59 protein-coding genes and 3 pseudogenes (1 of these 62 cut by a window edge) are annotated in these 53,612 nt (G+C 63.9%); 14 read left to right on the forward strand and 48 right to left on the reverse strand.

Annotation, left to right across the window (positions count from 1 at the left end; translation table 11 throughout):
• From O5M90_RS06445 to O5M90_RS06500, 12 genes are all read right to left on the reverse strand, one after another.
• Positions 1-93, reverse strand: partial view of a methyltransferase family protein gene (locus O5M90_RS06445; RefSeq protein WP_137944434.1) — the beginning only. The gene continues 570 nt to the left of window position 1, outside the view; 93 of the gene's 663 nt are visible here — the first part of the coding sequence; the start codon lies at positions 91-93; its stop codon lies beyond the left edge, outside the window.
• A complete protein-coding gene (locus tag O5M90_RS06450; protein ID WP_137944435.1) occupies positions 90-332 on the reverse strand; it encodes a DUF2933 domain-containing protein in 243 nt (80 codons plus the stop codon). Before O5M90_RS06450 ends, O5M90_RS06445 begins: the two co-directional genes overlap by 4 nt.
• 27 nt (positions 333-359) lie before the next feature.
• Positions 360-812, reverse strand: a complete 453-nt coding sequence (locus O5M90_RS06455) for a hypothetical protein (protein ID WP_137944436.1) — start codon at positions 810-812, stop codon at positions 360-362.
• Between the two features lie 148 nt (positions 813-960).
• On the reverse strand, positions 961-1,509 hold the full coding sequence (locus tag O5M90_RS06460; protein ID WP_137944437.1) for a hypothetical protein: 549 nt from the start codon (positions 1,507-1,509) through the stop codon (positions 961-963).
• Positions 1,510-1,530: 21 nt separating this feature from the next.
• The gene (locus O5M90_RS06465) at positions 1,531-1,881 is read right to left on the reverse strand and encodes a copper-binding protein (protein WP_137944438.1); all 351 of its coding nucleotides are present in this window, start codon (positions 1,879-1,881) and stop codon (positions 1,531-1,533) included.
• Positions 1,882-1,892: 11 nt separating this feature from the next.
• On the reverse strand, positions 1,893-2,375 hold the full coding sequence (locus tag O5M90_RS06470; protein WP_137944439.1) for a DUF411 domain-containing protein: 483 nt from the start codon (positions 2,373-2,375) through the stop codon (positions 1,893-1,895).
• A complete protein-coding gene (locus O5M90_RS06475; protein WP_269840437.1) occupies positions 2,356-2,925 on the reverse strand; it encodes a cupredoxin domain-containing protein in 570 nt (189 codons plus the stop codon). The genes O5M90_RS06470 and O5M90_RS06475 overlap by 20 nt, the downstream gene beginning before the upstream one ends.
• Before the next feature lie 47 nt (positions 2,926-2,972).
• Positions 2,973-4,382 (reverse strand): multicopper oxidase family protein, encoded by a 1,410-nt coding sequence (locus O5M90_RS06480; protein ID WP_269840644.1) that lies wholly within the window; start codon positions 4,380-4,382, stop codon positions 2,973-2,975.
• A 16-nt stretch (positions 4,383-4,398) separates the two neighbouring features.
• Positions 4,399-5,835, reverse strand: a complete 1,437-nt coding sequence (locus O5M90_RS06485; protein WP_269840438.1) for a TolC family protein — start codon at positions 5,833-5,835, stop codon at positions 4,399-4,401.
• A gap of 9 nt (positions 5,836-5,844) precedes the next feature.
• Positions 5,845-6,222: a hypothetical protein gene (locus O5M90_RS06490; RefSeq protein WP_269840439.1), complete on the reverse strand. Its 378-nt coding sequence runs from the start codon at positions 6,220-6,222 to the stop codon at positions 5,845-5,847.
• 109 nt (positions 6,223-6,331) lie between these two features.
• Positions 6,332-6,733, reverse strand: coding sequence for a hypothetical protein (locus O5M90_RS06495; protein ID WP_269840440.1), 402 nt, complete (start codon positions 6,731-6,733; stop codon positions 6,332-6,334).
• Between the two features lie 39 nt (positions 6,734-6,772).
• Entirely contained in the window at positions 6,773-7,270 is a 498-nt protein-coding gene (locus O5M90_RS06500; protein ID WP_440401892.1) for a DUF4148 domain-containing protein, read from the reverse strand.
• Positions 7,271-7,366: 96 nt separating this feature from the next.
• Here O5M90_RS06500 and O5M90_RS06505 point away from each other — a divergent pair, with 96 nt between their 5' ends.
• Complete coding sequence (locus tag O5M90_RS06505) at positions 7,367-8,050, forward strand: heavy metal response regulator transcription factor (protein ID WP_269840441.1); 684 nt, start codon at positions 7,367-7,369, stop codon at positions 8,048-8,050.
• Positions 8,047-9,396 (forward strand): heavy metal sensor histidine kinase, encoded by a 1,350-nt coding sequence (locus O5M90_RS06510; RefSeq protein WP_137944447.1) that lies wholly within the window; start codon positions 8,047-8,049, stop codon positions 9,394-9,396. The genes O5M90_RS06505 and O5M90_RS06510 overlap by 4 nt, the downstream gene beginning before the upstream one ends.
• Here O5M90_RS06510 and O5M90_RS06515 read toward each other — a convergent pair.
• Positions 9,325-9,663 carry a heavy-metal-associated domain-containing protein gene (locus O5M90_RS06515; RefSeq protein ID WP_269840443.1) on the reverse strand — a complete coding sequence of 113 codons (339 nt, stop codon included), beginning with the start codon at positions 9,661-9,663 and terminating at the stop codon, positions 9,325-9,327. The genes O5M90_RS06510 and O5M90_RS06515 overlap by 72 nt on opposite strands.
• A 198-nt stretch (positions 9,664-9,861) precedes the next feature.
• On the reverse strand, positions 9,862-10,668 hold the full coding sequence (locus O5M90_RS06520; protein ID WP_137944449.1) for a hypothetical protein: 807 nt from the start codon (positions 10,666-10,668) through the stop codon (positions 9,862-9,864).
• Between the two features lie 424 nt (positions 10,669-11,092).
• Between O5M90_RS06520 and O5M90_RS06525 the strand changes: the two genes are divergently transcribed.
• Complete coding sequence (locus tag O5M90_RS06525) at positions 11,093-11,386, forward strand: CopK family periplasmic copper-binding protein (RefSeq protein ID WP_137944450.1); 294 nt, start codon at positions 11,093-11,095, stop codon at positions 11,384-11,386.
• 88 nt (positions 11,387-11,474) lie between these two features.
• Here the strand turns inward: O5M90_RS06525 and O5M90_RS06530 are convergent, their stop codons facing one another.
• The 3 genes from O5M90_RS06530 to O5M90_RS06540 all read right to left on the reverse strand — a co-directional run bounded on the left by O5M90_RS06530 (position 11,475) and on the right by O5M90_RS06540 (position 16,667).
• Entirely contained in the window at positions 11,475-13,313 is a 1,839-nt protein-coding gene (locus O5M90_RS06530; RefSeq protein ID WP_269840444.1) for an NADH:ubiquinone reductase (Na(+)-transporting) subunit F, read from the reverse strand.
• Positions 13,310-14,002, reverse strand: coding sequence for a PepSY domain-containing protein (locus O5M90_RS06535; RefSeq protein ID WP_269840445.1), 693 nt, complete (start codon positions 14,000-14,002; stop codon positions 13,310-13,312). Before O5M90_RS06535 ends, O5M90_RS06530 begins: the two co-directional genes overlap by 4 nt.
• 79 nt (positions 14,003-14,081) lie before the next feature.
• On the reverse strand, positions 14,082-16,667 hold the full coding sequence (locus O5M90_RS06540) for a TonB-dependent receptor (protein WP_440402510.1): 2,586 nt from the start codon (positions 16,665-16,667) through the stop codon (positions 14,082-14,084).
• On the opposite strand from O5M90_RS06540, the gene O5M90_RS06545 reads away from it, so the two are divergent.
• Positions 16,638-16,817: a hypothetical protein gene (locus tag O5M90_RS06545; RefSeq protein ID WP_269840447.1), complete on the forward strand. Its 180-nt coding sequence runs from the start codon at positions 16,638-16,640 to the stop codon at positions 16,815-16,817. The two genes, O5M90_RS06540 and O5M90_RS06545, sit on opposite strands and share 30 nt — an antisense overlap.
• Before the next feature lie 228 nt (positions 16,818-17,045).
• Here the strand turns inward: O5M90_RS06545 and O5M90_RS06550 are convergent, their stop codons facing one another.
• The 12 genes and pseudogenes from O5M90_RS06550 to O5M90_RS06605 all read right to left on the reverse strand — a co-directional run bounded on the left by O5M90_RS06550 (position 17,046) and on the right by O5M90_RS06605 (position 27,893).
• Entirely contained in the window at positions 17,046-17,477 is a 432-nt protein-coding gene (locus tag O5M90_RS06550; protein WP_440401894.1) for a hypothetical protein, read from the reverse strand.
• 198 nt (positions 17,478-17,675) lie between these two features.
• Positions 17,676-18,741: pseudogene (locus O5M90_RS06555) on the reverse strand (DMT family transporter).
• A gap of 14 nt (positions 18,742-18,755) precedes the next feature.
• On the reverse strand, positions 18,756-19,430 hold the full coding sequence (locus O5M90_RS06560; protein ID WP_332909493.1) for a class I SAM-dependent methyltransferase: 675 nt from the start codon (positions 19,428-19,430) through the stop codon (positions 18,756-18,758).
• A 10-nt stretch (positions 19,431-19,440) separates the two neighbouring features.
• Positions 19,441-20,106 (reverse strand): DsbA family protein, encoded by a 666-nt coding sequence (locus O5M90_RS06565; protein WP_137944455.1) that lies wholly within the window; start codon positions 20,104-20,106, stop codon positions 19,441-19,443.
• Positions 20,103-20,561, reverse strand: coding sequence for a disulfide bond formation protein B (locus tag O5M90_RS06570; protein WP_137944456.1), 459 nt, complete (start codon positions 20,559-20,561; stop codon positions 20,103-20,105). Before O5M90_RS06570 ends, O5M90_RS06565 begins: the two co-directional genes overlap by 4 nt.
• Positions 20,558-20,758, reverse strand: a complete 201-nt coding sequence (locus O5M90_RS06575) for a hypothetical protein (RefSeq protein ID WP_137944457.1) — start codon at positions 20,756-20,758, stop codon at positions 20,558-20,560. The genes O5M90_RS06570 and O5M90_RS06575 overlap by 4 nt, the downstream gene beginning before the upstream one ends.
• Positions 20,759-20,803: 45 nt before the next feature.
• Positions 20,804-21,193 (reverse strand): hypothetical protein, encoded by a 390-nt coding sequence (locus tag O5M90_RS06580; protein ID WP_137944458.1) that lies wholly within the window; start codon positions 21,191-21,193, stop codon positions 20,804-20,806.
• A 38-nt stretch (positions 21,194-21,231) separates the two neighbouring features.
• The gene (locus tag O5M90_RS06585) at positions 21,232-24,351 is read right to left on the reverse strand and encodes an efflux RND transporter permease subunit (RefSeq protein ID WP_137944459.1); all 3,120 of its coding nucleotides are present in this window, start codon (positions 24,349-24,351) and stop codon (positions 21,232-21,234) included.
• A 12-nt stretch (positions 24,352-24,363) separates the two neighbouring features.
• A complete protein-coding gene (locus O5M90_RS06590) occupies positions 24,364-25,488 on the reverse strand; it encodes an efflux RND transporter periplasmic adaptor subunit (protein ID WP_137944460.1) in 1,125 nt (374 codons plus the stop codon).
• Positions 25,485-26,069: a hypothetical protein gene (locus O5M90_RS06595; protein WP_262969417.1), complete on the reverse strand. Its 585-nt coding sequence runs from the start codon at positions 26,067-26,069 to the stop codon at positions 25,485-25,487. Before O5M90_RS06595 ends, O5M90_RS06590 begins: the two co-directional genes overlap by 4 nt.
• Positions 26,070-26,098: 29 nt before the next feature.
• Entirely contained in the window at positions 26,099-27,388 is a 1,290-nt protein-coding gene (locus O5M90_RS06600) for a TolC family protein (RefSeq protein WP_137944461.1), read from the reverse strand.
• Positions 27,389-27,521: 133 nt separating this feature from the next.
• Entirely contained in the window at positions 27,522-27,893 is a 372-nt protein-coding gene (locus O5M90_RS06605) for a hypothetical protein (RefSeq protein ID WP_137944462.1), read from the reverse strand.
• A gap of 279 nt (positions 27,894-28,172) precedes the next feature.
• Here O5M90_RS06605 and O5M90_RS06610 point away from each other — a divergent pair, with 279 nt between their 5' ends.
• The 3 genes from O5M90_RS06610 (at position 28,173) to O5M90_RS06620 (ending at position 30,671) form a co-directional block, all read left to right on the forward strand.
• Entirely contained in the window at positions 28,173-28,508 is a 336-nt protein-coding gene (locus O5M90_RS06610; RefSeq protein ID WP_137944463.1) for a YnfA family protein, read from the forward strand.
• Positions 28,509-28,632: 124 nt separating this feature from the next.
• Entirely contained in the window at positions 28,633-29,319 is a 687-nt protein-coding gene (locus O5M90_RS06615; protein WP_137944464.1) for a heavy metal response regulator transcription factor, read from the forward strand.
• Between the two features lie 2 nt (positions 29,320-29,321).
• Positions 29,322-30,671, forward strand: a complete 1,350-nt coding sequence (locus tag O5M90_RS06620; protein ID WP_137944465.1) for a heavy metal sensor histidine kinase — start codon at positions 29,322-29,324, stop codon at positions 30,669-30,671.
• On the opposite strand, the gene O5M90_RS06625 is transcribed toward O5M90_RS06620, so the two are convergent.
• Genes O5M90_RS06625 through O5M90_RS06640 form a run of 4 tightly spaced genes read right to left on the reverse strand, consistent with a single transcriptional unit; the run spans position 30,603 to position 31,856 of the window.
• The gene (locus tag O5M90_RS06625; protein WP_262969418.1) at positions 30,603-31,016 is read right to left on the reverse strand and encodes a hypothetical protein; all 414 of its coding nucleotides are present in this window, start codon (positions 31,014-31,016) and stop codon (positions 30,603-30,605) included. The two genes, O5M90_RS06620 and O5M90_RS06625, sit on opposite strands and share 69 nt — an antisense overlap.
• Positions 30,995-31,210: a GDCCVxC domain-containing (seleno)protein gene (locus tag O5M90_RS06630; protein WP_137944466.1), complete on the reverse strand. Its 216-nt coding sequence runs from the start codon at positions 31,208-31,210 to the stop codon at positions 30,995-30,997. Before O5M90_RS06630 ends, O5M90_RS06625 begins: the two co-directional genes overlap by 22 nt.
• 8 nt (positions 31,211-31,218) lie before the next feature.
• Positions 31,219-31,497, reverse strand: coding sequence for a heavy-metal-associated domain-containing protein (locus O5M90_RS06635; RefSeq protein WP_137944467.1), 279 nt, complete (start codon positions 31,495-31,497; stop codon positions 31,219-31,221).
• Between the two features lie 11 nt (positions 31,498-31,508).
• A complete protein-coding gene (locus O5M90_RS06640; protein WP_440401897.1) occupies positions 31,509-31,856 on the reverse strand; it encodes a mercuric transporter MerT family protein in 348 nt (115 codons plus the stop codon).
• A 71-nt stretch (positions 31,857-31,927) separates the two neighbouring features.
• Between O5M90_RS06640 and merR the strand changes: the two genes are divergently transcribed.
• Positions 31,928-32,326 carry an Hg(II)-responsive transcriptional regulator gene (gene merR / locus O5M90_RS06645; protein WP_137944468.1) on the forward strand — a complete coding sequence of 133 codons (399 nt, stop codon included), beginning with the start codon at positions 31,928-31,930 and terminating at the stop codon, positions 32,324-32,326.
• 200 nt (positions 32,327-32,526) lie between these two features.
• Here merR and O5M90_RS06650 read toward each other — a convergent pair.
• From O5M90_RS06650 to O5M90_RS06685, 8 genes and pseudogenes are all read right to left on the reverse strand, one after another.
• A pseudogene (locus tag O5M90_RS06650) lies at positions 32,527-32,808 on the reverse strand (heavy metal sensor histidine kinase); the annotation flags it as partial.
• 66 nt (positions 32,809-32,874) lie between these two features.
• Positions 32,875-33,132: pseudogene (locus tag O5M90_RS06655) on the reverse strand (efflux RND transporter permease subunit); the annotation flags it as partial.
• A gap of 104 nt (positions 33,133-33,236) precedes the next feature.
• A complete protein-coding gene (locus O5M90_RS06660) occupies positions 33,237-33,893 on the reverse strand; it encodes a thiol:disulfide interchange protein DsbA/DsbL (RefSeq protein WP_137944469.1) in 657 nt (218 codons plus the stop codon).
• 42 nt (positions 33,894-33,935) lie between these two features.
• Entirely contained in the window at positions 33,936-34,424 is a 489-nt protein-coding gene (locus O5M90_RS06665) for a TlpA disulfide reductase family protein (RefSeq protein WP_137944470.1), read from the reverse strand.
• 56 nt (positions 34,425-34,480) lie between these two features.
• Positions 34,481-34,606 carry a hypothetical protein gene (locus O5M90_RS06670; protein WP_269840449.1) on the reverse strand — a complete coding sequence of 42 codons (126 nt, stop codon included), beginning with the start codon at positions 34,604-34,606 and terminating at the stop codon, positions 34,481-34,483.
• Between the two features lie 24 nt (positions 34,607-34,630).
• Positions 34,631-35,128 (reverse strand): signal peptidase II, encoded by a 498-nt coding sequence (lspA, locus tag O5M90_RS06675; protein ID WP_137944471.1) that lies wholly within the window; start codon positions 35,126-35,128, stop codon positions 34,631-34,633.
• Positions 35,125-35,739 (reverse strand): phosphatase PAP2 family protein, encoded by a 615-nt coding sequence (locus O5M90_RS06680; protein ID WP_137944472.1) that lies wholly within the window; start codon positions 35,737-35,739, stop codon positions 35,125-35,127. The genes lspA and O5M90_RS06680 overlap by 4 nt, the downstream gene beginning before the upstream one ends.
• Positions 35,740-35,744: 5 nt before the next feature.
• On the reverse strand, positions 35,745-38,666 hold the full coding sequence (locus tag O5M90_RS06685) for a heavy metal translocating P-type ATPase (protein WP_137944473.1): 2,922 nt from the start codon (positions 38,664-38,666) through the stop codon (positions 35,745-35,747).
• 85 nt (positions 38,667-38,751) lie between these two features.
• Here O5M90_RS06685 and cadR (O5M90_RS06690) point away from each other — a divergent pair, with 85 nt between their 5' ends.
• A complete protein-coding gene (gene cadR / locus O5M90_RS06690; protein ID WP_137944474.1) occupies positions 38,752-39,150 on the forward strand; it encodes a Cd(II)/Pb(II)-responsive transcriptional regulator in 399 nt (132 codons plus the stop codon).
• Between the two features lie 200 nt (positions 39,151-39,350).
• Here cadR (O5M90_RS06690) and O5M90_RS06695 read toward each other — a convergent pair whose 3' ends face one another.
• Positions 39,351-40,586, reverse strand: coding sequence for a sterol desaturase family protein (locus O5M90_RS06695; protein ID WP_137944475.1), 1,236 nt, complete (start codon positions 40,584-40,586; stop codon positions 39,351-39,353).
• A gap of 211 nt (positions 40,587-40,797) precedes the next feature.
• Between O5M90_RS06695 and O5M90_RS06700 the strand changes: the two genes are divergently transcribed.
• Positions 40,798-42,960: a protein-disulfide reductase DsbD family protein gene (locus O5M90_RS06700; protein WP_269840450.1), complete on the forward strand. Its 2,163-nt coding sequence runs from the start codon at positions 40,798-40,800 to the stop codon at positions 42,958-42,960.
• A 75-nt stretch (positions 42,961-43,035) separates the two neighbouring features.
• Positions 43,036-43,662, forward strand: a complete 627-nt coding sequence (locus O5M90_RS06705; protein WP_137944477.1) for a cation transporter — start codon at positions 43,036-43,038, stop codon at positions 43,660-43,662.
• A gap of 296 nt (positions 43,663-43,958) precedes the next feature.
• Here O5M90_RS06705 and O5M90_RS06710 read toward each other — a convergent pair whose 3' ends face one another.
• Positions 43,959-45,890 (reverse strand): cytochrome c/FTR1 family iron permease, encoded by a 1,932-nt coding sequence (locus O5M90_RS06710; RefSeq protein WP_137944478.1) that lies wholly within the window; start codon positions 45,888-45,890, stop codon positions 43,959-43,961.
• 206 nt (positions 45,891-46,096) lie between these two features.
• On the reverse strand, positions 46,097-48,358 hold the full coding sequence (locus O5M90_RS06715; protein WP_137944479.1) for a heavy metal translocating P-type ATPase: 2,262 nt from the start codon (positions 48,356-48,358) through the stop codon (positions 46,097-46,099).
• Between the two features lie 65 nt (positions 48,359-48,423).
• Between O5M90_RS06715 and cadR (O5M90_RS06720) the strand changes: the two genes are divergently transcribed.
• Entirely contained in the window at positions 48,424-48,903 is a 480-nt protein-coding gene (gene cadR / locus O5M90_RS06720; RefSeq protein WP_137944480.1) for a Cd(II)/Pb(II)-responsive transcriptional regulator, read from the forward strand.
• A 28-nt stretch (positions 48,904-48,931) separates the two neighbouring features.
• On the opposite strand, the gene O5M90_RS06725 is transcribed toward cadR (O5M90_RS06720), so the two are convergent.
• Positions 48,932-49,276, reverse strand: a complete 345-nt coding sequence (locus tag O5M90_RS06725; protein ID WP_137944481.1) for a CzcE family metal-binding protein — start codon at positions 49,274-49,276, stop codon at positions 48,932-48,934.
• Positions 49,277-49,636: 360 nt separating this feature from the next.
• Positions 49,637-50,005 carry a hypothetical protein gene (locus O5M90_RS06730; RefSeq protein ID WP_137944482.1) on the reverse strand — a complete coding sequence of 123 codons (369 nt, stop codon included), beginning with the start codon at positions 50,003-50,005 and terminating at the stop codon, positions 49,637-49,639.
• Positions 50,006-50,433: 428 nt separating this feature from the next.
• On the opposite strand from O5M90_RS06730, the gene O5M90_RS06735 reads away from it, so the two are divergent.
• Complete coding sequence (locus O5M90_RS06735; protein ID WP_137944483.1) at positions 50,434-50,766, forward strand: hypothetical protein; 333 nt, start codon at positions 50,434-50,436, stop codon at positions 50,764-50,766.
• A gap of 232 nt (positions 50,767-50,998) precedes the next feature.
• On the opposite strand, the gene O5M90_RS06740 is transcribed toward O5M90_RS06735, so the two are convergent.
• Together O5M90_RS06740 and O5M90_RS06745 are read right to left on the reverse strand one after the other, a co-directional pair.
• Positions 50,999-52,129 (reverse strand): hypothetical protein, encoded by a 1,131-nt coding sequence (locus O5M90_RS06740; protein WP_137944484.1) that lies wholly within the window; start codon positions 52,127-52,129, stop codon positions 50,999-51,001.
• 409 nt (positions 52,130-52,538) lie between these two features.
• The gene (locus O5M90_RS06745) at positions 52,539-52,793 is read right to left on the reverse strand and encodes a helix-turn-helix domain-containing protein (protein ID WP_137944485.1); all 255 of its coding nucleotides are present in this window, start codon (positions 52,791-52,793) and stop codon (positions 52,539-52,541) included.
• A gap of 155 nt (positions 52,794-52,948) precedes the next feature.
• On the opposite strand from O5M90_RS06745, the gene O5M90_RS06750 reads away from it, so the two are divergent.
• Positions 52,949-53,542 carry a hypothetical protein gene (locus O5M90_RS06750; RefSeq protein ID WP_137944486.1) on the forward strand — a complete coding sequence of 198 codons (594 nt, stop codon included), beginning with the start codon at positions 52,949-52,951 and terminating at the stop codon, positions 53,540-53,542.
• Positions 53,543-53,612 lie beyond the last annotated feature (70 nt).

Below are 53,612 nucleotides of genomic sequence, written 5' to 3' on the forward strand. Positions count from 1 at the left end.
CGGCTTGAAGAAGCTGAACGCGAAGATCACGAAAACGGCCGAGTTCAGGATGACCAGCGACCAGAGCCCGTAGGCAGATGCCTCATGCGTCATGGCTTGCCTCCCTGATCGCGCGCATCGTGATGGTCGGCATGCTGTCCGCCTTGGTGATGCCCGCGATGAATGAAAAGATGCATCAAGGGGCAAGCCAGGATGATCAGGTAGGGCAAGGCACCGAGCAGATGGGCGCGGTGCTCCGCCCAAAGAAACCAGCCGGCCACGCCGGCCAGCACGATCCAGGCGATGCCGGCGCGTGAACGCCAGAATCGAGGGACTTGATGGTTGGGGTCCATGGCGATCTCCCGAAGTGGCAGCCAGGCTTACTTGCCGTCGCGCACAGGCGCAGCAGGCATGCGATCCATCATCATTTCCATCATCATCTGCATCATGTCCATGCGCTGCTCCATGGCCTCCATACGGGCCTTGGGGTCCGCCGGCATGCCCGCCGCGCCGCTGCCCTTGCCGGCCATCTCTTTCATCATGCCCATGCCCCCCTGCATGGCCTTCATGTACTCGCCCATCAGCGCCTGACGCTCCCCGGGCGTCTTGGCAGCCATCATCTTCTGGTGCATGTCCTGCATTGCGCTCATCCTGGCGCTCATGTCGGCGGGCTTCGTTGGAGCTGCGGTTGCTGCAGTTGCCGGCGACTTCACAGCAGGTGCGGAGGCCGCGCCTTCCGGATGGTGAGCCAGATGGTCCGGTTCCTTGGTCTGCGCTGCGGCGAGGCCGGCGGCAACGAGCAGCGCGGCAGTGGTCAGTACGATCTTGTTCATGGTGCTCTCCGAGAATCTGCGGGGAGAAAAGCCGACCGGGTGTCGGTCGCGGCACGCGTGCTGCCCCGCCATCTAGCACGCGCCGAATCGGGGCGTGCAGACACATCGCCACGCGGGGTGCTGGCCCCCGGGGCGCTCGGAAGAGCGACTAAAGAGTCAAGCGCAACAGTCGGATGGGGATAGGTGGGCCGGCTTCGCGCACGGCCGCAAAGCAACTGGCGAGGATGACCCCACGCACGTCTACCGACGTCCAGGCCAGGATGGGAGCCTGCAGCAGCACCGGCATCAGGTCAGCGCTGCCGCCCAAGCCCTTGAGCGTCAGGTTCAGCGTGGAGCGTCCGTCCTCGCAGAACTTCTGACAGGCCGGATCCGGGGCCTGGGGTGTGGATTCAACCCCTGCCGGCTCATCATGGTGATGTGCCTCGACCGTTGGCGTGAGGTCGTGGCCATGCGGGACGAGCTGAGAGTTGCCATGTGAACCATGAACTCCGCCAAAGGCACAGGCGTTCGCGATACCCGCAACCAAACCGAAGATCCAAAGGCACAACATCATGGCGGCCAGGCGGCGCCGTGATGTTGTTCGTTGGATCGTGCCCATATTGATGTGCTCGCTGCTCAGCTCGGTAGAACCATGAGCAGATACTGCGGCACGGGCGAGGTGCACAACTTGATCCGGATCAACCAAACGCGTTCGCATCCGGTTGATCTCGCAAGCGGCCTACTTTGCAGCAGGCTGCAGTTCGGTCACCACGAAGCCGCTGCTGGCCTTCTCGACCTTGAATCGGACTTTGTCGCCCACCTTGACCTGGTCGACCATCGCAGGATCCTTGACCTGGAAGACCATGGTCATGCCTGGCATGTCCAGGTTCTTGATGTCCCCATGCTTGATCGTCAGTTTCTTGTTGTCCTTGTCGACCTTGCGGATTTCGCCGTCGGTCATGTCGGCCGCGGCGCTGGCGGCCGTGCCACCCGTCTTGCTGGGGTCCATGCCTTGCGCGACAGCGCTTAGGGACAGGGTCGAGATCAGACCGAACATTGCGGCCATGCTGAGATGCTTCAGTGCTTTCATCGGAGTCTCCTTCAACGGTAACTTTGAAAAACACGTGCGCTGCCATCCTTGGCCAGCAGCAGCACGTCGTAGGGGTCCTTGCGATCGCCATACTCGGGGCCATCCATGCCCGGCGAACCGACGGGCATGAAGGGCACGGCAAGCCCGATGCCGGCGGGACGCTCCAGCAGCAGGCGATGGATGTCCTTGGCCGGCACATGCCCTTCGATGGCATAGCCGCCGATCAAGGCTGTGTGGCAGGAACCATGCTTGTCCTGAACGCCTAGGCGCTTGCGCGCGGCGGCATTGCCGCCGTCGCTGACCTGGGTGGCAAAGCCATTGGCCTCCAGGTGCACGATCCAGTCCTTGCAGCAGCCGCAGCTGGGGCTCTTCCAGATCTGCACCATGGGCTTGGAGCGCCCCGGTGGATCTGTTCGAGCCCAGGCCGGCAGCGCCAGCAGCGCGACGGCACCCGCGATCAGGGCATGCCGACGCTCAATGCTTGTGATCGCCATGCCCGTCCGCCTTGCCGGCCTGCGCACTCTTGACGCTCTTGGCGCCCGCGCTGGCGACCACCTTGACCTTGCCCACCATTCCCGCCTGGTAGTGGCCCGCGATCAGGCAGGCGAAGTCGAAATCACCGGCGCGGTTGAAGGTCCAGACGATCTCACCACTGGCGCCGGGCTTCACATGCGCCATATACGGCTCGTCGTGTTCCATGTCCGGGAACTTCATCATCAGGGCGGCGTGCTCGTCGAGGACCTTCTTCGTCCCGAGCACGAACTCGTGCATCACCTTGCCATCGTTCTTGATCACGAACTTCACGGTCTCACCCTGCTTGACCTCGATCTTGTCGGGCGAAAAGCGCATGGCGTCAGACATCTTGATCTCGATGGTGCGCTTGGCGGCAGGGGCGTCGGCAGCGATGCCCCAGTCCTTTTGCTCCTTCTTGACCGGGCCGGACTTTTTGGCGTGGTCCTCATTGCCATGGGCGTGAGCACCGGCGCTGAGAGCCATCAGGCCGGTGAAGACGGCGCCGAGCACCTGTGTTTTGCTGAGCTTCATCGGAATCTTTCTATAGAAACAAAAACAGAAAATGGGATGAGTTGGACTCAGTGCCCGGAATGCCCGGAGGACTTGCGGACCTTGACCTCGGCGCTAGGGCCGGGCTTCTGGCGGGGCATCGATTGCCCGCCCTCCGCAGCGAAGCGTGCGGGCTCCGGCAGTGCGCCCGTCCATTCGAAAGCGACCTCACCCTTGGGATGTTGATACCAACCCGGATCGCCGTAGTCGCCGGCCTTCTGGTTCTTGCGGACCTTCAGGATCGAGAACATGCCGCCCATCTCCACCCCACCGAACGGCCCCTGGCCGGTCATCATCGGGATCGTGTTGTCGGGCAGCGGCATCTCCATTTCGGCCATGTCGGCCATGCCGCGCTCACCCATCACCATGTAGTCGGGCACAACCTTGGTGATCTGCTTGACCACCTCGCGGTGGTCGACCCCGATCATGGTCGGCACGTCATGGCCCATCGCGTTCATCGTGTGATGGCTCTTGTGACAATGGAAAGCCCAGTCGCCCTCCTCGTCCGCCAGGAACTCGATCTGCCGCATCTGCCCGACCGCGACATCGGTCGTGACCTCGTACCAGCGCGTGCTTTTGGGCGTCGGCCCGCCATCGGTGCCGGTGACCAGGAACTCATGACCATGCAGATGGATCGGGTGGTTCGTCATCGTCAGGTTGCCGATGCGGATGCGAACCTTGTCGTTCTTGCGCACATTCAAGGTATCGATGCCCGGGAAGACGCGGCTGTTCCAGCACCACAGATTGAAGTCCGTCATCGTCATGATCTTGGGCGTCGCGGTGCCTGGATCGATGTCGAAGGCGTTGAGCAGGAAGCAGAAGTCCCGGTCGACCGCGTCGATCAAGGGGTTCTTCACCTTCGGGTGAGTCACCCAGAAGCCCATCATGCCCATCGCCATTTGCGTCATCTCGTCCGCATGCGGGTGGTACATAAAGGTACCGGGACGCCGGGCGACGAATTCGTAGACATAGGTTTTGCCGGGCTGGATGGCCTTCTGCGTCAGTCCCGAAACGCCGTCCATGCCATTGGGCAGACGTTGACCATGCCAGTGAATGCTGGTGTGCTCGGGCAGCTTGTTGGTGACGAACACACGCACGCGGTCGCCTTCGACGACCTCGATGGTCGGGCCGGGCGACTGGCCGTTGTAGCCCCACAGGTGGGCCTTCATGCCGGGTGCGAGTTCGCGCACGACAGGCTCGGCCACCAGGTGGAACTCCTTCACGCCCTGGTTCATGCGCCAGGGCAAGGTCCAGCCATTGAGCGTCACCACCGGGTTGTAGGGGCGCCCGCTGTCGGGTACCAGCGGCGCCATCGTGTCGGGCTGGGTCTGCAGCACCGGTTCGGGCAGCGCGGCCATGGCCACGCGGCTGACCGAAGCCGCGGACACCGCAGCGGTCACGGCGCCGGCGCCGCGGAAGAAATCACGTCGGGAAACCATTGGTTCTTCTCCTGGTTCAGTGGCCGGCGGCGCCGCCGCCGGCAGCAACTGCTGCGGAAGCACCGGGGCCGCTGAGGCTGGGTTTGCCAATCAAGGCCATGTCGAGGTCGGCCTGGGCCAGCCAGAAATCGCGCAGCGCCTCGATCGAGGCATTGACGCTGGCAATGGAGGCGCGGGTATCGGCGAGCAGCTCGAACACGCTGATGAACATGCCGTTGTAGCGCAGCACGTTTTCTTCCGAGACACGCTTGGCGGTCGGCACGATGTCGTCGCGGTAGTGGCGGGCGATGTCGTAGGCACTGCGATAGCCTTGATAGGCCTCGCGCACCTCGGAGCGGGCCTCGACGGCGGTCTGCGCCGCGCGCTGCACGCTCTGCATATAGACCGCCTCGGCCCGGGCCACGCGGGCGCCACTCCAGTCGAACAAGGGGATCTCGATGCCGATCTCGTAGCCGGTCTGGCGGGGCGCCTCATTGGAGGAATTGCGCTGGTAGCCGAACTCCAGCACGTTGATGAAGCGCGTCACCTTGGTCAGGCCCAGGTTTTTCGCCGTCGCCTCCGCCTGCAGCTTGGCCGCCTGCACGTCAAGGCGCTGGGCCATCGCGACCTGCTCGATGTCCGGCCGGTCGGCCGGCTCCTTCGGCAGATCCGGCAGCCGGTCGGGCAGGCGGAACTGCGTCTGCGTGCCCCACAGGCCCAGCAAGCGGATCAGACGCTCGCGGCTGGACAAACGGGCTTGCTCCGCGCGTGCAGCATTCAGCGTGGCTTCGGCAAAGAAACCATGCTCCCGTGCCTGCTGCAGCTTGGACCAGTTGCCGGCCTGCGCCAGACGCCTGGCCAGTTCCGCACCGGCGTCGGTGGTGGCGCGCACGTCCTGCATATAGCGCGAGGTCTGCTCGGCGGCGACTGCGGCGTAGAAAGCCTTGCGGGTCTCGGAAGCCAGCGAGATCATCTCCATCGACACCGCGCGCTGCGTGGCGGCGAAGCGGCGGGATTCGAGCTGGCGCATCATCGGCAGCGCGATGAGGTGTCCGAGGTCGAAGGAGAAGGCTCTTTCGATCTCGCGTTCGTCCCCTCGCTTCATGCGCGCGATGCTGAAGCCCGGGTTGGGCATCCGGCTGGCCTGAACCATGTCGGCCTCGGCAATGCCCAGCTCCTGGAAGCTGGCTTGCAAGCCCCGGTTGTTCAGCAGCGCGATCTGCACCGCACTGTCGGCATTGAGCGGCTGGCTCAGCAGTTCGCCGACCCGAGAGGCGATCTTGTCCTCGTCGGCATCGGATTTGACGACCTGGACGGTCTTGCCGAGGTGCTGCTGGGCCGCCTGCTGGACGGGCGCAAGACCGCCGTCGGCACTCAGGCTGGCGCAGCCGGCCAGCAGCAAGGGGGATGCCGCGAGCGCCAGCGTGCGCAGACGGCCCCACGACGGCGTGTGTGTCATTGGATAGGTTGGCATGCGGGCTCCTCAGTGCGTCTTGTGGCCGCTGTGAGCGGCGGGCGCGGGCTTGACCGCTTCCTGGGGTGCGCTTGCTCCAGCAGCAGGAGCCTGTGGCTCGCGCGCCTCCTTGGTATAGACACGCCAGCCGCCGATGCGACCGACGCGATCGTTGGCCTCAGTCCAGGAGCCAGGCTCGGTGTCCGCATAGGGACGGTAGCCCTGCAGGGCCGAGCGATAGACGACAGCTGGCACCTCCGCCTTGGCGTCCAGTGGGTTTGGGCGGGCCGAGGGCTTGTCCGCATTGGCGCTGCTTTGAGCGTGCGCGACCGATGTGATGGCCGGCATCAAGCCCATCACGACCGCCCATGCAGCGGCTGCGCCAAGGCGCTTGATAGTCTGTGGCATGTAGAACTCGCTTCTGATGAATCGCCCCACGCTCTGCAGCGGACTGCAGCGGCAGTGGAGAAGGTCGGGATCGCCCCGGCTTCGCTAGGCGCGAAGCGGGGACCGTCGATCAGGCGATGAGAAGCTTGGGTGGGCGCTCAAGGCCACCAGACAGGACACGGTCATGCGCGACCGGTACGGTTGCCACGGTCACGGGCATGACCGGCACGGGATCGAAGCTGAAAGAAGCGGCCGTGATCGCGACAGCGCTGCAGCAGGATGCACAGAGGCTGCACTTGCTTGCTTTGGCGGACTGAGCATCCGGTGCTGCGACGTCCTCGCTGGCGGCGGTCTGATCAACTGCGGTGGCGTGATGCTCGCCCACAGCACCATCGTGATGATGGCTCGAGGTGTCGAGCGCCGGACGATGATGAGCAGGCCCGCAAGCTGCCATGGCATGGACGGCGTAGCCCTGCAGCGGCAAGGCCGCTGCAAGCATCCACGTCAACACCAAGCGCAGGATTTTGCTCATCAACTTAGTTTAGATCAATCGGCCGGCACGGGTAGCGAATTAGTACCCGCGATTGGTGTTCATTCGGCGCAGCGAACCGTCTTCGCGAGCGCGGCGCAGTTCCTCCAACACTTCAGCGCGGGTACGTCCGCCACCAGCGGCCGGGGCTTCGAACTGGATCTGCCCTGCGCCGAGCTTGACAGGGGGCAAGGTCGCAACATTGGCCGGGCGCCGTGCTGCAGCCTCGGCTTCCGGGGCGTAGCCGGCCTCGCTGTTGATCTTCGCGAGCGAGCCGTCCTCCCGGGCCTTCTGCAACTCTGCCCGTACTTCAGCACGGGTCTTCCCCCCCGGCATGGCGTGATAGGCACCGCCGGATTCGGTGTTGGCCGGCGTGAAGCCGCTGCTGGCCATGGCGGGAATGGAGATCGCAGCCAGGATGGCAGTGGCGGCGATGGCGATGGGGGTGCTGATGCGCGACATGATGAACTCCTTGTGGTTGCGCTTGAGCCAGCGGCCGCGGTTCGGCCTTGCTGGTGCGGCGTCGTTCTGCGACGCCATGGAAGCCACTGTAGAAATTCACCCCCAACGCGAACCCGTCCTCCACATTACGAATCCGTCATCTACCTCAGCGCCGGAAGCCTCCAAAATGACGCCATGAAACTCCTCGTCGTCGAAGATGAAGCCAAGCTTGCGGACTACCTGCGCAAGGGCCTGAGCGAAGCCGGCTACACCGTGGAAGTTGCGCTCAACGGCATCGATGGCCTGCACCTGGCCATGGAGGGAGACCACGATCTCGTCCTGCTAGACAGCATGCTGCCCGGGATTGACGGGCTGAGCCTCCTGGCCGCTCTGCGCCGGACCAAGCAGACGCCGGTCCTGATGCTGACGGCACGCTCGGGCGTGGACGATAGGGTCCAGGGCCTGCAATCGGGAGCGGATGACTACCTGATCAAGCCCTTTGCGTTCTCGGAACTACTGGCCCGCATCCAGGTTCTGTTGCGCAGGGCGGTCCCCCGCAGCACAGGCGAGCAGACCACGCTGCGCATTGGCGATCTCGAAGTTGACCTGCTTCGTCGCAGAGCCTCGCGTGCCGGCCAGCGCCTGGACCTGACCGCCAAGGAGTTCAGTCTGTTGACCCTGCTGCTCAGGCGGCAAGGCGAGGTGGTGACACGCACGGAACTGGCTTCGCAGGTCTGGGACATGAACTTCGACAGCGAAACCAATGTGGTCGAAGTCGCGGTGCGACGGTTGCGTACCAAGCTTGATGTGCCGTTTGAGCACCATCTGCTGCATACCGTGCGCGGCATGGGCTATGTACTGGAAGAGCGACCGCAATGAAGATGCCATCGCTGGCCCTCGGGGAGCGCCTTTCCATTTGGCTCGCCGCTCAAACCTTTGCGGGCTTGGGACTGGTTTCCATGGTTGTCTACCTGTTTGCCGCCGCGGATCTTGATGCTCGCCAGACGGAATCACTCCAGCACAAGCGCGAACTGGTCGAGCATGTCCTGGCCGAGGCACATAGCGACCGTGACCTGCCCACGCTGCTGCACAAGCTCGACGACTTCTTCCTGGGTCATCGCGACATGGTTCTGACCTTGCTGAAACCCGATGGGAGTTCGCTCTACGACAACGCGTCGCGTCCGGGCTCGACCAGCAGATTCAAGAAGATCGCGTTCGCCTATCCCTACTGGGAGTCGGCCGGTGGCGCCCTGTCTGCCCGCATGGCCTTGGACACCGCCGCAGACGACCAGTTTCTTCATCGCCTGGCCATCGCGTTGATGAGCGCGTCAATGATCGGTGCTTTGCTGGTTTCCGCCGGCAGCTTCGTCCTGGTCCGACTGGGCCTGCGCCCGGTCCGCTCTCTGGTCGCGCAGACCAAAGGATTGGCGGCCCAGAACCTGCACCGGCAGTTGGACGGATCCCAGCAGCCGCGCGAATTGCAACCGCTGGTCCAGCAGTTCAACGCGCTGCTGGACCGCCTGAGCCGCGCCTATGAGCAGTTGGAGGGCTTCAATGCCGATGTGGCTCACGAACTCCGAACACCGCTGGCCACGCTGATGACCGGCATCGAAGTCGCGATGCGCCAGCCTGGGTTGCCTGAGTCAACACTCGACCTGTTGGGGTCCAACCTGGAAGAACTTCGTCGCATGGCCGGCATCGTCAATGACATGCTTTTTCTCTCGCACGCCAGCAGTGGCGCGGCCGCACGTCGAGAGCCAGTCGAGAGCCTTGCCGCCCTCGCACAAGACGTGTCGGACTACCACGAAGCCGCCATCGCAGAGGCTGGCCTTCAGCTTCGGATCAAGGGGGATGCCGCAGGCGAGGTCGACGCTCCCTTGCTGAAGCGAGCGCTGTCCAATCTGCTGGGCAATGCGACCCGATACGCCAAGGCAGGATCGGTGATCCAGATCGACATTGCGGCCGCACCACAAGGCAACGCCTCGCTGTCCGTGTGCAACGAAGGTCCGGCCATCTCGTCGGACCACCTGCCCAGGCTGTTCGATCGCTTTTACCGCGCGGACCCCTCCAGGGCCCAGGCAAGCGTCAACCATGGACTTGGCCTTTCCATCGTCGATGCCATCGCGCGCATGCACGGAGGCGAACCCTTTGCCTCATCCGCCGACGGCACGACACGTATCGGTTTTACGCTGAGCACCGGGCCGCACAATTCCCGCAGCGGCTGATGCTTGTTCGCCGCTGCCGCAGCAGCAACTGGTAGTTCGCGCGGGATCCCTGTCTTGTTCGGCGACGACCACCGGGATGGGGTGGTAGCCAGCATCCGAGATCGCTGCCACCAGGTCTTCCTCGTCGGCGTCGCCAGGCTGTATGTGGATCAGCTTTTCGCGAACATCAACTTGCAGCCTGGCGTGAGCATCAGCCGCACGCACGGCTCTAGCGATCGTGCTGGCGCAGTGGCCGCAGGTCATGTCTTCGATACGGTAGGTCAGCATCACATGCTCCTTGTATGGGATGCCTCGCATCGTGATCCCTCCAACAATGGCAATGTCAAGCAGCATGTCCGTACTACGCTTGGAGTCGGGGACCTCGCAGTTCGGATTGACACTTGAGGGTCTACAGCGCAGGCGTTAGAAAGCAGTCATGCGCTGGATGCCTTCGGCGGCACGGATCGATTGGCGCCCCAACTCGGTTTAGCCGGGAGATTCCTTTACCTGCCCGTCGCGAAGTATGTCGGGTACGTGCAGGCCGATGAAAGCGAGAAGGGAAAGCGTCTTCAGGTAGTTCATACGGGTGCCGTAGCTAAGGTCTCGCCCGTGCATGATGTCGTGCCTGTTCGGGGCACTTGGAAATTCATGCCGGTACTCCTCCGCGGCATTGAACCCGCCGTTGTGCTGCAGGGCTGCCAGGAACTTCAGCGTGAACTTTTCCAACTGCATCTGATCAAGACTGCTCGCCGCCTGCGGACGCCTATTCACGCTCTTGAAGAGCTTGCCCCCCATGATGTCCACAGAGAGTCCGTCTGCCTGCGCGAGCAACACCGGGATCGCAGCAAAATACAAGGTCTGCGATGCCGCACTAAAAGCTTGCCCCAGCAGTTCCGACCGGGCCGCGTAGGTGGAGAGCAACTGTGCCTGGATGTCATCGGCAGATCGTTCGTAGTGCTCGACAAAGTAGGTATCAATCTCCGCCGTCCGACCTTCGCGGACCCAGTCTCTGATGTCCCAGAAAATGGCAGCGGGGAACTGTAGGTCGTAGAACCAACCGAGCTTGGCAAGCGCTACGCTGCCCTCCTGTACGGCGTCCGGAAAGGCATTGACCCTTTCGATGCCTTGGAGTAGCCCTGGGAGAATTGTGGGCAGCGCCTGCAAAGCTGCACCCACAACACGTCCGATGGATTGCAGCGATGCATCCGTAGTGCGCAGCATCCTTAAAGCACCGCCGATCCAGGGTTGTACAGATGGCTGCGGTTCCTGCGGTCGTTCTGCGTTGTCGCTCATGGCGGTCTCCCTGGCACGATGCTAGCAACTGGGCTTCGACGGCCCCGGTCACCTTCGCCGTCGCCGGCCTTTCCGAGCCCGCTTCTCCTTTCGCGAACTGTTCTGCCCCGGCTTTCGCCCATGACGGTACCCGAGGAAGATGGCCAGGCCGATCAACGCGAGGGCACTGACCAAGCCGCCCACCAGAAATATGGTCAGGACCTCATGCGGAAGACGTAAAAAATTCTTGGCTTCGTGTGTCACATTCGAAGTGCAGCTTTTCTGGTTTGCAAGGCGCTTGAGCAGGCCAAGCGTTCGCAGGCGGGCTTGGCTTGATGACGGAGTTGTAATGTTCTGGAACGCTTGATGACGGTGCTCCTTTCCTAGAGTTGTATCAAGCTCGCAGCATCTCGCTGGCGAGACGCTTCAAGAAAGGACTGAGACCATGAAGTCAATCGCCATCGCCTTCTCGCTTTCAACCCTGTTGGCCATCACAGCCGCGCCGGCATTCGCCAGCCATGCGCTGGAGAGCTCCGTCAAGGCCAAGGTCGATCTTCCGGCCGGCGCCACCCTGTACATCTTCCTGAACGGGAAGATGGCCAAGGAAGACGCCTATGGGCGCGCCGTCATGCTCCGGCCCGGCGAGGTCATCGCGGCACGAGACGGCCGCCAAATCGCCGCGGTCGGCAACGAAGTGGCCCGGCTCGACTATCTGCTGCGCGAGGGCCATGGCGGCTGACACACTGCTGCGGCTTCCTTGCCATCGGATGAAAAGAAATGGCAAGGCCTGAGCCTTTTGGCATTGGCCTTGCCGCGTCCTGGCGCGCTCAGATCTTGAAGTCGTCGAACGAGACCTGCGCATCCGCGATACCCAGTTTGCGGAGCATCTTGCGCGTGGCGCTCAGCATCGCCGGCGGCCCGCAGAGATAGAACTCGCAGGCCGCCAGATTGGCATGCGACTCCAGCAACTGCTCACGCACCGCATCGTGCACCAGTGCGCGGGGCAAACGATCGCCGGCGCCAGTGGGCTGCGCGGCATCGCCCGACAAGATCAGATGCCAACTGAAGTTGCCGAACCGGGTCGCCAGCGCCTGCATCTCCTCGACGTAGGGCGCATCGTCCTGTGTGCGTGCGCCGTACCAGAAGTGCACGCGCTCCTTGGCGCCACCCTCCAGCAGCGACCGGATCATCGCGCGCAAAGGCGCCATGCCGGCGCCTCCGCCGATGAACACCTTCTCCCTTTGCCCTGGATGCAGCGCGAAGTCGCCGAATGGGCCGGCATACTGGATCCGGTCACCCGGCTTCAGACCGTACATATAGGACGAGCCCTTGCCAGGCGGGTGGTGCAACGCGTCGGCGGGTCCATGGAGGAAGCGCACCAGCAGGCTGATGCGCCCATCGATCTGCTCGACCGGGGCCGACAGCGAATAGGAGCGGCGCAGCGGCGCGCTGTTCCCCCAGCTCGAAGGCAGGCGCCAGGCCGCCCATGCGGTGCGGTGGGCTTCGGGAAGCTCGATCTGAGCCCCGGACATCTGGTAGGCCGGCACGATGACCTGGATGTAGGACCCCGGCCTGTAGGCCGCGTCGGCACGCTCGTCGGGAACCAGGACCACTTCGCGCAGGGTTGGCGACAGCGCGTTCACGCTCTCCACCCGCGCCCCGTGCTGGCTCCACAGTTCCACGCCGCCCAATACCTCGATCTCCAGATCGGATGTCACAGGCAGATTGCAGGCCAGGCGATGCCCATCCCGCAACTTGGCCAGCGACAGCTGGGCACGGTCCGCGGGCGTCGCTGCCGGCACGTTGCCACAGACCTTGATCTCGCACAGGCCGCAGCTCTGACCGCCGCCGCAGTTCGATGGCAGTTGCAGGCCCTGCTTGCCCATCGCGACGAACACGGTGTCACCGGAGGCCACGCGCAACGTGCGCAACCGTGAGCCATCGAGCGACAAGACCTGCAGGGACTTGCTGGCACGCAAGCGCCGCGGAATGAAGTCTGCCAGGCGGAAGCTCGTGAACAGCAGCCAGGTCCCGCTGAGCGCCAGCCACAGCCCACCCACGGCGGCGCTGACCACCAGCGGATTGTTGAAGTCCTTGCGACCGGTGTAGTCCATGATGTGCAGCATCCAGAAGAAATCGAACAGCCGCCAAGTGCTGTTTCGATGCTCGAGGACGTCACCGTGCTGGGACAGGTACACCGTGGTGTCGTCGCCATCGGAGAACGGCACGCGCCAGACCTTGCCCACATGCGCCCGAGTCTCCAGCGATGGCGGCTGCAGTTCGGCCGGGCCGGCCTGCCCGGGTCCGCGATAGGACGCCTGTGCCAGGCGCTGCGCCAGGTCGCTGTCCAGGACGATCTCGGTGCCGCGCAAGGCACTGATCAGCCTCACCCCCTGGTCGGTGGCGAGCCGATAGACCGGCTCCTGGCCCAACCATCCGGTCGAGACCGACTGCGCATCGAGCTGAACCGTTTTCAGTGCCTGGCTGACCGGCAAGGCCTGCGCGGGCCAGGCCACACCTGCCGCCGGCGGGACGCGGAACTCGCGCCCACGCACTTTCTCGGCATCCAACAAGCTCATCACGACGCCGCTGGCCATCCAGAGCAGCAGTTGCAGGCCGATCAGCAGGCCCAGCCATTTATGGATTTTCTTCAGCCACTGAGTCATACCTGGTTCCTCCGGCGGAAGCTGTAGAACACCAGCCACAGGCCGCTGAGCGCGAACACAAGCCCGGAGCCGGCCGCGACGCGCAGCAGCGTGTTGTTGACATCGGCTCGGGTGTCGTAGTCCATGATGTGAAGCATCCACAGGAAGTCGAACAAGCGCCACAGGTCGTGCCGTCGCGCCAGCAGGTCGCCGGTGCTGGGCGAGAAGTACAAGGTCGAGTCGGCGCGATCGTCGAAGCGAACGGCCCACATGGGGACGGGGCGCTTCGCGACCTCCTGCGGTGCTTTCGTGACCCAGGTCACCTCGCGAACCTGGGCCTCGCCCTGGTAGACCTCCTTCGCGCGCTCCAGGATCTGCTCGCGGCTCAAGGGGCTGAGCAGCGTGGCGTCACGGGCATCGAGCAGATGCGTCTTGCCGCCATGTCGGACCTCGTAGACCTCCTTGCCGATGAAGGTCTTGAGTCTCAACGCCTCGAAACCGGGGTAGAGCTCGCCAATGCGGGCGATATCGACGCGAGGCTTGTCGCGCTTCAGGGGTTCGTCAGAAACATGGGCCAGGTGGTCGCCGTGGATAACGTCCAGCGACATCGCGGTCATGTAGACCCCGCTGATCATCCACAGCAGGGCTTGCACCCCGATCACCAGGCCGATCCATTTGTGAGTCTTGCGCGCCCAAAAGGAAGGATTCATAAGCTTTGTCTCACAGCTTTCGATGGACCATCGGCGGGCGCCGGCTCGTGGCCGGCGCCCGCCGCTCACGCTCGGTGGATCACCAGCGGTAGCCGGCTCTCACATGCCAACGGCGGCCGAGCAGGTCGTAGGTCATCGTGTCGGTGTTCGCGTCGGTATAGCTCTTGATGAAAGGCGGCTTCTTGTCGAAGAGATTGTCGATGCCCAGCGCGATGTCAAAGGACTTGTTCACCGCGTACTTGGCCTGGACCGAGTGGTAAGTCATGGCGGGCGCGCGCGCACCGATGTCGGTCGGTGCCGCATTGATGTCGTCGGCAGAGCCGATGTACTGGACCGTGTACGAGCCTGACCATAGGCCCTTGGCCATCGTCAGCGTGCTCAGCGAGCGCCACTGGGTGTAGCTGCCACGGCCACCGGTGATCTTGCCCGTGTAGTCGATGGCGGCTGCGCCCGGGAAGGGTCGCACCTCGTAGTTCTTCAGATGCGAGAGCTCGGTGCCGAGGGAGGCGTTCCAGCCCGCAACGCTGAAGTCATAGAGCACGCCCAGGTCGATGCCGGAGATGCGCTCGTCCGCCGCGTTGACCGGCTGAGAGGAAAGGAAATCGATCTCGCCGGTGGCCGGGTTGCGGGTGAAGCTGGAAGCATTGCAGAAGATGTGTGCCCGGCCCGGGGTGTTGTAGCAGGTGGCCAGCTTGGTCGATCCCGCCACGCTCTGGATCGCGTTGCTGATCTTGATCCGGTAGTAGTCCAGCGTCAGCGTCAGCGGGCGGATCGGCGACCACACGATGCCGGCGGTCAAGGTCTTTGCATCCTCGGGCTCCAGCTTGGGATTGCCGCCCACCGTCGTGAGGATGGTGTTGCCCAGCTGCCGGAAGCCCGCCGGCACACCGGCGGCCTGGCAGTTCTGCGAAACCACGGACGTGGTGGGCAAGGCACTCCAGCCGCTGCAGGGGTCGGTGGTCGTGAGGTTGCCCTCGGACACACCGCCGTACAGCTCGGGGATGTTCGGCACGCGGAAGGCTGAGGACACATTGGAGCGCAGCTTCAGGCTGGGGACGACCTGCCAGTCCAAGCCCATCTTGTAGGTGCTCTTGCTGCCGAACAGGCTGTAGTCGGAATAGCGCGCAGCGGTGTTGAGGGTCAGGGACTGGATCAGCGGCTTGCGCTCCAGCAGCGGCACCGACAGCTCGGCGAAGACCTCACGCGCGGTGTACTCGCCGGAGATCGGGTCCTGCCGATTGGTGTTGGCCGCCCCGATGACGGTCAGGTTGTCCGGATCACGCCAGCCGCCCTCCTTGCGGATCTCCAGGCCCGAGGCAAATCCCACCGGACCGGCGGGCAGCTCGAACAGTTGGCCGCTGATGCTGGCGCTCATGCTCTTCTGATCATTGCCGCCGGTGTCGCGCGTCGTGGTCAGGATGTAGCGCAGCACTTCGGGCGTGAGGTTGCCATAGCCCAGGTAGTTGCCGCAGGGAATGGCGGCGTTGGCGGCCGTGCTGCAGCGCGTCCGGTCCAGCGTCTGTTCGACGCGGTCCAGGTTCGCGACCTTGGTGGAGCCGTCCGTACCCGTGTTGCGGCCCCAGTTCAGCGCCACGGACCAGTCCCAGTTCTCGCCCAGACTGCCCTTGGCGCCGGCCACCGCGCGGAAGATGTTGGACTCCTGAAAGAAGTCCCGCACGCCCGCCTCCTCCAGGCGACGCCGCTCAAGCACCAGGGCCTGGCCGGTCGGGTTCGTCGGATGGTCGGCCGCAATATTGATCGGACGGTAAACCCCCAAAGAACCCGGTGTGGCCAACTGGCTCGACTCGCGGCGCGAGAAGAGCAGTTCGGTGAAGAGCTGGGTCTTGTCGCTCAGGTTCAGTGTGCCGAAGGTGCTGAGGCCCAGACGCTTGATGGGGTTGACGGCATTCAGGCTCGGATTGCCGTTGTAGTTGTGCTTGGCCGCAGAGTAGGTCTCGTAGAAACCGGCTGGCGAGTCCAGGGATTGGCGGAAGTTGACGCGTCGGCCGTCGGCCAGACGGGCGCGGCCGCCGATCGTTGCCGAGCTGCCGGAGCACACCAGCTGGCCGTTCGCTTCGGCCAGACCGCAGGGCGCGCGGCTGGCCATGTTCACGTCACCGCTTTGCGAATAGTTGATCGCCGTCATCAGCGAGCCCTGGGCGCTGGTGATGCCCCAGGCCAGGTCGACAGCCGACTCGTCCCCATCGCCGCGCGAGGTCTCGCCATAGCGGACGGCCGCTTCAAGACCCTTGAGGTTCTTCTTGGTGATGATGTTGACGACGCCCGCGACGGCATCGGCACCGTAGATCGCCGAGGCACCGTCCTTCAGCACTTCCACGCGCTCGATCAGCGCGACCGGGATCATGTTCAGGTCCACGGAGCTGTTCGCACCCGTGCCGCCATTGACCACGCGCCGGCCGTTGAGCAGCACCAGCGTGCGGTTGATGCCCAGGCCGCGCAGGTTCACTTGCGTCGTGCCATAGCCGTTGCCGGTCCAGTAGGCACTGGTCTGGTTGCCGGCCGTGCCGGCCGAGGCCGGCAGGCGTTGCAGCAGCGTTTCCGCAGACACGGCGCCCGAGCGCTGAATCGCGTCCGAGTCGATGACCGTAACCGGGCCGACGCCGGAGATCTGGGATTGCTTGAGGTTGATGCGGCTGCCGGTGATCTGGACCTTGTCGAGCGCAGCGGTCTGAGCCGGTTCGGGCGCCGAAGTGGTTTGCTACGCATGGGCGCTGCTCAGAAAGAGGAGGACCGCGGCACTGACTGCCGTCTGGTGGAGCTTGATCGTCATGTTTTGTACATCCGGATGAAGTGATTCGCAGACATGCGCAGGGCATGCTGGAATCTGGATATGCCTTTGAGCCAATGGAGAGGCGGCCGGCTGCATGGCATCCCCGCAACCACAGACGACTCGATAGCGCGCAATGGCGACGCGAGGTCGGGCGGTGTAAATGATGGGAGAAGCCGCGCTGCCTAGCCGAGCATCAAAGCTGCTGAGCTGGGGCAAAGGTGCCCGCGTGCCGCGGCAGCGGACAACACAAGGTCAGGCGCTTCGGGGTGGGCGGTCTTGCCCGGAGAGGAGAAACTCGGCGCGAGGAGCGGCCGAGCTGGCGATGCGCTTGTCGGCTCCGGCAAGCTGTTCGACCGGCGCTGCGTCCAGCGCAATCATCGATGCGCTCGCACCGCAGCTGATGCAATGGCTGCAAGGACTGAAATCGCAGCAGGGCTCGCTGGACTGGGAGCCCGTATCGACGGCCTTGTCACTCACCTTCTTGGCGGACGCAAGGTGCTTGCTGCCGTGCTTGCCAGTCGCAGATGCAAGCGTCTGGCGATGGCCGACATCATCGACCTTCTGCTGGCGCGCTTGCGGCTTGGAGACAAATACGTCGGGGCACATCATCGACGTGGCAATGCTGGCGGTGACGGGCACGAGGACCGCCACCAAGCAAAGAAGCCAAAAGCCGATGAGTTTCATGCGTTCGTAAAGAAGAAGTGCATGCATTGAAACAAAGGCAAGCAGCGCGGTCTACTTAGGGAGTTCCCCCGCTTCTCTTGACATTTACAGCGACTGGTGGGCGCCGCTCACCAAACGCGTGCGCGCAGCACTTCTTTGGGGCCTTCAACACCATTTCGACCACGTGGCTGCTATGTCTGGGAGGCCGTCTAACCCAGATTAATGCTCATGCCGATGATGCATGTCGGGAAAGTGGGCATGGCGATGCCGGATCCGCTCATGGCGATGCCTATGCGCGTGGCGAGTGCCCGCGGGAACGCGCGGCTCATGCACATGGTCGTGATGGAGGTCATCAGGGTCATGCTCATGTGCATGCTCGATGGCTTCATGCTGATGCTCGTGCTCATGCTTTTCGGTCAGGTGGAGCGCGACACCGATCGCCATCAGCAGCACCGCCAGGCCGAGTTGCCAGCTGAGATCCTCGCCCAGCAGGCCGATCGCCAGCGCGGCGCCCACAAAGGGCGCGATCGAGAAGTAGGCGCCCGTTCGCGCATTACCCAGATGACGTAGGCCCAGCACGAACAGCACGAGACTGGCCCCATAGCTGACGAAGCCCAGCGTGCCGGCGGCGAGCACCGCCTCCAGTCCGGGCCAGGCAGCGCCGGCCGCCAGGGCCAGGGCCAGGGCCAGGTTGGTCGCACCCGCGGCCAGGCCCTTGCTCATGGCGATGTAGCTGGCATCGGTCAGCGACACCTTGCGGGTCAGGTTGTTGTCCACCCCCCAAGGCAAAGCAGGCCCCCAGCACCGCCAAGGCGGGCCACAGGCTCTCGAAGCCGGCGGCGGCCCTGTCCGAGCCGGGCCAGGACAGCACGACGCTGCCGGCGACGATCGCCAGCATGCCCAGGGCGATGCGCCGGTCGAAGTTCTCCTTGAAGGCGAACCAGGCCAGCAAGGCCGTCATCACGCCTTCGGCATTCAGAAGCAGGGAGACACCGGACGCGGGCATGCTTGACAGCCCCAGCATCAGCAGCGCCGGCCCCACCATGCCGCCGCTGACGATGGCGGCGACCAGCCACAAGCGGTCGGTGGCGGGAAGGCGAACCGGCGGCGCCCGCCGGATGGTTCGCACCAGCCAGAGCCCGATGCCTGAGCCGAGATACAGCAAGGCGGCCAGCAACCAGGGACTGGTCTGCCCCAACAGCGGCTTCGCCAGCGGCGTGCCGGCGCCAAACAGCACGGCCGCGCCCAGGGCCGCCAGCACACCGGGTTCGAAGCGTCGATTCACTGGATTTCCCGGGCTCAGTGGAGCACGCAATGGCAGTAGACGAATTGCTGGATGGCGCCACCCGGGGTGTGGTGGGCTTCCTGCAGATGTTCCAGCAGTTCGAAGGCGCCACCGAACTGGGCGTGCAATTCGCCCGGGGCGTAGCGCACGACCGGCAGGCCGCTGCACTGAGTCGGGCCATCCGGGCCGAAGGCCGCAACGATCACATGGCCGCCCGGGCGCGCCGCGCGGCGCACCTGTTCGACATAGGCCTGGCGCTGAGCCTCATCGGTCAGGAAGTGGAACACGGCACGGTCGTGCCAGATGTCGAAACGCTCCTCACGCAAGGCGACCTCGGTGATGTCACCCTCTATCCATTGAACCTGGTGGACCGCCTTGCCCAGGCGTGTGCGCGCCACATCGAGGGCGGCTCCGGAGATGTCGAGCACCGACATCTCGAAGCGCCCGGCGGCCAGCAGATCATCGACCAGGGTGGACGCGCCGCCGCCCAAGTCAATGACGCAGCTACTGGCCGCGCCAGCGGAAATCCGCTGGATCAGATCCAGCGATTGTCGGGCGTGAGGCTGAAACCAGCTGACCGAGTCGGCGGCCTTGCGCTGATAGACGGATTCCCAATGGCTGCGTGCGGTCATCGATTTCTCCAGGTTGAGGCGTGGTTTCATTCTCGACCACATCCAGTCATCGCGCATTGCGCCATGTTCAAGGCCGGGAGACCCCGCCCGCCTTGCGGCTCTCCTGCTCGACGAGGGCCTTCAGCTGTGCTGCACCAAACTCCATCAAGGGCGTACCGTTCACGAAGAAGCCCGGCGTCCTGTCCACCTTGAGGCGCTGCATATCGGCCACGTCCTGCCCAAGCAGCGCAGAGATCGCGGCACCGTCGGAGTCCGCTTTGGCCTTGGCCATATCAAGGCCGAGATCGCCGATCAGTTCCCAGATCAGCTCGGGCTGAGCGTTGCCATGGGAAGCCCATTGGTGCTGGGACGCCAGGGCCCGCTCAACCGCCTCCCAATACTTGCCCTGCAGGCGCGCGGCTTCGAGGATCTTGACCGCCGTGTCGGATCCGTGGTGCAAGGGCGCATACCGAACCACGAGCCGGACCTGACCAAAGCTCGCATCGACGATGCTCTTGACGATGGGATAGAAGGCACGGCAGGTCTCGCAGGAAGGGTCGAAGAACTCGACGATGGTGACCTTGGCGGCCGGATTGCCGTAGACCGGCGAGTGGGATCTGACCAGTGCCTCGCCATGGGCCTGGGTCGAACGCGCAAGTTCCTGTCCCGCACGGTTCTTGAAGAGCACCACACCGGTAACGAAGGCCAGCACCACCGCAAGCAGCGTTGCAAGGACGATCCACTTCTTGTTCATGCCTGTTTCCTCCTCAAGCTGCCAAGTCCCAGCAGTAGCAATATGCCGGTGAAAGCCAGCAGCGACAGCAGCGGGATCGGCACCATCCCCGCCACCTGAAGCTCGGCATCGGCGCAGGATCCGCCCTTGCCGCAGGGCGCCAGCCCTTCGGCCACCCAGCCAAAGAACACCAGGCAGTGATAGGCTGCCAGCGCCCAGCCAGCTCCGGCCAGTGGCCAGGCATAGCGCAGACAGCGCGAATCGCTGTCGAGCAGGCCCAGGCCGAGCACCAGCACCAGCGGGAACATGGCGATTCGCTGGTACCAGCACAGCACACAGGGCGTCATGCCCATCACCTCGCCCAGAAACAGCGCACCGGCCGTCGCCACCAGAGACAGCAGCCAGGCCGCGAACAGCAGCGGCCAAAACCCCGGCCAGGGGCGTGTCTCGGGGGGCTTCCGGGAGGCGGCACTCATGAGGGCTTCCTCCTGCGCTTGGCTTCCTGGCGCTTCTGTAGCCGTTCCTCTCGGCGTTGCCGCTTGCGTTGCCAATCCCGGTAAGTCAGGTAGAGGAACCAACCCAGGGCGGCGATGCCGATCACTGCGACGGCGGCCAGCCAGAACGAGACAAACTCGCCATGAGTGGCGCGCATGTGCTCGAAGTCGGCTGCCATGGTCTTGGAGTCCCGGTCACTGCGCCGACATCGAGGGCGATCGCCTTACTTCAGTGCGAAGCGCACATTGACCGGCTTCTTGCCGGCCAGCATGACCGTGGCCACGGCCTTGGTGCCGGCGCCCACCTTGAAGCTGCCCTTGGCCTCCAGCTTGTCGCCCGCCGGCGCCAGCTGCACCTCGCTCTTCTCGCTGCCGTTGAGCAGGGTCAGCTTGGCGCTGGCGCCTTGCACGCTGGCAGGCTTGCCATGGTCGCGCACATGCAGGCTGATCTGATCGGCCTTGGCCACCAGCTCGAAGTCCATGTCGCTGGCCTCGACCACGACACCCCCGTGCAGCGGCTTGTGTTCATGGCCGTGGTCATGCTTATCTGCGGCGAAGGCGCTGGAACTGATTGCAAGAATGGCGCTGACGAACAGCAATTGGGTCTTCTTCATTTTCTTTCCTCTCAGGGTTGGGTTAATGTGGATGCTTGTCAGAAGGCTTCGGCGTCGCGGTCATTCATCAGACGCTCGACGTCGCGCCGGCCGAACAGCCAGAACATCGCCGGGGTCAAGAAGGTGTCCAGCAGGGTGGAACTGATCAGTCCGGAAAAGATCACGACCGCCACCGGATGCAGGATCTCGGTGCCCGGGCGCTCGGCCTCGAACAGCAGTGGCGCCAGCGCGAAGGCCGTCACCAGCGCCGTCATCAGCACCGGGCTCAGACGTTCGATGGATCCCCGCACAATCATCTTGTGGTCGAAGTTCTCGCCTTCGAAGCGCATCAGGTTGATGTAGTGGCTGACCTTCAGGATGCCGTTGCGCACCGAGATGCCGGCCAGGGTGATGAAGCCCACCAGGGCTGCGACCGACAGTGGCTGCCCCGACAGGCCCAGACCCAGCACCGCGCCGACCAGGGCCAGCGGGATATTGGCCATGATCAGCAATGCCAAGCGAGTGCTCTTGTAGCGGCTGAACAGCACCACGAACATCAGCACCGCCGAGACGATCGACAGCAGGCCGACCAGGCGTGACGCTTCCTCCTGCGCCTGGAACTGACCGCCCAGCGTCACGAAGTAGCCTTCGGGCAGCTTGGTCTCGGCCACCACGGCGCGGATGTCGGCCACGATTTCCGAGAGCGCGCGGCCCTGGGCATTGGCCGACAGCACGATGCGCCGCTTGCCATCGTCTCGGCTGACTTGGTTCGGGCCATCACCGTCCTCGATCGTGGCCAGCTTGGACAGCGGCACGCTGCCATTGGGCGTCTCGATGAGGATATTGGCCAGCCCTTCCACCGAGCGAGCACTCTCGGGCAGGCGCACGACCAGCGCGAAGCGCCGTCCCCCTTCGACGATCTGGGTCACTTTCTCGCCCTCGACCAGGGCCTGCAGCGTGCTCAGGATCAGCGGTGCGGGCACACCATAGCGCGCGGCCGCCGCATAGTCGATGCGCACCTTGATCTGCGGTGCAAGCACCTGCTTCTCGATCTCCAGATCCGCCACACCAGGGATGGTGGCCAGCCGAGCACGCAAGACATCGGCTTGGCCGCGCAGGGTGTCCAGATCCTCACCGAAGATCTTGATGGCGATCTGCGAGCGCACACCCGAGAGCATGTGGTCGATGCGGTGCGAGATCGGTTGACCGACGCCGATGGCGGCCGGCAGATTGACCAGACGCGAGCGGATGTCGGCATTGATCTCGTCCATCGAGCGCGTAATCTCGCTGCTGGGCTTCAGACCCACGTCCAACTCGCTGACGTGCACGCCCTCGGCGTGTTCATCCAGTTCGGCACGGCCACTGCGCCTGCCCACGTGGGTCACTTCCGGCACCTGCTTGATCAGAACCTCGGCCTGACGGGCCAGAGCCGAACTCTCGGCCAGGGTCACACCTGGGTTCAGTCGCAGGCCCACCAGCAAGGTGCCCTCGTTGAACGGCGGAAGGAAGGTGGTCGGGAAGAACGGTACGGCCGCGGCCGCGGCCAGCACCGCCACGCTGGCGGCCACGATGGCCGCCTTCGGGCGCTTCAGCGTGGCTTGCAGCCCACCTCGGTAACGTGCCTTCAGCCAGGCCAGCACCTTGGTGTCGCCATGGTCCAGCGACTTCATGCGCGGCAGCAGGTACAGGCTCAGCACCGGCGTCACCGTCACCGACACGATCAAGCTCGCCAGGGTGGAGACGATGAAGGCAATGCCCAAGGGCACGAACAGACGCCCCTCCATGCCTGGCAACGCAAACAGCGGCACGAACACCAGCACGATGATCACCGTGGCATAGAGGATGGCGGAGCGCACCTCCATGGTCGCCATCGCCACCACTTCCAGCGGATTCAGGCGATGGTCGTGGTGCTTGGCTCGGTCTTCCTTGAGCCGGCGCATCACGTTCTCGATGCCCACCACCGCGTCGTCCACCAGGCCGCCGATGGCGATCGCCAGACCACCCAGGGTCATGGTATTGATCGAGAGCCCGAAATACTTGAACACCAGGGCCGTGATGAAGATCGACACTGGAATCGCCACCAGGGCGATGATGGTCGTGCGCAGATTGCCCAGGAACAGCAACAGGATCACGGCCACGAAGGCCGAGGCACCGATCAGCTTGCCCTGCAAGGTCGTGATCGAGGATTCGATGAAGCTGGCCTGACGGAAGGTCACCTTGGGCGTTTCCATGCCGGCCGGCAGCGAACGCTTCATTTCATCGAGTGCCGTCTCGATGGAGCGAGTCAGCGCAATGGTGTCCGCTGTCGGCTGCTTCTGGATGCCCAGAATCACCGCCGGCTTGCCCTCGAAGCCGGCATCGCCGCGCTTGAGCGCTGGCGCGAAAGTGACTTCGGCGAGCTGGCGCAGCAGGATGGGCTGCCCGTTCCGAGCACTCAAGGCCAGGTTCTTCAGATCGTCCAGATTCGACGTGCGGCCCAGATTGCGGATCAGGTATTCGCGGCCATTGAGTTCCAGGAAACCGCCCGAGGTGTTGGACGAGAAGCCCTTCAGCGCCCCTTCAAGCTGCTCATGCGTAATACCCAGCTCAGACATGCGTACGGTGTTGGGCTGCACCTGGAACTGGCGCACCTCGCCGCCGATCGGGATCACCTGAGCGACGCCCGGAACCGCCATCAGGCGCGGGCGCAAGACCCAGTCCGCATACTCGCGCACCGCCATCGACGAGATCTTTGCCGTGTCGATGGGGATCGCGATCTGCATGATCTCGCCCATGATGGAGCTGATCGGCCCCATGCGCGGCACGACACCCTCGGGCATTCCCTCCTCCATCGAGGCGAGCCGCTCGGACACCATCTGCCGGGCCCGGAATATCTCCGTGCTCCAGTCGAAGGTGACATAGAGGAAAGACAGGCCGGCGCTGGAAGTCGAGCGCACCGACTCCACCCCGGGCAGACCATTCATCGTGGTCTCTAATGGGAAGGTGATCAGTTGCTCGACCTCTTCGGCGGCCATGCCGCCGGCCTCCGTCATGATGGTGACGGTGGGCTTGTTAAGGTCGGGGAACACGTCCACCGGCGTGCGCGACAGGGTGAACGCGCCATAGGCCACCAGCACGAGGCTGGCGATCATGATGAGCAGCCGATTGGAAAGGCTGCTGTCGAGAAGCCACTTGAACATTGCGGTGGCTCCTTAGCGGATCTGATTGATCAAACCAGCGCCGTCGGTCACCACCCGCTCACCCGCTTTGAGTCCGGCGGTGATCGCCACAGCCGCGCCATCCAGCGGCGCCACCATCACGACACGCGGCTCAAACCGCTCAGGCGCAGTCTTGATCCAGACGATTTGCTGATTCGAGGGGTTCTTCATCAGGGCGACCGCTGGAACCGAAATCCCCTTCACCTGGCTGCGAGTCTGTACGACCACCCGAACCGGCTGACCCACGGCCAACTGGTTCAAACCGTCGCCTTGGGCCTTGAAGCTGATCGGCAGGACTTGGTCGCGAAGGCTGCGCGCCGCTCCGACAAAAGTCAAAGCGACCTTGCCGCTGCCGACCGGGACGTAGGCACCCGCGATGTCATTGGCCACCGAGGCGTCGTAGGCCAGAGCTTCGACCCGCAGCCGTTGCGGATCTACCACTTCGAACACCAACTCCCGCGCATCGATGACCTGACCGGCCACCGCATGAGCGGAGGCAATCACCCCATTGGCCGGTGCGACCAGCGCCTCGCGGCCCGACAGCCCACCGCCGACCGCCTGGACCCGTTCGCCCAGGCTGGCGACCTCGCTCTCCAGGGCTTCGATGTCCTTGCGTGGCACCGTATCGGCGAGGTCTCGCAGGCGCGCCAGGCGCTTCTCTGCCAGCGTGCGGGCGGCACGCAGCTCGGCCAGTTGGGCCTGCTGGTTAGCGCGCTCCAGACTGCCCGCCGAGGGCAGCACATAGGCCAGTACCTCGCCCTTGCGCACGGTCTGCCCGACCGTGGGCAGGCCACGAGGTCCGGGCTCCAGGCGGCCGGCCGCCATGGCCTGAACCTTGCCGCCAGCGTTCGGATCCATCAGGACCTGGCCATTCAGTTCCAGGCCGCGCGGCAACGATTGCTCTGTACCGATCAGCGTGCGAACGCCGATCTGGCGCTGTGCCGGTTTGGGCAGGAACACACTGCCATCTGGCAGGCGCTGAGGCCCGTTCGAGTTCGTGGCGGCAGGGGCGTCGCCATGGTCATGACCCTCACCGGCAAACGCGGGCGTCATACCCAGGGACAGCGCTGCTGCAAGTGCACAGACCTTGAGGCCGCTCTTGAGATTCAGGCCTTTCATGCTGCAGCTCCGGTGCGCAATGCGCGGCCAGCCGAGAGGCGGCGCGCGACAAAACCCAATATGGCCAACGCGGCCAAACCGCCAGTTCCCCAGACAGCCCATTCCTTCCAACCGTGCACATGGGCTTCATCCGCATGCGCTTCCTCGTGGATGTCCAGCTCGCCGGCCAGCAGGTCGGTCTCGCTGGCGGTGGACACGGTCACCGTGACGGGACTGACGCCCGTCTTGGGCGCTTCGTCGAGCGTGAGCTCGAACTCGCCTTCGCCGTGGGTCTTGGGGCTGAGCTTGCGCCCACCCAGCTCCAGCTCCAGCTTGGCATCCTTGACCGGCGCATTGCTGGAGGCGTGGTCGAGATACAGCGTCAACTGCTTGCCATTGAGAACTCCGACCAGCTCGAACAGCTCGGAGGCTGCTGAGAAACGGGGCAGCGAGGGGCCAGCGGCAGCAGCCGGGGCCTCGCCGTGGTCATGGCCATCGCCGGCCTGTGCGGGCATGGTGGCCATCCAGAAGGCTGCCAGCAGCAGGCCGGCAGCCAGCGGTCGGGCGATCATAGGCATCGCATAGCGAGGAGCGAGGGTCATGTCTTGCTTCCTGAAAGATTGGGGGCGGTTCATTGCGGCAGCAGGCCCAGAGCCTGGTTGAGGGCCGAGATGGCCTGGTTCACGTTCAGTCGGGCCAGCGTCGCCTGGCGCTCGGCCTCGAAGGCCTCCAACTCGACCCGAAGGCGGCTGGGCAGGTCGGTTTCGCCGGCACGGAAGGACTTCTCGACGAAGCCGCGCGTCTCGCGCGCCAGCCCGGCACGCCGGCTGGCCGCTTCGGTCGCCGCCTGGGCGGCCAACAGCCGCGCCCGCGCCCCGATCAGCTCGCCGGACAGGCGCTGGCGCTCCAGCGTCAACAGGGTCTGGGCTTCGACAAGTTCAGCACCTGCGGTGGCGCGCTTGGCCTGGTTGACGCCGCTGGCGCCGAGCGGAAAACGCAGCCCCAGCGTGACCGTCTGGCCATAGCGCTCCCCGAAGGCGCCGCGATCCCGCGTGGTGGCCAGCGTCAACTCGGGGTTGGCTCGCTGCTGGACCCCGGCGAGATCGCGGGCCCGCTCGGCCATCAACGCACGGTCGCTCAGCTCGCGCAGCGCCGGATGGGCGGGGGTAGGTTCGGTTTCTTCGGGCAGCCCGATGGCTGCAGCTTCCGGCGCGTCCAGCAGCGCGGGGGCCGGGGCCTCGGCCGTCAAGGCCCGCAGCGCCTGTTCGGCCTGGGTCTGCGAAGCCTGGCTGGCCGCCAGCTCGGCCTGGGCTGCGGCCAAGGCACCGTCGGCCTGGTGCTGGTCGGCCTTGGCGAGTTCACCGGCCGCCACACGCCGCGCCACATCGCGCGCCAACTGGGCGGCGCCTTCCTGGCGTGCGCGGGCAAGGCCCACTTCGACGCGAGCACGGTGCAGGCCCCACCAGGCGTCCCGCAGGGTGCCTGCCAGGCGCCACTGGGTGGCGGACGTCCGGCTGTCCACCGCGCCAGCCTCCGCCTCTGCCAGGGCAAGGCTGCGGCCGCGCTCGCCGGGCAGCCACAAGGGCACGGCCACGCCGACTTCCAGCTCGCGGCTGCCTTCGTTGCGGTTCAGGCGGTCCGTCTTGGTGGAGATCTCCAGCGACGGCGGTTCGACCGTCCAGCTTTGCGCTGCGGCCTTGCGCCCTTGCGCAGCCTGCCGGTGCAGCTCGGCGCTGGCCGCTTCGGGCTGGCGCAGCCAGGCCGCATCGAAGGCCTGCTTGAGCGTCGTGACAGCCGGTGCTTGAGCCCAGGCGCCGGTGGTACCCAGTGCAAGCAGGAGCCCGCACAGACTAGGCAGGGCCGCGCTTGGGCGCAGCGCCCCGGAAACGGCCCTGGAAAGGGTCGGAAAAGGGAAATACATGGTGTCCTCGTCGGCAGCAGCATGCGGGCCGCTGCGGTATCAGCCGCGGTGCTGGCGAGGAAGATGGCGCGTCAGGCACATCCTTTGCGCGGTCCCTGCCACCTGGGCAGCCGGAACCGAGCCTCGCCGCTGGTCAGGCGAGGCCGACGTGAGGCGGGCGAATCAGGCGCTCGGGGACGCCGCTGGTGACGGAGCGCTGGTAGGGCGTGAAAGCCAGGGGCGGCAAGGGCTCGCTCACCACCGTGGCGGACTGCATCATCAGGCCGGGCACGGCGGCATGACAGGTTGCGCAGTCGGCATGGACGCCGCTGTCGCTTTGCTGCTGGGTGTCGTCGGGGGCATCGACCGAAGCGATTACGCCGGGCTGGTGATCGTGCCGGTGCTCGTGATGGCCAAAATGATTGGCGTGGATGCTGGACTCGTGCCGGCAGATGCTGGCGGCAGCCGCCCATGTCCACTGGACGGGCAGGAGCAGCAGCAAAAAGACCAACACAATACGTTGCATAGAGCGGGAGTGTAGCGAAGCGCCGACGCTTGCGGCAAATCCTGAAATGACCTGCCCATTTCGAGCCGACGCGTCGCGAATTTCTTCCCGAAGTCTCAAGCACCCCGCAGGGCGCAGCCAACTCCGGATCTGCGGAGACAACTCTATTCAAGTATTGCGAACACCAAGCCAACGCCAAGATGACAAATCCGTCATGTTGGAACCTTGCCCGTCGGCGCAGAACCTCAAACGATAAGGCGGCAAGCATTACTCCCGAATCTGCAGGGGAAAATGTGGTGCATGGAACTGCTCAAGACTTTCGGATTGTTCGTCGTGACCGCACTGGCGGAAATCGTCGGATGCTATTTGCCCTACCTCTGGTTGAAGCAGGGCAAGCCCGTCTGGCTGCTGGTACCGGCTGCCATCAGCCTGGCATTGTTCGCTTGGCTACTCTCTGTGCATCCGACAGCGGCTGGCCGTATCTATGCGGCCTATGGTGGCGTGTACATCGGTGTCGCCATCCTTTGGCTGTGGCTGGTGGACAAGATCACCCCGACCACCACGGACTGGATCGGCGTCGGCATTTGCTTCCTCGGGATGGCCGTCATCATGTTTGGCTCAAGAGCCGAGGGCTGAAACCCATCAAGTAGCAGCGCTTGCCTCTCGGCAGCGTTGGCAAGCTGTCATCGACATTGATCCAACAACGAGATGACAAACACGTAATGTTCGTCTTTCCGGCCAGGCCGCAAAATCGACCTCCATGAGAATTCTGGTCATCGAAGACGAACTCAAGCTTGCCGAGTATTTGCGCAGGGGCCTGAGCGAGGAAGGCTATGTGGTCGACGTAGCCCATACCGGCATCGACGGTCTGCATATGGCGACCGAGGTCGACTATGACTTGCTGGTTCTCGACGGCATGCTGCCCGGCATCGATGGTCTGGCCGTGCTGGCGGCCCTGCGCCAGAGCAAACAGACCCTGGTGTTAATGCTGACTGCCCGTGGCCAGGTCGAGGACCGGGTGCGAGGCCTGCAGAGCGGGGCCGACGACTATCTGGTCAAGCCCTTTGCTTTCTCGGAGCTGGTGGCGCGCATCCAGGTCTTGCTGCGTCGCGCCGGCGGCGCTCGCGGCCACGGCGAGGCGAGCTCGCTGAGGATGGCCGATCTGGAGGTCGATCTGATCCGCCGCAAGGCCACGCGCGCGGGCCAGCGGCTGGACCTGACGGCCAAGGAGTTCAATCTGCTGAGCCTGCTGCTGCGGCGCCAGGGCGAGGTGCTGTCGCGCACTGAGCTGGCCGAGCAGGTCTGGGACATGAACTTCGACAGCGAGACCAATGTCGTGGAGGTGGCGGTGCGGCGTTTGCGCAGCAAGCTGGATCAGCCCTTCGAGCGGCCGCTGTTGCACACGGTGCGAGGTATGGGCTATGTGCTGGAGGCACGGGAGCCGTGAGCATGGACTCCAGGACCGCCAGCCTGCGCGGCCGGCTGTCACGTTGGCTGGCCCTGCAGACCATGCTGGGCCTGGGCTTGGTGTGCGCGGCGGTCTATGTCGTGATCGCGGTCACGCTGTCTCAACGACAGGACGAAACGCTGGTGCAGAAGCAGGCGGCGGTAGAGCACTTGCTCAGCGAAGGGCGAGGCGCCCATGACCTAGCCGGCGTACGCCATCTGTTGAAGGACTTCCTGGCTGGTCACGACGAACTGTCGCTACGCCTCGTCAACGGCGATGGCCAACTCATCTTTGAGACCTCCGGGCGCCAGCCTCGGCTGTCCGACAGCAAACGCAAGGTCTTCGACATCCGACTGCCACCGGATGCGGGCGGTTCTGCCCATGCTGTGCTGGTGCTGGACAAGCGCACCGATGAGGCCTTGCTTGACCGCTTGGCCTGGACGCTGGCACTCGCGGCGCTCGCAGGGGCGCTGGCCGTGTCCGCAGGTGGGTTCTTGTTGGTCCGACTCGGATTGGCGCCTCTGCACAAGCTGGTAGAGCAGACCCGACAGGTGACCGCGACGGACTTGGAACGACGTCTCGACGGATCTGGGCAGGCCAACGAACTGCAACCCCTGATCGGTCAATTCAACGCGCTGCTGGATCGCATTGGCGCGGCCTACAGGCAAATGGAGGCTTTCAATGCTGATGTCGCCCATGAGTTAAACACGCCACTGGCCACGCTGATCAGCAGTTGCGAGCTGGCGCTGCGCAAGCCGCGCAGCACCGAAGAACTGTGCGAGGCGATGGGATCAAATCTCGAAGACCTGCACCGCCTCGCCAGCATCGTCGGCGACATGCTCTTCCTGTCCAACGCCGATCGGGGCGTGCCGGCCCGACGTGCTTGGACTCCCAGCCTTGGGGCTCTGGCCGTGGAGGTTCTTGAGTTCCATGAAGCAGCCTTGCTCGACGCAGGGCTGAAAGCTGAAGTGCTGGGCGACGCGGCTGCCGAGGTGGACGCCCGACTGCTCAGGCGAGCCCTGTCCAACCTGTTGGGCAATGCCACGCGGTATGCATCGACCAGTTCGGCTGTGCTCGTGCATATTGAGAGTCACAGTCCCGGCGAGGTATCCATCGCCGTGCACAACGCGGGGCCGACGATTGAGGACGAACATCTGCCCAAGCTGTTCGACCGGTTCTACCGAGCCGACCCCTCACGGACCCATGCTGATCGCAACCATGGCCTGGGCTTGGCCATCGTTGCGGCCATCGCACGCATGCATGGAGGCCGCGCGTTCGCCGAGTCAGCGGCTGGCGTCACCCGAATCGGGTTGGTCTTTCCCCGTGGGGATGGCCCCAACCGGACCGCCTGATGCGATCCGCGTAGTCGCGCCCTGGCGGATTCGCGCAACGTTGCCATTCATCTTCCGGCGGATGACATGCTGGAACAGCCAACGCTTGACGCCCTTCAAATTGGTACCGTGGCGGACATAGAACTCGTCAGGGCTGTCGAACACGCCGAAGTCCTGGTTGATGCCATCTTTCTGGATGAAGGTGTCTCCGCCGCCCCAGCCGACCTGCTGCCATTGAAGGTCTGGGCGACCGCCCGTGTGTGTATCAGCGCGACATGATCGGTCGACGGCCAGCACATCCGGCAAGCCGGATTGACGAGTGGCAGCCGCACCCTTGGCGAGCGTCAGGATCTGCAGCTTGAGCAACTCTGCTGCAACTGCATGGGTGGACACTTGGTCGAACCGTACGAGCAGAACACACAGCAGTCGCCGGCCTTCGGCCGCAGCACTGTCTTGCAGCGCTCGCACTCGTAGAAGAATTGACAGGCGTCAGTCGGCATCAGCTCACGCTTGGCGTTGCCACACTCAGGGCAGGTCAGCATCGACTCCAGTTGAGGCATGGTCGTGATCACTTTTGAACCGTCGAGGGGAAGCCCGCGTCCGTCGTGACCTTGACCAATGCGGTGGTGCTGGTCATGTCGGCATCGAACGTCACGGTCGCCCTCTTCCTCGCGAAGTCGATCCGGGCCTGACTCACGCCGGCCACCTTCTCCAGCGACTTCTTCACCGTGACAGAACACAGCTCGCAGGTCATGTTCTGTACTTCGAGAACGGCGGTCCGCGACGTTGCGGCGAGCGCGGCCAACGGCATTAGCGTGACGAGCGCTGCGGCAAGCAGTTTGCTCATGGGGAGTCCCTTCAAAGGAAAAGCGGTGCCAACCAAGGCACCGACAACAACACGAGGAGCGTCAGTGCGACACCCCAGAAGATCAGTCGCTGGTGCTTGAGAACGATCGACTCGGCGCACATGGCACCGGTTTTGCAGATCTGAGGCTGCAAGTAAAGGCGCCGGAACGCCAGGCCCAGGAACAGCAGCATCGCAGTGATGAACCACGGCCGCAGCGGCTCCAGCGCAGCCAAGTTGGCGATCCAGGCGCCACCGATGCCCAGCGCCAGCAGCACCAGCGGGCCGACGCAGCATACCGACGCGCCGATGGCCGCCAGAACGCTGGCGATCAGGGAACTCTTGACTCTGAATATCATCATCAACCCGGTGAAACCTATTTGATGAAAGCCAGTCTAAAGTCCGTACCATGGTACAGAGTCAAGGAGTCCAGATGACAGCCGAGCTGACGATAGGGCGGCTGGCCGGCGAGGCCGGCGTGAACGTCGAGACGATCCGCTACTACCAGCGCCGCGGGTTGATGGCCGAGCCTTACAAGCCGACGAACGGGCATCGCCGCTATGCCCCGGATGCGATCAAACGTGTGCGCTTTATCAAGCGGGCGCAAGTGCTCGGATTCACCTTAGATGAGATCGGCAGCCTGCTCGATCTCGATGAGGCTCAAGCCTGCGCCGAAACGCGTGACCTGGCCACGCACAAACTGCTGGTCATCGACGAGAAGCTCACCGCTCTGAAGGCGATGCGCAAAGCGCTGACGGCATTGCTGCACCAATGCGACATAGGGGCGGCCAATCGCGGCTGCCCGATCATCCACGCGTTGGCCGCTGACTGATCAACTGATCCCTCGTCGAGACCTAAATGCTCGGCGACGCCGCCATAGAGGTCGATGCCGGTGTCAGGGGTTGGCACCTGCCTTGAGGCGATGCACTGCGCCGACATGAGTGTGGATGTCTGAGGCCGGCCGTTGCCGCCGGGAAAGACCAGCACGATTCGGGTTGCGCCGGCAGCTGACTCGGCGAAAGCGTGGCCTCCGTGCATGCTCGCGATGGCCGCGACGATGGCCAGGCCGAGGCCGAGGCCATGGTTGCGGTCGGCATGGGGCCGTGAGGGGTCTGCCCGGTAGAACCCGGCAGGTTCAAGGGATCGTTGGTCGTGCCCTCGTTGTGCACGGCTATGCGCACCCAGCCATTGCTCTGGGTGGTCAATGTGTACCAGCACGGCCGAGCCTGCTGAAGCGTGTCGGGTCGCATTGCATAGCAGGGTGGAAAGGGCCTGCCGCAGCAGCCGGCGCGGCAGGCGGTCAGAGAAACTCAGTTCCGCTCATCGTCGTTGCCGACGACATAGACCTTCAGCGGCTTGCTGCTGAAGCCAGCCGGGGCAACCCATCAAGACCGGGATCAGCGTGACGGACAGACCCTCTGCAGCCGCTATCGCGTACGTCTTGGTGAAGGCCAGCGGCCCGAACAGGCGCCCCTCCTGCGCCTTCAGGGTGAATACCGGGATGAAGAGCAGTGTGACGATCAGCAGGGAGAAGAACAGCGCCGGACCGACCTCCTCGGCCGCCTCGGTGATGACCTGCCAGCGCTCGTCGCCGATGAGTTCGCGCCCGGAGTGGGCGTGCTGCCAGACCTCCAGCTCGGCTTCTTGTCGACCAACGTGACAGTCGCCACAGCTTTCCCGGAGGTTGGCTTGACCTTGTTCCGCAACGCACCCAATCTTGGCAAACGTCTGTGACACGGCCCTCAAGTAGGCAGCTGAGCTCGCCCGCCCTTTTTTGCTAGCCCAATCAAGTGTTCTGCCACCAGCAGCGAGCGCGGATTCGAGCCAGCCAAGGACCCGGAGGTCAGCCACCGGCCGTCCACCCCGAGTGACGGCGTACCTTCGATCTTGTAGCCGCTGGCCAATGCAGTCGCCTGATTCACCTTGCCGGCGACTCCGAAGGAGGTCATCGTCTCCACGAGGCGCTTGCCGTCGGCGCCGTTCTTTCCGACGAAGACGGCGATGTCCGCGGCCGTCGCAAGGGCTTGTTGATCAACATGGATTGCCTGGAAAAGCTTCCCATGCAACTGCTCGACCAGGCCAAGCGCCTCCACTGCAAAGTAGAGCTGCTGATGGATCACCAAGTTCTTACGGAAGGCGACCGGGATACGGCGGAACTGAACGTCACGCGGCAATTTCTTCACCCAAGCCTCCAGCGCAGGCTCGAACGCACTGCAGTGCGAGCAGCTATAGGCGAAGAACTCCAGCACTTCAACTTGGTTCGGGTCCTTGGTGGTTTGCCGTGGAGAAACCTCCAAGTAGTGCTTGCCCGGCACGAACTGTTCCTGGGCTCGCGCGGCGTTGGGTACGGCGAGGGTCAAGGGAAGTGCAAGGCTGCAGAAAGAGCGTCTTTTGATCATGATGACTTGTGGATAGGAGGGAGGACTGGAAAATGATCCCGCTCAGTTTTCGGAGAGCAGCCGATCGATGAGTTGATGGAGTTCGACAAAATCCGGCTTTCCCAAAAAGCGCTTGACGATCTCTCCTCGCTTGTTGACGAGGAAGGTTGTGGGGGTGAGGTTGACATCGCCCCATGCCTTGGCAAGCGCGCCGGTGTTGTCGATGGCGACCGGGAACGGGAGCTTGCGTGTTTGCGCGAAGCTAACGACGTAGGCCGGGGGGTCGTAGCTCATGGCCACAGCGATGGTTTCGTAGCCGCGCCCGCGAAACTTCTCGTAAGTGGCCACCAGCATCGGCATCTCTGCCACACACGTGCTGCAGCTGGTCGCCCAGAAGTTGATCAACGCCACTTTGCCTTTGAGGTCGGCAGTGGTGCGGGACGAACCGTCCAGCAGCGTGAAAGAACTCTGTGGGGCAGCCGAAGAACTCAGGCAGCCGGCAAGCGCTAGTACAACAGCGACCACGGGCAGAAGATTGCGAAAGTTGGTCATGCGTGCTCCAGGCGAAAGGTCCTTCTGACGGCTCACACCGATCAATGTCTCAACCTTCACGGCGCGATCCAGGCTCTTGCCTGGGCCAACAGGTTGAGGGCCACGATGACCGTGCTGGGGATGACGGTCGTGACCATGCCGAACGCTCGCGCCGCCGCACCGATGTCATACGCCGCGTTCATGATTAAACTCCAGGCCGCCCTATTTCACTGGGCCTCTTTGGCACCGCCGGGGTTCTCGACGCCCACCAGCGACTGAAGCACCAGCGCGATCGCCCCGCCCATGATGGCCATGTCGGCAATGTTGAAGGCCGGCCAGTGCCAGCCGCGCAGGTGAAAGTCAAGGTAGTCGATGACCTGCCCGCGCACGGCCCGATCGAACCCGTTGCCCAAGGCCCCGCCCAGGATGAGGCTGTATGAAAGGCCCTCCAGTTTCTGCAGTGGGCGGGACAGCAGCCATATCAGCCACGCCGACGCCGCGAGGGCGATTGCGAGGAAAAACCATCGCTGCCAGCCGCCAGCGCCAGCGAGGAAGCTGAACGCCGCGCCGGGATTGAGAACATGTACCAGGTTGAAAAATGACGTGACCTCATGCGACCACCCCAAGGGGGTCGTCATGTCGATATAGGTCTTGGCAGCCTGGTCGCCGATGAGAACAGCGATTGCGAGTGAGTACCACGGCGCGTTGCGGGGGGGATGGTTCATCTACGACTTCTCGGGTTGATGGATTTCCGGCTTCGACACGGAAGCGCCGCGGCGACGCACGCCCAGCCCAGCGCCAAGCCGGCGATGACGTCCACAGGAAAATGCGCGCCCAGCACGATGCGTGACCAGCCCACGGCCGCGGCGAACAGCAGCAGGCCCACCCTGCCAGACCAGCCCAATACGGGCCAAAGGGCCGCCGCCAGAACGCCGACGTAGACCGAGTGGCCGCTGGGCAGGGTGTAGCGGCTGTCAGGGACCGAGGCGGCCCGGTAGACTGCGTCTCCCAGGAGCACGAACGGACGCGGCAGCGCGAACACCGCCTTGGCGAGGGCCGCAGCGGCGATAGCCAGCGCCGACCCCAGCACAAATCGACACAACGGCACATCGGGCGGCGTTGCCCCTTGCCGAACCTGCCTACGCCGCCAGACCAGCAGCAGGACCACGACGACCGGCGCGCCCCAGTAGCTGCCGAGCGCACTCAGGACTTCGGGCAGCCAGATCCAACCGTCAGGCAGGGCGTGCTGGATGACCAGGAATAGATCCACGTTGGCTCCGCCCCAGTCATACAGCCAGTGTTTCGTCCACTGCGTCGCGTGGTCCGGCGTCTGCATATACGTCAGGCCGTCTTCAGTTTCAGCAGGCGCAGGCCATTGAAGACGACCAGCATGCTTGCCCCCATGTCGGCAAACACCGCCATCCACATCGTGGCGTGCCCCGTGAACGTCAGCGCGAGAAACACTGCTTTGATGCCCAATGCAAGGACAATGTTCTGGGTGAGGATAGCCGCGGTGGTGCGCGACAGCCGGATAAAGGCTGGAATCTTGCGCAGGTCGTCGTCCATCAGGGCGACGTCCGCGGTTTCGATCGCCGTGTCGGTGCCGGCCGCGCCCATGGCGAAGCCGATGTCGGCCCGCGCGAGCGCGGGCGAATCGTTGATGCCGTCGCCCACCATACCCACACGGCCCTCACCGCCGATGAGGCTCTCGATAGTCTTGAGCTTGTCTTCGGGCAGTTGGTCGCCACGGGCCTCGGAGATCCCGACCTGGGCCGCGATGGCGTCGGCCGTGTGCTGGTTGTCCCCGGTCAGCATCAGCGTGCGCACGCCGAGCGCCTGCAGGTCGGCCACGGCTTCACGGCTGGTTTCCTTCACCGTATCAGCGACGGCAAAGATGCCGAGCACGGTGGTTTCGTCCATCAGCAGGATGGCCGTCTTGCCTTGGCGTTCAAGTGCTTCCAGCTGCGATTGCAGCGCGACTTCACTGAGGCCGAGCTCCTTCGCGAGTCGGTGATTGCCCATCTGCAGCATGCGGCCGGCAATGCGGCCCTGCACGCCGCGTCCGGGCAAGGCTGCAAACTCAGCGACTTCGTGCAATGAAACGCCTTCACGGTTCGCCTTGCGGGCAATCGCTTGGGACACCGGATGATCGGAGCGCGCAGCCAGGCTCGCAGCCCAGGTGGCAACCTCCTTCGCATCGCCGACCAGGGGCAGGAAATCGGTCTGCTCGGGCTTGCCATGCGTGAGCGTGCCGGTCTTGTCCAGCGCCAAGGCCTTGAGCTTGCGCCCGCCCTCCAGGTAGACGCCGCCCTTGATCAGGATGCCGCGTCTGGCGGCAGCGGCCAGGCCGCTGACGATGGTTACGGGGGTGGAGATCACCAGGGCGCAGGGGCAGGCGATCACCAGCAGCACCAGCGCCTTGTAGATCCAGTCGAACCAGGCTCCACCAAGTGCGAGCGGCGGAACGACTGCGACCAGCACGGCCACAGCAAACACGGCTGGGGTGTAGACCCTGGCGAACTGGTCAACGAAGCGTTGCGTGGGCGCGCGACTGCCCTGTGCGGACTCCACGGCATGGATGATGCGCGCCAGCGTCGAATCGCTGGCGCCCGCGGTCACCTTGTATTCAAAAGAGCCGGTCTCGTTGATGGTGCCCGCGAACACCTGGTCGCCTTCGGCCTTCTCGACGGGAAGGCTCTCGCCGGTGATGGGAGCCTGGTTGATGGCCGAGCGTCCTGCAGTGATCAGGCCGTCCAGTGCAATGCGCTCGCCGGGACGCACGCGGACCACCGCCCCCTTGCCGACCTCCTTGGCCGGCAGCTCCTTCCATGAGCCGTCGGCTTGCCGCACGGTCGCGGTCTCCGGGGCCAGATCCATCAGCCCGCGAATGGCATTGCGGGCACGGTCCAGCGACTTCGCTTCGATCACCTCGGCCAGGGCAAAGAGGAACATGACCATGGCCGCCTCTGGCCAGTGGCCGATCGCCATGCCGCCAGTGACCGCGATGGACATCAGGGCGTTCATGTTCAGGTTGCCGTTCTTCAGCGCGATCCAGCCCTTTTTGTAAGTGCTGAGGCCGCCGGTGAAGATCGACACCAGGGCCAGCGCGATCACGGCCCAGTGATTGCCGTCGTTGACCCAGTAGACGCCTTCGGCAAGCACCGCCGCGATGCCTGAAACCGCCATCGGCCACCAGTTGGTTTTCTGCGCGGTCGCCTGGGAATCGCGCGGCTCATCGGTCTTCTGCACTTCGGTTCCCATACCGAGCGACTCGATGGCTTCGACCGCCAGCTTGATCGCGTCCGGCGCGTGCCGGACTGTGAGCGTGCGCTGAATCAGATTGAAGTCCAGGCCTTGCACGCCCGGCATGCCTTGCAGCTTGCTGCGGATCAGGCTTTCCTCGGTCGGGCAGTCCATCTTGGCGATGCGCAGCAGCGTGGTGACCGTCTGGAGGTCCTGCCGCGCGGTCCGCATCCCGATGGAAGCAAGCGCCTTCTCGATCGGCTCCGTCGACGGCAGGGTGTGCTGGACTCCCAGCACCCGCTGCATCAGGTTGAAGTCCAGCGCGGTCACGCCCGGCTCCTTGCCCAGGCGGTCGCGGATCAGCGCTTCTTCCGTCGGGCAATCCATGTTTTCGATCCGGTACGTCACGCGCTCTCCGGCCGGCATCGAGGACGCCGAGGCGGACGACTGAGGATGCTGGGCTTGAGCCGCCAGGGAGGTGACCAGGGCAGCAGCTGCTACCGGGTTCTCGGGACTTGCGGTCTGCTCCTTGGCGCGCATGCCGATGGAAGCCAGGACCTGCTCCATCTGCGTGCGCGCCTCGGCGAGGTGCTTCACCGACAGTGTGCGCTCGGCCAGGTCAAAGCCCAGGTCCTGGACCCCCTCGACCGCCCCCAGGTGCGAGCGAATGAGTTTCTCCTCACTCGGGCAGTCCATGTTCTCGATGCGGTAGGTCGTCAGCACCGCGGCATCCCGAACGGCCTGTGCCTTCATGCCCACCGAATTCAACGCCTGCTCCAGGGCATCGACCGTGACCACACTGTGCGAAACGATCAGCTTTCGCTGCAGAAGGTCGAATTCAAGCCGCTCGACGCCGGGCATGGCCTCAAGCGTGCGCCGCACGAGCGCTTCTTCGTTCCTGCAGTCCATGTTGCTCACATGGAAAACCGTGGTCTCGGTGCTGGTTTGCTCCTTGGCGCAGCCCGCCTGCTGGCCATTGCCGCCCGAGCAGCCGCATGAGTTGGAAGGGTCGTTGTTCATAGAATGGCTCTCCGTTGGGTTTCCCCGCATGCCATCATTGGACAACCTCTAGCTGGTATAGAGTCAAGCTTTTGCGGAGAAGAACATGCTGCGAATCGGTGAATTGTCGAAGAAGGCGGACTGCCTGGTGCAGACCGTGCGCTTCTACGAGTCCGAGGGCCTGCTTCCGGAGCCGGCGCGCAGCGAGGGAAATTTCCGGCTGTACGACGATGTCCATCTGCAGCGCCTGCTGTTCATTCGCCGCTGCCGGGCAATCGACCTGACGCTGGATGAGATCCGCCAACTGCTGAGCTTCCGGGATCGGCCTGAACTGGACTGCGGCGAGGTGAATGCGCTGGCGGATTCCCATATTGCCCAGGTGCGGGCCAAGATCAAGGATTTGCGGGCCCTTGAGCAGGAGTTGACGGACTTGCGGCGCTCCTGCAATACCACCCGCACCGCGCGCGAATGCGGCATTCTGAAGAGCTTGGCCGAGCCCGCCTGAAGCACCAGCGACGGGCTGAGGCGCCGGAACAGCCGGTAGCGCGCTCTTGTAGGTCGTGCAACGGAGTCTCTGTACGATGACTTCGGCGCTGGCAGGGTTTTTACCTCCTTGCCACGCAGGAAGTCGTCGATCGCGGCGTAGCTGACACCCCTCTCTACCTCATCGGGGCGCCGACTCTGTCTTTCGTCATGAAGGCGATGTTATCGGCGCTGGAAAGTGATCGGGTCCAGTTCCGACGGCCATGAACCGTGCTCCATCACGCCAAAGCGCCCAGTGCCGACGTTCTGTGGCGGGGTGCGGCCAAGGGCATGGCCCACAGGAGCGAGTGCGAGCCGGACGACTTGGGCCAGCACCTCCGGATAGTCGCGAGTCCTCCAAGCGAGACCGAGCATCGCCGCGTGGCTACGCAGGTGCAGGCCAAGGTAGGGCTGGGACACGATGTGTCCAAGCTCATGCGCACGCCACGCCGCGGGCAGGTCACCGGCTGCCATCCGAGAAATCGCCAGTCCCGTCTCGCGCAGGAATGCGGCGCGTGCAAGCCCGTAGTCACCGGCGGGCGCGTCTGCCGCCGCTGGATCGCTACGGAAGGGGTGGACCAACTGCGCGCCGTAGCCCATCGGAAAGTGCGTCTCCTTCAGGCCCACTTCATTGGCGCCCAACTTGTGCTTGGGCAGTCGGAAGGTGCCGAACAGATGGTCCCAAACCATCCAGAACTCGCCGTAGTTGACCTGAGCGTCTTCATACTCGCGCTTGTGATGCCAGCGGTGAACTTCAGCGGCGCCGATAACGAAGCGCAGCGGCCCGACCCGATAGTCCAGGTTGGAGTGCTGGAAGGCCAGGTGCACGGCCAACAGGCCAAGCCATGCGCCGACGGCCAGTGCGGGTGCCCCCATCAGCACCACGGCAAGCAATCCGGGCGCGGCCATCATCCCCGCATGCATTGGGTGCCGGCGCTCCCCGTTGAGCCAATAGAGGCGTTCCGAGCTGTGGTGGATCGCGTGGAACCGCCAGAGCCAGCCCACGCGGTGACTCAGCCAATGGACGCTGTAGAGGCTGAGATCGAGAACCGCACCAACGGCGAGGGCTTGCGCCCAAAGTGGCCATTGCTCCGGCCACCAGGTCCCGGCCGACCACAGCGGCGCCAGGGCGGCAATAACGCCGTGGACGGCGAGCAGCACGATGAGGTTGACCACTGCATGGATCGTGTCGCAAATGCTGTCGCGGTGGTCGCGACCCCAGGCCGCATGAAAGGGCAGCCGCCGCTCCAGCAAGGCGACGCAAGCGAGGGCGGCGGCAACTGTGAGCGGCACCGTGGGGAAATATGGCCAGCCGGCAGCGAGTCCGTAGAAGAGCAGCAATGCGGTGGCGCCAAGGATCAGCGGGTAGCTGCCAAACCGGATGAAAGCCTTCGGGAACCGGGATTCTTTCGTACTCATCATCTTTCCTCGCAAAGGTCTGGCGCGTATTGGAAACCCTCTAGCGGGAGTAGAGTCAAGCTGGCTGGATAGAAACCTAGGCAGGCTGAGGTTGCTGGCATTTCGCGCCGGGAATGTACCTATAGTCCCGGCCGATGGCGTACATCGCGCGCCCGCAATCTTGTACCGGTCCATGTTCATGCCATCTACGTCCCTGACCGTCCGCCTGCTCATGCTGCTGATCCTTCTGTGGAGCGGTGCGGCGTTGGCCCAGTCCGGGGGCACGAGCGTGGTGGTGACCGAGCGAACCCGCGCAGAACTGCTGGCCCATGCGCCCGAGGGCTTAGATCCGGGCAAGCCGGTCTGGGTCGGCCTGCAGCTCGCGCATCAGCCGGAGTGGCACTCGTATTGGAAAAACTCCGGCGACTCCGGGCTGCCCACGAAGCTTGAGTGGAAGCTGCCCGCCGGAGTGGTGGCGGGCGAAATCGCGTGGCCAACGCCCAGCAAGCATCCGATTGGCACGCTGATCAACTACGGCTACGAGCACACGGTGCTGCTGCAGGTACCGCTGACCATTACGCCGGAATTCAGACCCTCGCGTCTGGCTGGCGCGCTGGAGGTCAGGCTCAAGGCGCATTGGCTGGTGTGCCGTGAGATGTGTATTCCCGAGGAGGGCGAATTCTCGTTGGCGATTCCCGCCAAGAGCTCGACGGCCGTGCACGGCCCCATCTTTCAGTCGAGCTTCGCTGCCCAGCCGAAGCCGCTGACGGGTCAGGCAACCGCCGCGATCGATGGAAATGCCTTGCAGCTGCGGGTCAGCGGGCTCCCTGCGGGCCTCAGGGGCAAGCCATTGGAGTTTTTTCCCGAGACACCGGAAGTGATTGAAACTTCCGCGCAATGGAGTCAGGCATGGGACGGTCAGGTCTGGACCGCGCAGATCCCGCTCTCGCCTCAGCGCAGCAAGAGTCCCGACGTGATGCCGATCGTGCTGACACAGGGGAACGCGGGCTGGAGCATTGACGCCCGCGTGCAGGGCACATGGCCCGCGGGCGCCGCACCGGTGGCCGTGTCGCCGGCCCTGCAAGAAGCGCTTCGCAACAACGTGGCCGCAGCCGCAGCTGAATCGGGCGCCGGGCTGACGTTCACGGCGGCCTTGCTGGGTGCATTGCTCGGCGGGCTGATGCTGAACCTGATGCCTTGCGTCTTCCCGGTGCTGGCGATCAAGGTGGTCGGTTTCACACAGCACGGCAGCGACCAGCAGGCTCGGCGCCTCGACGGGGCGGCGTACTCCGCCGGGGTGATCGCGTCCTTTGCGGCGCTGGGACTGCTCGTCGTCGCGCTGCGCGGCGCGGGGGAGCAACTCGGTTGGGGCTTCCAATTGCAGATGCCCGGAGTGGTCGCCGCGCTGGCCGTGTTGTTCACCCTGATCGGTTTGAACCTGGCCGGCGTGTTCGAGGTTCGCCAGCTTATCCCCACCCGCTTGGCTTCCATGCAGAGCAGCCACCCGGTGCTGAACGCCTTTCTCTCCGGCGTGCTGGCGGTTGTGGTGGCTTCTCCGTGCACGGCCCCTTTCATGGGCGCTGCGCTGGGATTCGCCGTCGGATTGCCGGCCGCCCAGGCCCTGCTGATCTTCGCGACGCTGGGCGTCGGCATGGCGCTGCCGTATCTGATCGCCAGTGGGGCACCGGCCGTTGCCAGGCTGCTGCCTCGCCCAGGTGAGTGGATGGTGATCTTTCGCAAACTGATGGCCTACCCAATGTTCGCGGCGGTGGTATGGCTGTTGTGGGTGTTGGCGCAGCAAAGCGGGATCGATGCAGCCGGCGCACTGCTGGTGGTCTTGATCGCTACCAGCATGCTGGCTTGGAGCCTTGGCTTGTCGAGCCGCGCGCGGGTGATCGTCGGTTTGATCGCGGTTGCCTGGACGGCCGGATTCGCCTGGCTGCTCGCGGGCCAGATCGTTGCAGCGCGGCAGCCCCAGGCCGTGGCGGCGAATGACGGTGCCTGGCAGGCCTGGGAGCCGGGACGGGTTGAGCAACTGCTGGCCAGCGGACGCCCGGTGTTTGTTGATTTCACCGCCGCCTGGTGCGTCACATGCCAGTACAACAAGAAAACGGTGCTTGAGAAGCCTGAGGTGCTGGCCGACCTCGCAGCAAGGAACGTCGCTCTGTTGCGCGCCGACTGGACGCTGCGCGACCCGGCGATTACCGCCGCGCTGGCAGCGCTCGGTCGCAGCGGTGTTCCCCTCTATGTGCTCTACATCGGCAACGCGGCTCCACGGATTCTTTCCGAGATTCTGAGCCCGTCCGAACTGCGGGAGGCGCTTGCGGCCGTGCCGTTGGCGTCCTCGCCAACAGCCGAGCGGCTGCTCACGCTCCGCTCCGCGATCGCGCCGTAGCAGCTTCGTTGCAGCGGCGCTTGACTCTCCAACCGCTACAGATTTCAGGATACAGGGACATGGAAGGGACGAGTGATGGCTGAAAAAGATGAAGACGACGAGCTCGGCGGGCTAGACGCGAGCAACGCGGCTGACAGCAAGATTCTGCGGACTGTGTTGCTGATCAATCTTGGACAGTCCGCCGCCGGCATCGGCCTGGGTATTTGGGCTGCCTCCACCGCGCTGATGGGTGCCGGCCTGGACAACCTCGCCGACGCGTCGGTCTATGCGGTCAGCCTGTACGCCGTCGGAAGGGCGGCAGTCGTCAAGGTGCGCACCGCGCGCCTGTCGGGCTTCTTGCTCATCGGGCTTGCCGTGCTGCTGCTGGTAGAGGTCCTGCGCCGCTTCACCGGAGGTGAGGAGCCTGTTGGACCCGCCATGATGGCAATGGCTGCGGCAAACGCAGCCCTGAACCTGGTGTGCCTCAGGTTGTTGCGACGGCATCGCGGGGAAGACGTGAACTTCAAAGCGTCGGCGATCTTCACGAGCAACGATTCCGTTGTCAACGGAGCCATTGTGCTGTCTGGGGCGCTTGTCATGTGGCTGGGATCGAACGTCCCGGATCTGGTGCTGGGGGTCCTCGTGGCCGGGATCGCTGCAAACGGCGGCCGGGAAATCCTGCGGGAGGCCTCCGAAACGGCTCAACGCAATGCCAGGGCATGAGATCGGTCATCGTTCAGCCGCACACGCTGTCATTTGCACTATCGCCAGACTCTTCGCCGGAACGGAGAGATCCCCGTTTTCAGTTTGAGTAGAGGTACGCACTTGAACCGACCATCAGACGCTGCTCGCATGAGCGGTCTTGCTTCGCAAGCTCCGCAGCGAAGTGTAGGCAGGTAAAAGCGTTAGCAGTCGGCCAGGCGAGGACTGATGAAGACGGTCAACGGCAGGCGCGCACGTCGAAATCCAGCCGATCCATGGGCGCCCCTTCAAGCGAGGTCAAGCCTTCATCTGGAAGGTCATGCGGGCGGCAATCGGCGGCCTCTGTATCCGTTCATTGCAAAACCCGAGACCGCGATCAGCAAAACGATGATCTGGGCCACTACGGTCTCGGTGGATGGGTACATGCCCAGCAATTCGATCCGCGGCGCCGCGATGGGGCTGGCTCCCAGCCAACCTGCTTCCTGCAGTCCTGCCACGCCTTTCCCTGCCAACACAACGGCCAGCACAGCGACCAGGATCGAACTGATGCTGAAGAACTTCCCGATCGGCATCCGGGCGCTTGTCCTGAGCATCACCCAGGCAAGGACGGCCAGGAGGACGACGCCCAGTCCGAGTCCACCCAAGAGGGCATCGCCATTCCCATCGGCCGAGAGAGCCGAGTAGAAAAGCACGGTCTCGAAAACCTCGCGGTAGACCGCGAGGAACGAGAGGCCGAACAAAGCCCACGCCGAGCGCTTCGACATGGCAGAGGACAGCTTTTCCTTCAGGTACGCTTGCCAGCGGCCTGCGGCGCTCTTCTGGTGCATCCACAAGCCCACGCTCAACAGAACGAGCGCGGCGAAGAGGGACGAAAGTCCTTCGGTCACCTCGCGGCTAGCCCCACTGATGTTCACGAAATAGGTTGCCACGGCCCAGGTCAGCCCGCCGGTGGCCAGGGCCGCAATCCATCCGCCGTGCACGTAGCGCAGCACGTCCGGTCGATTGGCCTTCTTTAGAAAAGCCACCATGCCGACGACAATCAAGAGCGCTTCCAAGCCTTCTCTCAGCAGGATCGTCAGCGAGCCCAGGAAGGTGGTGAGTGGGTCTGCCGATTCGCCACCCAGTTCCCTTTCCACCTCTGCAAAGAGGTAGTCCAGCTTTTGAGCTGCGGCCTCGGCGTGGGCAAGCGTGCCATTGGCGATGGCCGAGCGATAGGCCAGCATGCCGTTCTCCACCTCCGTCAGCAGCGCCTTGTTGCGCGCGCCAAGGGAAGGCTCCAGCGGCTCGAAGCCATCGAGATAGGCGGAGAGCGCCAGCCGCGTGGCTGTCGGCTTGTCGCCCTGGCGGATTGCCGCCAGACTCTCGCCCAGGCGCGTGCGGGAAAGGGTCAGTCCGCCGGCGTTGCCGGTCGCAGTTGCCACCTCGGGTTGGCTGCGCAAGAAGGCGGTCAGATCGCGAGCCGCGTCAGGTCCGATTCGGCCGGCCGCTGCCGCCTCGGTGACCGTGGTCACAGCGGCCAGGTCCGCAAACTCCTTCCGGGCCGCTCCATCATGTTTCCACAGTTGCCCTCCTCGTTCGCGCATTCCGGCGTCGTAAGAAAGCGTGCCGGCAAAGAACGCCAGCGCCCAGCGGTCCTCGTCGGGCAGTGCAGAAAAACTCGGCATCGACGTGCCCGTAACGCCCTGGGAGACAACCTGGTAGAGCGCCATAAGGCTTCGCGACCGAGCACGTTCCCTGTCCGTGAAAGCGATCGGCGGCGGTTCTAGTTTGGCCGCGAGTGGTCCGTCGCCACCGCCTGCCGAGCCGTGACAGGACGCGCACTGGGCTTGGAAGAGCGCCGCACCTCGTTCGAGGTCAGGCAGCGCCTTCGGGGCGACGGGGAACGGATATGCGGCGACCAGCAGCGCTTCTGCTTCATGAGCCAGACGCGCGACCTCTGCGCCGGCTGCCTTGTTGGTGACAGCCTCCTGCAACTTGCTGGCAGCGGCGACCACCGCGTCTTTGGATGCATGCGCAGGAAGGAGGCGAGCCTGGGACACCGCGTTAGCGGTGAAATCGCGCATCTCTGCGTACTCCGTTTCACTGACGATGGCGCCCTTGTCGACCGCACCACCGTAATCCACGGCGACATAGTCCAGAAGCTGCCATAGCTGACGCGGTCCTTCGTGCGCCGCAGCAGGCGGGCTTTGCGCGAGGGCAAAGCCAAAAGAACACAGTCCAACCCACAGGATCAATAGCAAGCGCTTCATCGTCAGCCAAAACAGTAATGACAACTATTCTCGTTCATCTGACCATGCTTTTGCTTAGCCAAACCGACCAGCCTTCAAAACACTTGGTCCTTTGCGCATTGACTCGTGATGCTCTAGCGCCGATGACCAGTGCACGAAACGGAGCGGGTGGCAGGGAAGCTTGGGCTGACCGGTCCAAAGCGCTGAACAACACCGTGACTGCAGACCTACGATGAGGCCTTGCTGCGCAGCAAGCGCAGGCCGTTGAAGACCACCAGCAGGCTGGCACCCATGTCCGCAAATACCGCCATCCACATGCTGGCATTGCCGAACACAGCCGCCACCAGGAACACCGCCTTGATGCCGAGGGCCAGGCTGATGTTCTGCCAGAGCACGGCATGCGTGCGGCGCGACAGGCGGATGGTCTCGGGCAGGCGCTGCAGGTCGTCGTTCATCACCACCACATCGGCCGCCTCCATCGCCGTGTGGGTGCCGGCGCCGCCCATGGCAAAACCGATGTCGGCCTTGGCCAGCGCGGGGGCGTCGTTGATGCCATCGCCGGTCATCGCGGCAGGACCATAGCGGGTCTGCATCTCGGTGATGGCCTCGAGCTTGTCCTGCGGCAGCAAATTGCCGCGCACCTGCGCTATGCCAGCCTCGCGGGCGATGGCCTCGGCCGTAGCCTGGTTATCTCCGGTCAACATCACCGGCGTGACACCCATGGTCTGCAATTCGGCGACGGCCGCCCGCGATGAGGGCTTGATCGTGTCGGCCACGGCAAACAGGGCCAGCACGCCGGCGTCATCAGCCAGCAAGGTCACCGTACGGCCGGCCTCTTCATGCTGCTTCAGCAGCGCTTCGATGGCTGGCGAGCATTGGCCACGCTCCTCGATCCAGCGGTGATTGCCGAGCACGTAGGGCATCTGATTCACCTGCGCCTGCACGCCGCGGCCGACGATGGCCGCAAACTCGGCCACTTCGCTGGCACTCGCTTCCGCTGCCAAGCCGGCGGCGATAGCCTTGGACACCGGGTGATCGGACCGACCGGCAATGCTCAATGCCGCATGCGCCACTACGGCCCGGTCGGCGCCGTCACGCACGATCTGAACATCGACCAGCTTGGGCTTGCCTGCCGTGATGGTGCCGGTCTTGTCCAGGGCCACGGCCTTCAGCGACCGGGCCTGCTCCAGGTAGACGCCGCCCTTGATCAGGATGCCACGGCGGGCAGCCGCTGCCAGACCACTGACCACGGTCACCGGGGTCGAGATCACCAGGGCACAGGGACAGGCGATGACCAGCAGCACCAGGGCCTTGTAAACCGCCTCCATCCAGGTCCAGCCCATCAGCCAAGGCATCAGCAGGGCCACAGCCATGGCGAGCACGAACACCCCCGGCGTGTAGATCGCAGCGAAGCGGTCGACGAATCGCTGGGTCGGCGCACGGGTGGCCTGCGCTTCCTCGACCGCATGGATGATGCGCGCCAGGGTGCTGTCCGTGGCCAGCGCGGTCACGCGGAACTCCAGGGCTGCGTTCTGATTGATGGTGCCGGCGAAGACATCGTCGCCCACGGTCTTGTCGACGGGAACGCTTTCGCCGGTGACCGGCGCCTGGTCGATGGCGCTGCTGCCGGCCGTCACCACGCCGTCCAGCGGCACCCGCTCACCGGGACGCAGGCGCACGACAGCACCCACGGCGACCGCCGCGGTGGGCATGCGCTGCCACTGGCCGCCCGCCTGCTGCACCTCGGCATCTTGCGGCGCCAGATCCAGCAGGCTCTTGATGGCATTGCGAGCACGATCCACGGCCCGCGCCTCGATCAGCTCGGCGATGGCATACAAGGCCATCACCATGGCAGCCTCCGGCCACTGACCGATCACAAAGGCGCCGGTCACCGCCACCGTCATCAGCGCATTGATGTTCAGGCGTCCGGCCTTGAGGGCCAGCAGCCCCTTCTGATAGGTGCCGAATCCGGCCAGGAAGATCGCCAGGGCGGCCAGCAGCATCTGAACGCCCTTGAGCAATGCCGTCTCCGGCGCAAAGAAGGCCACGGCTTCGGCCGCAACGGCGACAGCCAGCGCACCGATCAAGCGTGGCAAGCCCGATTCGACATGATCGTGATCATGGCCGTCACCGTCCTCATGCTCGCCCGGGGCGCTTGCCCTTGGTGCATCCAAGGGCACGGGCTTGTAGCCGATGCGCTCAATGGCCGCGATCGCCGCAGCCAACTCGGCCGGCTCGGCGGCCATGGACACCGTCCGCTGGCCCAGGTCGAAACGCAACTGCTTCACACCTGCAACGGGCTCCAGCGCCTGGCGGATCTCCGACTCCTCGGACGCGCAGTCCATGTTGGCGATGCGGTAGCGATGCAAGCCGGGCTGCACATGCTCAGCCGGCGCGGGGGTGAGCGAGACCGTGCCGCAGGCTGAGCCGCAGCAGGAGGCTGCGGGCACGTCGGCAGTGGCCGAAGAGGGGTTCAGAGTCTTGTCCATGGCCGAATTAAAAACTCTGTAGTCGGTGTAGAGTCAAGCGCAATGGCAAAAATTCGAGGCCACCCATGAAAATCGGCGAGCTGGCCGTGGCGAGCGCCACGCAGATCGAGACCATCCGCTTCTACGAGCGTGAGGGGCTGATCCCGACGCCCGGGCGCAGCGCGGGCAATTACCGTCTTTATGACGACAGCCATGTGCAGCGGCTGATCTTCATCCGGCGTTGCCGCGGTCTGGACATGGCGCTGGACGAGATCCGAACGCTGCTGCGCTTCATTGACCAGCCTGGCGCCGACTGCGGCGAGGTGAATCAGGTTCTGGATGATCACATCGGCCATGTGGCGAAGCGCATCCAGGAACTACGCGCGCTGGAGGTCGAACTGCGGGACTTGCGCTCACGCTGCCAGTCCACCAGCCCGGGTCAGGCCTGTGCGATCCTACGAGAACTGAATCACCCCCAAGTCGGCGAACTGGCGCCACGGCCAGCGTCAGACGTCCACACCCACGTCGGCGCAGTTCATCGCCGCAAGGCCGGTGTCAACTCCTGACACCAGCGCGGCATGCGGTCGGAGAAACTCAGTTCCGCTCGCCGTCGTTGCGCGCGACATAGACCTTCAGCGGCTTGCTGCTGAAGCCTGCCGGGGCAATGGCCTGCAGGTCAACTGCGCGGTGACCGACCACGTCGAACTTCCAGCTGAAGCTCTTGTCGCCGTTGCGGAAGGTCACCGTCTCGCCGCAGTCGATATTGAGCGTGCTGACCTTGCTCACATCGACGACCTTGGCCGTCTGCGATGCGGCGGTCGTTGCGCCATAGATCGACTTGCCGTTGGCCAGGGTACTGGTGTCCATTGCGGCGCTCGCCACGGTAGCGGACATGGCCAGGCCAAAAGCGATGGCGACATGAGTGAAGGAACGGTTCATGGTTGACTCCTAACGGCTTGAGATGATCGGCATATCGACGCGACATGCTTTAGCGATTCATCCTGGGCTTGACTTTAGGAATCCCCCTCCGTCAGGGCTCGCACTGCTGGATTACATTTGCGACATCCTCCGAGGCCAAACAAGCCAGTGCAGCATGTCAGTCACGCTGATTGCGGTTCGAAGCTCATCTGCCAGCAACAGGGCCTTGAGCTGAAGACCCGCGAAGACAGGCCTGCCCATAGGATGCACGGTGCTCCCTCGCGCAATGGTTGCGCGCTGGTATTTGGGCCCGACACGGCCGTCGATTCCATCTCGATGCGAAGCGGCTTCGACAACGGCAACGCGAACGAGCCTGAACATCTACGACTGATCCCACGCTTCGATCACGATTTGATCGGTTGGTGAGCGCATAGCGATGCGTTCGGGATGGTGTGTGAAATCGCCGACCCATCCGGCGCGCGTGAAGTAGTCGTCGCCAAGGACATCGAAGCCCCGATGCTCTGGCGCCCGGCCGTCACGGATGACCGGCAGCACCGCTGCCGCGGTCGAACGATACCTAGTTGGATAACCGTTGCCTGACTCGAACTTCGCCAGGCCCTGTTGGACGAGTCTGTCGATCCAGTCGAGGCCGCCCATGCCGCACCGCCAGCTTGCAAGCGTGTTTGCACCATCCAGCTTTGCCGGCTCATCACCGTCGGCAATTGAAATGACTATGAGCCAGCCCAGCATCTTCGTTCCCGACGGCCCAAATCCGCTCCCATTCGCGCACGAACGGTAGGACAGCGAATGATGACAGCCACTTACGAACGCCCCTGCATTTAATGCGTGGCATGAGGAAGCATGGTATTTTCCGCCCATGAAGCCTGACGAGCAAAACCAAGATCGGACGGCGGACCCTGTGTCTACCGAAGGCGGTGATCGGCACCCTCAGCTCAACTTCAAGCTGCACTTGCGTCTGATGCTTGAGGGCGGTGCCCGACCTTCAACGCTCGAGTCTGCGATGGCGGCGCTTCATCGCATTCGTCGGCGCGGGGAAACCGAGGCACGAGGGGTCGGGCAGTGAAATCAACGACTTGCGCGAGGTGCAATTGCGGTGTTCGGCCGCAATTCACCGCAATGCATCATGTCGGAGCTCGATCCCGAGCAAGCTGACACCCATGTTCTCGCCGCGTGAACTCGATCTGAAGAGTTTGGCCCTGCACGAGCTGGTGGCGCAGAAGATCCGGGCGGATCCGCGACTGTTCTCGAAAGCGCGTGACATGCTTGACCGGATGGTGGACCAGAGTGGCGGCGCCCCGCGTCTCTACGCGGCAGCATGGCTGGCATTGTTCGACAAAGGCCTTGATGAAGCGCTCGCTATGGCAACAGCGGACACTGAACAGGGGCAGTCCATGAGGTCCAGTTCGCCGTTTGCGTCCATTTTGAGCGAGGACGAACGCCTTGATTTCCTCGCCGCATGGGCGTCTCGACGCACCACCGATCCGATTTGATAACAACCATATTGCTGTCGTCAGCAACGTGGTCAACGGGCCGACGCGGGTATAGCGCTGCGCAAAGCACCGCTACGGGGTCAGCAAGGACCAACCCTAGCTCTCCGGGAGCCGTTTACGTCAGGTAGACCGAGTGATCAACAACACCGGAATATGCATGAGCAGCACCAGGACCTGGGATCCGACGACCGCCATGAAATGGCACTTCGATTCGCTGCCCTCGTCCCGGGGATTAACGTTCTATAGGCATCAAATCCAGCGCCCGTGCAAAGGCAAGGGCCTCGGCCATCGTGGAGCCGACGTGGCACTTATATCGCTTATCAAGTGCGACATCCGGCCGCCGGATCATTGCGCACAGCGAGCGCTCGGTAAAAAACGCGTCGCAATAGCCCACCGCGGCAGCAGCATGCTGGAAGTCGAAGAAGTCATTGGCCTTGAACTGACGCTTCTTGTCCCAGCGGACACTGGCATGAAGACAGGTCTTGATATGAATGGTGCGCAAGGCATCTTTGGTGACGTCCTTCTTGAAGGCCGCCATCAGAAGGTTCGTACAGTTCCGCTCCAATTCCTGCCACTGAGCACTGCCCCTGCTGGCGGATTCGCCGATCTGGCTCTGCGCCATGCGATTCAGAACATCTGCCGCTCTTTCGGCATAGAGTTCAAGCACACCTGACAACTCCAGGTGGTAGGTCTGCTCAAAACTTCGCAGTTCGGCAGCGTGTTGCCGGTTGGCGGCATTCAATTGAGCTGCGAGTGCATCGAAACGCTGCGACGCGCCCGGCATAGCTTCACCGATCAAGCCGTCCATCTGAGTCAGTGAGATGGTCCACATGTGGTCGAAGAACGCCTTCTGCATCGCAAGCTCGCTGGCCGGGTCGAACGAGGACCAGGCTGGATGGGTATAGCCGAGCACGTAGCTGAGCTTGGTCCACATGAGGTGATGGAGCGGGTAGACCTTGAGCGGCGTCAGCGTTGCATGAATGAAGTGAGCGATCTCGGTACCGATACGAAGATCCAGCGGTATCAACGTCACGCCCTGACTGAGCTCGTCCACCAGCTCGACGGTGGCGCGCCTGGTTGACGCATCGCTTTGCTTGAAGATCTCGATGAACGCGCTATCGCTGATAGGACAAAAGACCTTGTCGGCTGCGACCAGCCTGCGCAAGAGGGCCAGGAACTCAAGACTGGAGTTGTCCTTGCAACACCCCAGCGCCGCCTCCCGCAGCGCGATCCAGAACTTCAGATCCAGGTAGATCGCGACCTTGCCTTCCAGCACGATGGCCAAGCTGACCTGACACTGGCGCACATAACTTTCAAGCGATATGTCCGGTGTGGCCCGGTGCTCATCAATGGTTATCTTCATCAGCTCCGACGGTGACTCTGCCTAACAGCCCCTGCAGCGAAGAGATGCCCCGCCGCCAATTGGCTCATGCTTGCCACCCGCCCCTCCCCGGCAATTGCGGTGAATTGCGGTCCAACACCGCAATTGCGGCTCCTGACAGCAATTGGGCCAAGTGCCTGACTTGCCCCGCTTCTCCTGGTCGCGCCACCGGTCCTCTCTTCTCCAGATGGAAAAAAGCCCCGGCCATGGGCCGAGGCTGGAAAGCCTAACGCTGTCGTCACGCTGAGGCTCCTGCTCAGGGAGGAAAAGCAGGGGCAACACCTTGCGGTGCCGCCGAGCACCACTTTACCAAGCCCCGCATGATTGGAGGCTGGGGCAAACGCGCGGCCTGCTGCTGCAGCGTCGCGTGGTCGGCATCGGGCATACCGCCTCAGCTTTCGTCCAAACCCTGAAACTGCAGCGGATCGACCAGGTCCCGCAGGGAGACGCCGATGGCCTTGGCCAGCGCCTCGGCGCTGTCGAAAGATATGTTGACCGTGCCGCGCTCAACACGGCTGAGATAGGCCCGCGACACGCCAGCCTCCAGCGCCAAACCCTCTTGGGTCTCATCCTTCAAACGCCGAGCTCGACGAAGGTTGCGAGCAAATATCTCTCGGGCGGTAGGGATCGGCTTGGCTTTGGACATGGGCCAAGCATGTATTTCGGGCGTCTCCCTCTCTACACTTTCCGTTATTCATTTGGTGCTCTTTGTGTATCATTTGGACTAACATGAAGAACTCGATGAATAACAAACAGCACGGATAGAGCTATCCGATGATCGTTCTACCTGGGGAGGAAAGAATGGAAATTGAAGGACGTTGCGCTACGCCTTTGCTTGCAGCGCTTGGGCTGCTGCTCGCGCAGGACATCTATGCCGCACCACCTGCCGCCCGCGCGGGGACAGTGCGGCTGACTTTCGACAAGGCCGCGATCGCGTCACAGCGCGACACGAACCCCGCGCTCAACGGATCCGTCGCCGATTGGCGCCCGATGCCGCCGGACGCCATCTTGCAAACGGCCGCAGATGCTGCCCGGCAGGACTCCAATCCGGCGCTCAATGGCTCGGTGTCCTCATGGATGCCGCTCACTCTCAGCGAGAACGCGTCGATCAGCACCGCCTGGACCGCCTGGACCGCCTACGAGCATTGCCATTGGCGCCAAGCCTTCGAAGGGTTTGCGGCGCACGCCGATGCAGGAGATTTTCACGCGGCACGTATGGCGTTGGCCATGACCAGGCACGGCAACACTCTCTACGGGCAGACGTTTGAGGTGTCCGAATCTCGGCGAAAGGCCTGGCGCCTGGTCATTGAGCTTGGGCCGGCAGGGCAAAGGCATGACGCCGCTGCGGCTGTACATACGGCGCTCGACCAAGCCCCCGCAGCCTCCATGCGATAGAGGCCACAGCACATGCACTTTACGCTGCCAAGGCAATCGTCTCGCCCTTTCCGCTGCACCTTCCACTCGA

Source organism: Paucibacter sp. M5-1, from assembly GCF_027498415.2.
Taxonomy (GTDB): domain Bacteria; phylum Pseudomonadota; class Gammaproteobacteria; order Burkholderiales; family Burkholderiaceae_C; genus Roseateles_E.

Excerpts from the sequence above, each read along its gene's own strand:
- O5M90_RS06590 (WP_137944460.1), bottom strand. The coding sequence starts at position 25,488 with ATGAAAGGCCTGAATCTCAAGAGCGGCCTCAAGGTCTGTGCACTTGCA.
- O5M90_RS06510 (WP_137944447.1), top strand. The coding sequence starts at position 8,047 with ATGAAGATGCCATCGCTGGCCCTCGGGGAGCGCCTTTCCATTTGGCTC.
- O5M90_RS06745 (WP_137944485.1), bottom strand. The coding sequence starts at position 52,793 with ATGTCCAAAGCCAAGCCGATCCCTACCGCCCGAGAGATATTTGCTCGC.
- O5M90_RS06465 (WP_137944438.1), bottom strand. The coding sequence starts at position 1,881 with ATGAAAGCACTGAAGCATCTCAGCATGGCCGCAATGTTCGGTCTGATC.
- O5M90_RS06520 (WP_137944449.1), bottom strand. The coding sequence starts at position 10,668 with ATGAGCGACAACGCAGAACGACCGCAGGAACCGCAGCCATCTGTACAA.
- O5M90_RS06670 (WP_269840449.1), bottom strand. The coding sequence starts at position 34,606 with ATGAACGCGGCGTATGACATCGGTGCGGCGGCGCGAGCGTTCGGCATG.
- O5M90_RS06705 (WP_137944477.1), top strand. The coding sequence starts at position 43,036 with ATGGCTGAAAAAGATGAAGACGACGAGCTCGGCGGGCTAGACGCGAGC.
- O5M90_RS06550 (WP_440401894.1), bottom strand. The coding sequence starts at position 17,477 with ATGAAACTCATCGGCTTTTGGCTTCTTTGCTTGGTGGCGGTCCTCGTG.
- O5M90_RS06660 (WP_137944469.1), bottom strand. The coding sequence starts at position 33,893 with ATGATCAAAAGACGCTCTTTCTGCAGCCTTGCACTTCCCTTGACCCTC.
- O5M90_RS06615 (WP_137944464.1), top strand. The coding sequence starts at position 28,633 with ATGAGAATTCTGGTCATCGAAGACGAACTCAAGCTTGCCGAGTATTTG.
- O5M90_RS06620 (WP_137944465.1), top strand. The coding sequence starts at position 29,322 with ATGGACTCCAGGACCGCCAGCCTGCGCGGCCGGCTGTCACGTTGGCTG.
- O5M90_RS06685 (WP_137944473.1), bottom strand. The coding sequence starts at position 38,666 with ATGAACAACGACCCTTCCAACTCATGCGGCTGCTCGGGCGGCAATGGC.
- O5M90_RS06680 (WP_137944472.1), bottom strand. The coding sequence starts at position 35,739 with ATGCAGACGCCGGACCACGCGACGCAGTGGACGAAACACTGGCTGTAT.
- O5M90_RS06500 (WP_440401892.1), bottom strand. The coding sequence starts at position 7,270 with ATGGCGTCGCAGAACGACGCCGCACCAGCAAGGCCGAACCGCGGCCGC.
- O5M90_RS06600 (WP_137944461.1), bottom strand. The coding sequence starts at position 27,388 with ATGTATTTCCCTTTTCCGACCCTTTCCAGGGCCGTTTCCGGGGCGCTG.
- lspA (WP_137944471.1), bottom strand. The coding sequence starts at position 35,128 with ATGAACCATCCCCCCCGCAACGCGCCGTGGTACTCACTCGCAATCGCT.
- O5M90_RS06525 (WP_137944450.1), top strand. The coding sequence starts at position 11,093 with ATGAAGTCAATCGCCATCGCCTTCTCGCTTTCAACCCTGTTGGCCATC.
- O5M90_RS06725 (WP_137944481.1), bottom strand. The coding sequence starts at position 49,276 with ATGAACCGTTCCTTCACTCATGTCGCCATCGCTTTTGGCCTGGCCATG.
- O5M90_RS06585 (WP_137944459.1), bottom strand. The coding sequence starts at position 24,351 with ATGTTCAAGTGGCTTCTCGACAGCAGCCTTTCCAATCGGCTGCTCATC.
- O5M90_RS06495 (WP_269840440.1), bottom strand. The coding sequence starts at position 6,733 with ATGAGCAAAATCCTGCGCTTGGTGTTGACGTGGATGCTTGCAGCGGCC.
- O5M90_RS06475 (WP_269840437.1), bottom strand. The coding sequence starts at position 2,925 with ATGAAGCTCAGCAAAACACAGGTGCTCGGCGCCGTCTTCACCGGCCTG.
- cadR (WP_137944474.1), top strand. The coding sequence starts at position 38,752 with ATGCTGCGAATCGGTGAATTGTCGAAGAAGGCGGACTGCCTGGTGCAG.
- O5M90_RS06665 (WP_137944470.1), bottom strand. The coding sequence starts at position 34,424 with ATGACCAACTTTCGCAATCTTCTGCCCGTGGTCGCTGTTGTACTAGCG.
- O5M90_RS06730 (WP_137944482.1), bottom strand. The coding sequence starts at position 50,005 with ATGCTGGGCTGGCTCATAGTCATTTCAATTGCCGACGGTGATGAGCCG.
- O5M90_RS06700 (WP_269840450.1), top strand. The coding sequence starts at position 40,798 with ATGCTGCTGATCCTTCTGTGGAGCGGTGCGGCGTTGGCCCAGTCCGGG.
- O5M90_RS06605 (WP_137944462.1), bottom strand. The coding sequence starts at position 27,893 with ATGCAACGTATTGTGTTGGTCTTTTTGCTGCTGCTCCTGCCCGTCCAG.
- O5M90_RS06450 (WP_137944435.1), bottom strand. The coding sequence starts at position 332 with ATGGACCCCAACCATCAAGTCCCTCGATTCTGGCGTTCACGCGCCGGC.
- merR (WP_137944468.1), top strand. The coding sequence starts at position 31,928 with ATGACAGCCGAGCTGACGATAGGGCGGCTGGCCGGCGAGGCCGGCGTG.
- O5M90_RS06455 (WP_137944436.1), bottom strand. The coding sequence starts at position 812 with ATGAACAAGATCGTACTGACCACTGCCGCGCTGCTCGTTGCCGCCGGC.
- O5M90_RS06490 (WP_269840439.1), bottom strand. The coding sequence starts at position 6,222 with ATGCCACAGACTATCAAGCGCCTTGGCGCAGCCGCTGCATGGGCGGTC.
- cadR (WP_137944480.1), top strand. The coding sequence starts at position 48,424 with ATGAAAATCGGCGAGCTGGCCGTGGCGAGCGCCACGCAGATCGAGACC.
- O5M90_RS06515 (WP_269840443.1), bottom strand. The coding sequence starts at position 9,663 with ATGCTGACCTACCGTATCGAAGACATGACCTGCGGCCACTGCGCCAGC.
- O5M90_RS06610 (WP_137944463.1), top strand. The coding sequence starts at position 28,173 with ATGGAACTGCTCAAGACTTTCGGATTGTTCGTCGTGACCGCACTGGCG.
- O5M90_RS06735 (WP_137944483.1), top strand. The coding sequence starts at position 50,434 with ATGTTCTCGCCGCGTGAACTCGATCTGAAGAGTTTGGCCCTGCACGAG.
- O5M90_RS06565 (WP_137944455.1), bottom strand. The coding sequence starts at position 20,106 with ATGAACAAGAAGTGGATCGTCCTTGCAACGCTGCTTGCGGTGGTGCTG.
- O5M90_RS06595 (WP_262969417.1), bottom strand. The coding sequence starts at position 26,069 with ATGACCCTCGCTCCTCGCTATGCGATGCCTATGATCGCCCGACCGCTG.
- O5M90_RS06480 (WP_269840644.1), bottom strand. The coding sequence starts at position 4,382 with ATGGTTTCCCGACGTGATTTCTTCCGCGGCGCCGGCGCCGTGACCGCT.
- O5M90_RS06630 (WP_137944466.1), bottom strand. The coding sequence starts at position 31,210 with ATGCCTCAACTGGAGTCGATGCTGACCTGCCCTGAGTGTGGCAACGCC.
- O5M90_RS06750 (WP_137944486.1), top strand. The coding sequence starts at position 52,949 with ATGGAAATTGAAGGACGTTGCGCTACGCCTTTGCTTGCAGCGCTTGGG.
- O5M90_RS06635 (WP_137944467.1), bottom strand. The coding sequence starts at position 31,497 with ATGAGCAAACTGCTTGCCGCAGCGCTCGTCACGCTAATGCCGTTGGCC.
- O5M90_RS06740 (WP_137944484.1), bottom strand. The coding sequence starts at position 52,129 with ATGAAGATAACCATTGATGAGCACCGGGCCACACCGGACATATCGCTT.
- O5M90_RS06715 (WP_137944479.1), bottom strand. The coding sequence starts at position 48,358 with ATGGACAAGACTCTGAACCCCTCTTCGGCCACTGCCGACGTGCCCGCA.
- O5M90_RS06530 (WP_269840444.1), bottom strand. The coding sequence starts at position 13,313 with ATGACTCAGTGGCTGAAGAAAATCCATAAATGGCTGGGCCTGCTGATC.
- O5M90_RS06505 (WP_269840441.1), top strand. The coding sequence starts at position 7,367 with ATGAAACTCCTCGTCGTCGAAGATGAAGCCAAGCTTGCGGACTACCTG.
- O5M90_RS06695 (WP_137944475.1), bottom strand. The coding sequence starts at position 40,586 with ATGAGTACGAAAGAATCCCGGTTCCCGAAGGCTTTCATCCGGTTTGGC.
- O5M90_RS06575 (WP_137944457.1), bottom strand. The coding sequence starts at position 20,758 with ATGGCAGCCGACTTCGAGCACATGCGCGCCACTCATGGCGAGTTTGTC.
- O5M90_RS06535 (WP_269840445.1), bottom strand. The coding sequence starts at position 14,002 with ATGAATCCTTCCTTTTGGGCGCGCAAGACTCACAAATGGATCGGCCTG.
- O5M90_RS06485 (WP_269840438.1), bottom strand. The coding sequence starts at position 5,835 with ATGCCAACCTATCCAATGACACACACGCCGTCGTGGGGCCGTCTGCGC.
- O5M90_RS06580 (WP_137944458.1), bottom strand. The coding sequence starts at position 21,193 with ATGAAGAAGACCCAATTGCTGTTCGTCAGCGCCATTCTTGCAATCAGT.
- O5M90_RS06710 (WP_137944478.1), bottom strand. The coding sequence starts at position 45,890 with ATGAAGCGCTTGCTATTGATCCTGTGGGTTGGACTGTGTTCTTTTGGC.
- O5M90_RS06470 (WP_137944439.1), bottom strand. The coding sequence starts at position 2,375 with ATGGCGATCACAAGCATTGAGCGTCGGCATGCCCTGATCGCGGGTGCC.
- O5M90_RS06560 (WP_332909493.1), bottom strand. The coding sequence starts at position 19,430 with ATGCGCGATGACTGGATGTGGTCGAGAATGAAACCACGCCTCAACCTG.
- O5M90_RS06570 (WP_137944456.1), bottom strand. The coding sequence starts at position 20,561 with ATGAGTGCCGCCTCCCGGAAGCCCCCCGAGACACGCCCCTGGCCGGGG.
- O5M90_RS06640 (WP_440401897.1), bottom strand. The coding sequence starts at position 31,856 with ATGATGATATTCAGAGTCAAGAGTTCCCTGATCGCCAGCGTTCTGGCG.
- O5M90_RS06460 (WP_137944437.1), bottom strand. The coding sequence starts at position 1,509 with ATGCGAACGCGTTTGGTTGATCCGGATCAAGTTGTGCACCTCGCCCGT.